We start from the raw sequence: 54,400 nt of genomic DNA, 5'->3' as shown, positions 1-54,400 counted from the left end.
GCTGCGAGCGGGACGACTGCTCGCAGGCGGGGCGTACCGCGTTGCCGGGTCGGCGGGCACCGTTGACGCAGATCACGATGGATGTGGCGACGCTGCTGGGGTTGCTGTCGCGGCCGGCGTACCTGCATGGGCACGGGTTGATTGATCCGGAGTTGGCGCGGAGGTTGGCCGCGGACGGGACGTGGCAGGCATTGCTCACCGAGGCGCTGGATCTGGCTGAGGAGCTCGGCCTGATCAACCACGACGACGATGACAGCGACACCGATACCGGTCGTGCGGCCGACAGCGAAGCCGACGGCAATGCCGCTGATAGGGGTACGGGCACCGAGAGCGATAGCCACGCCGATATCGGCAACAGTGCGGCCGGCGCTGGCGGGGCTGAAGCTGGCAGCGCGGCCCGCGCTCGCGACGACAGCCCTGCCGATACGGACCGCAGCGCCGACATCGATTGCGACGCCGATGCTGGCAGCAGTGCAGTCGACACAGGCGAAGGCACGGACACGGCCACGGGCGCTCGCAGCGCAGCGGCCGAGGGTAACAGTGCGGCTGAGGCCGGCACAGACGATGCAGGCGCCGAGGCTGACACCATCAGCACCGACGCGACCCGAAGCGACACCGGTCGGCGGCGCACCCACGACAGTGATTCCGGCGTACCCGATCTCCGCGCGGCCGAATCTGCTGTGGCTGCTGAACCGCCGGATAGCGTTGTGCCGCAGCCGGGATCGCGGTCATGGCCGCATTGGGGACTGGCGCCGGACCCGGGCCGCGACTCAGAGCGGGAGCCGGACCGCGACACAAAGCCGGAGCCGGACCGCGACACAAAGCCGGAGCCGGACCGCGACACAAAGCCGGAGCCGGACCGCGACACAAAGCCGGAGCCGGACCGCGACACAGAGCCGGAGCCGGACCGCGACACAGAGCCGGAGCCGGAACCTGCCCGGAAGCCGGAGCAAGAGCCGGACCGCATGGCGGAGCCGGCGCGGGATACCGCCCGTAAGCGTGAGCAAGTGCCAGATCCCGAGCCAGAACCGGATCTCGGGCCGGAAGCCCACGCGGAGGCGGACACGTCTGCCCGCACCGAGCCCGACACACCACCGCCTTTACCGCCGCGGTTCTGCCTGCGCTCGTTTCTCGCCCGCGGCGGCCGCCGCAAGGCTGGCTACGTCCCCGAATTCGGGACGCTACCCCCGGCGCCGCCGGGGATACCGCCACCACCGCGAGCCCAACGCCGCCACACGAATCCACCGCCCGGAACCACGGGGCAGGGGTCGCCAATTGGGCCGACGCAGGCCACCACGCACGACTTCGGACACGACACCGACACCACCGCCGGGGATACCGCCGTCGAGCCGGGCACCCCGACGACCACACCCGCGCCGACCAGCGTCGGCACCATGATCGACGCGATCACCGCCGCCATCGAGGCCGACCCGACCCTGGCCCGACCGCAGTACCCAGACGGCCACGGCGGCCTCACCACCCCGCCCGACGGCGCATTGACCTACCGCCCCGACGCAGCCACCACCGCACTCGTCCGCGCCCGCGATGGGCATTGCCGGTTCCCCGGCTGCACCCGCCCCGCAGCACAATGCCAACTCGACCACATCGTCGAATACTGGCTCTACAACCCGGCTTCCGGCGGCTGGACCATCGTCACCAACCTGCAATGCCTGTGCCAGTTTCATCACCAACTCAAGACGCTCGGGTTCTGGCGGGTGATAGCACTGCCCGGCCACGCCCTGGTCTGGACCTCGAGCACCGGCACCACTGCCGTGACCCTCCCGGCAGGCGCCCACGGCAGCAACACCCTGGCCACCCCCGCCCCGCACATCACCGGCCGCCGCGGCTACACCCCGCCGCCGACACCGCCGATGCCTGCGGAACCACCACCGTTCTGAACGGGTCGGCACCATGGAAGTCTGCGGCAGGGCACTCCGGAGCGGGAAGTCCTGAGAGGCGGGACCGCGGGGCTTCGTGGCAGTGCGGGAGGCCCTACGAGTCGGGTCCGCCGAGCAATCGCGCCAGCGCGTCGAGCACCGCGGGATCCTCGATCGTCGAGGGCACGGTGTACTCGTCGTGATCCGCGATCTGCCGCATGGTCTTGCGCAGGATCTTCCCGGACCGGGTCTTGGGCAGCGCCTGCACGACGGTGACGTCGCGGAAGGTTGCGACCGCGCCGATCTGATCGCGGACCATGGCGACCAGTTCCACCCGAAGCTGCTCCGGGTCGATGTCGGCGCCGGCCTTGAGCACGACGTACCCGCTCGGCCGCTGCCCCTTGAGTTCGTCCTTGATTCCGATCACCGCGCACTCGGCGACCGCGGCGTGCGCGGCGACGACAGCCTCCATGCTGCCGGTCGAAAGACGGTGCCCCGCAACGTTGATGACGTCGTCGCTGCGGCCGAGCACGAAGACGTACCCGTCGGAGTCGATGTAGCCGGAGTCGCCGGTGAGGTAGTAACCGGGGAAGGTCGCCAGGTACGACTTGACGTACCGGTCCTGGTCCCGCCACAGCCCTGCCAGCGTGCCGGGCGGCATCGGCAGCGTGATGACGATGTTGCCCTCGGTGCCCGCCTGCACAGGCGCGCCCTCCCCGTCCAGGATCTCGACGTGATAGCCCGGCACCGGCACGGTCGGGGAGCCGGCCTTGATCGGCATCGGCTCGAGCCCGCGCAGGTTCGCGCAGATGGCCCAGCCGGTCTCGGTCTGCCACCAGTGGTCGATGACCGGGACGCCGAGCTTCTCGGTGGCCCATTCGTAGGTGTCGGGATCCAGTCGCTCGCCCGCCGCGAACAGGGTCTCGAGCGAGGAGATGTCGTACTTGGCAAGCTCTTTCGCCTCGGGATCGACCTTGCGGATCGCGCGGATCGCGGTCGGTGCGGTAAAGAGGGCGCGCACCTTGTGGTCGCCGATCACGCGCCAGAACGCGCCCGCGTCGGGGGTCCCGACCGGCTTGCCCTCGTACAGCACGGTCGTCGCGCCGACCAGCAGCGGCCCGTACACGATGTACGAGTGCCCGACGACCCAGCCCACGTCGGAGGCCGTCCACATCACCTGGCCCGCGCCGATGTCGTAGAGGTTGCGCATCGACCAGGCCAGGGCCACCGCGTGGCCGCCGTTGTCGCGGACCACGCCCTTCGGCTTCCCGGTGGTGCCGGAGGTGTACAGGATGTAGAGCGGATCGGTCGCGGCCACGGACACGCAGCCTGCGGGTTCGGCGGCGGCGACCGCGGTGTCCCAGTCCAGCCAGCCGTCGTGGTCGGCGGCGCTGCCGGGGATCTGCTCGCGGTCCTTGACGATGATCGTGGTGGGCGCCTTGTCGGTGAGGCCGAGGGCCCGCGCCACCATCGGGAGGTATTCGATGGTCCGGCCGGGTTCGAGGCCGCCGGACGCGGTGATCAGGGCCTTGGGCTCGGCGTCGTCGATGCGCGCGGCGAGTTCGGCGGCGGCGAACCCACCGAACACCACCGAGTGGATCGCGCCGATCCGGGCGCACGCGAGCATCGCGATCGCGGCCTCCGGGATCATCGGCATGTACACGATCACCCGGTCACCCGCGGTGACGCCCTGTGCGACAAGTACGCCCGCGAAACGCGAGACCTCGTCGAGCAGGTCGGCGTAGCTGTAGGTGCGGGTGGTGCCCAGCATCGCCGAGTCGTAGATCAGCGCCGCCTGCTCGCCGCGGCCGGCGGCGACGTGCCGGTCGAGGGCGTTGAAGCAGGTGTTCAGTGTGGCGTCGGGAAACCAGCGGTACATCGGGGCATCGGAGTCGTCGAGGGCGCGGGTTGGGGCGACGTCCCAGTCGAGCGCGGCGGCGGCATTCAGCCAGAAGCTCTCCGGCTGCTCGACGCTCTCACGGTAGGCCTCGGCGTAACTCATCGACTCGTGTCCTCTCATCGCTCCGCGCGGGTGTGACGCGCACTACACCCTAGGTGACCGGATGGGGGCGGCAGGGCGATTGGGCCCGCCGCGGACACCCCCTGCGCCGGGCGGCGGCGAACCGTCGGTGAACGGTTGTGAAGCAGGAGCCCCCGCCCCGACGAATCGACGTACCGTGGGTGCATGACTCTTCTCGCCGAAGATCTGCTCCTGCTCCTGCTCGACGACGAGACCGGAAAGCCGCTGGTCGACAGCACCGCGCTGCCGCGGGCCCTGGCCGGTGCGGTCCTCCTCGAACTCGCCCTCGACGGCGTCGTCCGCCCGGCGGGGGAAGGGGAGGAGGTGAAGAAGGGCAGGCTCGTGCTGCGCGACGACACGCTGCCCGAGGACCCGATCCTCGCGCACGCGGTCGACCAGATCCGGGAGTCGAAGCCACTCAAGCCGGAACGCGCGATCGAGAAGATCGACCATCGGCTGCGCGAGGCCGTCCTCCAGCGGATCGTGGACAGGGGCTGGGTGCACGAGGCGAAGGGGCGCCTGCTCGGCATCTTCCCGACCAAGGTGTGGCCCGCGGTCGACGAGAGCCACGAGCGCGCGGTCCGCGACGAGCTGCGGGCTGCCCTGGTGGACGGCGCCGCCCCGAGCGAACGGACCGCCGCGCTGGTGTCGCTGCTTTCCGCCGTCGACGCGGCGCCCGCGGTCGTCCCGGACGGGGATCGCCGCGCAATCAAGAAGCGGGCCAAGGAGATCGCCGACGGAGAATGGGCGGGTGTCGCGGTCCGCAGGACGGTCGAGGCAGTGAACGCGGCAATCATGGTCGCGGTGATCATCCCCGCGGCCACGGCGGGCGGCGCCTCCTGATGCGAGGAAAGGTCGCGCTGGTCGCGGGTGCGACCAGAGGCGCGGGCCGTGGGATCGCAGTGCAGCTCGGTGCGGTCGGCGCCACGGTCTACGTCACCGGCCGCACGAGCGGGCCGCGGCGATCGGAGATGAACCGCTCGGAGACGATCGAGGAGACCGCGGCCCTCGTGGACGCGGCGGGCGGCCGCGGGATCCCGGTCCGGGTCGACCATCTGGTGCCCGACGAGGTACGCGCGCTGGTGGCGCGGATCCGGGACGAGCAGGGCGCGCTGCACGTTCTGGTCAACGACATCTGGGGTGCCACCGAGATGGAGTGGGACAAGACGGTGTGGGAGTCGTCCCTGGACGTCGGGCTGCGGTACCTGCGCCTCGGCGTCGACACCCATGCCATCACCAGTCATTTCGCGATCCCGCTGCTCCTCGAGACCCCGGGCGGCCTCGTCGTAGAGGTGACCGACGGGACCGACGAGTACAACGCCGCCAACTACCGGGTCTCGTTCTTCTACGACCTGGCCAAGGCGGCGGTCAGCCGGATGGCGTTCGCGCTGGCCCACGAACTGGGTCCGCGCGGGGCGACCGCGGTCCTGCTCACGCCGGGCTGGCTGCGGTCGGAGATGATGCTCGACAATTTCGGCGTCGCCGAGTCGAACTGGCGCGATGCCATCGAGCGGATCCCGCACTTCGCCATCTCGGAGAGCCCCTCCTACGTCGGCCGGGCCGTCGCGGCACTCGCCCGGGACCCCGACGTCGCGCGCTGGAACGGGCAGTCGCTCTCCAGCGGGCAGTTGGCAAGGGTCTACGGCTTCACCGACCTCGACGGCAGCAGGCCCGACGCGTGGCGCTACCTGGTCGAGGTCCAGGACCCCGGCAGACCGGCCGACACCACCGGATATCGCTGACGATCAGCGAGGCAGTCCCAGGTTCCGGTAGCGGGCGATCCGGGCCGCGTACCGATCCGCGGCGGGCTGATCGACCAGTGACGCGAGCTCCCTGGCGATGGCCTCTCCGACCCGCTTGGAGAATCCGATCGGCTCGTCCGCCGCGTCGGGTGACTCCGGGATGATCGCGTCGATGACGCCGTCGCGCAGCAGGTCCAGCGAGCGAATGCCCTGGGCCGCGGCCATCTGCGGCGCATGCGTGGTGTCCCGGTGCACGATGGCGCTGGCGCCCTCCGGGGGCAGCGGCGCGAGCCAGCCGTTCTGAGCGGACAGCACCCGGTCCGCGGGCAGCAGGGCGAGGGCGCCGCCGCCGGTGCCCTGCCCGAGCAGCACCGAGACGGTCGCGGTGTCGAGAGTGACCAGGTCGGCGAGGCAGCGCGCGATCTCCGGGGCCAGCCCCTTCTCTTCGGCCTCCTTCGACAACGAGGCGCCGAGCGTGTCGATGACCAGTACCAGTGGGATCCGCAGTTCCTCGGCGAGCTTCATCGCCCGCCGCGCTTCACGCAGTGCCGCCGGTCCCATCGTGTGTTCCGGCGACTGGCCGCTGCGGTCCTGACCGAACAGCACACACGGCGCGCCCCGGAACCGGGCGAGTGACACCAGCACCGTCTTGTCGGCCTCGCCCTGCCCGGTGCCGCTGAGCGGGACCTGCTCGGTGGCGGCGTACCGCAGCAGTTGCCGGATGCCGGGACGGTCCGCACGGCGCGAGAGCATCACCGACTGCCAGGCGGGTACGTCCGGGATGTCGGCAGGCTCGGGGTTCTGATCCACCCACTGACCGGCCTCGCCGGTCATCACCCGCAGCGCGCGATGAACCAGGTGCCGCAACCACTTCGGCGACACGACGCCGTCGATCACCCCACTGTTGTAGAGGTTCTCGGCGGTCTGCACGCCCTCGGGGAACTTCTCGCCGTACAGCGCCTGGTACACCCGCGGGCCGAGGAAACCGATCAGCGCGCCCGGCTCGGCGACCGTGACGTGCCCCAGCGAACCCCAGGACGCGAACACCCCGCCGGTCGTCGGGTTGCGCAGGTACACCAGGTACGGCAGGTGCGCGGCCTTGTGCACGGTGACGGCGGCGGCGATCTTCACCATCTGCACGAAGGCCAGGGTGCCCTCCTGCATCCGGGTGCCGCCCGACGTCGGTGACGCCAGCAGCGGCAGCCCCTCCGCGGTCGCGCGTTCGATCGCGGTGACGATCCGTTCGGCCGCGGCGACGCCGATGGACCCGGCGAGGAAGCCGAACTCGCAGGCGATCACCGCGACCCGGCGTCCACGCACCGTGCCGACGCCGGTGATCACCGACTCGTCCAGGCCGGTCTTCGCCTGCGCGGCATCGAGATCGGCACGGTAGGAGGTATTCGCCTCGACCCGGATCGGCGGCAGGTCCCAGGACTCGTAGCTGCCGGCGTCGAGCACCAGGTCGAGGATCTCGCGGGCGGACAGTCGCGCGGTCATACCGCGACCCTAGGGCACTAGCGTCCGAACGCCTCCCGCCAGGACACGGTCTTGCCCACCCGAAGGATCGAACGCTCGTAGATCTTCGCGGCGACGAGGGAGAGCGCCACGGTCGTCGCCGTCATGATGGCGATGGTGCCGACGATCTGCGCCGGCCCGGTCACCCCGGCCGCGATCCGCAGCGGCATCAGGATCGCGGAGAACGGCGGGATCCAGCTCAGCACATTGCTCAGCGTGCCGTCCGGGTTGCTGACCGCGGAGAAGGCGGTGAAGAACATCGCCATGATCAGCAGCATCAGGGGCATCGTCGTGGAGTTCACGTCCTCCTGGCGTGAGACCATCGAGCCGGCCGCGGCGTAGAGCACCGCGAAGAAGGTGAAGCCGAGTACGAACCAGCCGAGGGTGCCCGCGAGCACGCCGATCGCGGTGCCCGTGACGGTCAGGACGCCGGTGGCGATACCGGCACCGACCCCGGCGATGCCGTACGCCGTGAGCTGCACCAGCCCGACCGCGCCGATGCCGATGACCTTGCCCCACAACAGCTGCAGCGGGCGCAGCGTGGACAGCAGCAGCTCGACCACCCGGCTGGACTTCTCTTCCACCACGCCCATGGCGACGTACATGCCGAAGCCGAGGATCTGCATGTACAGCAGGATCACGGCGGCGATCGACAGTGCGGTGCGCTGGCCCTGTTCGGGGTCGGGCGGATCGATCGCCTCGACGGTGACCACGGCCGCGCCGGTCACCGCACTCAACTGTGCGACGTCGACGCCCTGGGCAGCCAGTGCCCGCTGCTGCGCCTGGCCCGCAACCGCGACGTCGACAACGGTGCGGAGCCCGGCATCGATCTCGGATTCGGTGACGGCGGTGGCGGATCCGTCCGGGTTCGGGATGACGGCGACGTCGAGGTCGCCGCTGCCGACGCGGTCGCGGGCGGTCCGTTCGTCGGGGACCTCGGACACCTCGACGGGTGTCCCCACCTGTTCGCCGGTGGACACCAGCGACGCGGACAGCGACTGGTCGCCGACCAGTCCGATGGCGGCGCGGTCGGCCTCGTCGCCGCCGGAGAAGATCGAGTAGCCGACAATGCTGCCGATGATCGCGAGCAGGATGACCGCGTTGCTGATCAGGAAGCTCTTCTTGCGGACCTGGGTGAGGAACTCGCGCCGGGCGACAAGGGCGATGGCGTGGGCCGGGTTCATGCGGCGACCACCTCTCGGAACAGATCGGTGAGGGACGGCCGGTGCAACGAGAACTCATGCACCGGTCCGGATTTCAGGGCCGCCGCGAGAATCGCCTGGTCGTCGGCGCCGGGTTCGAGCGTCAGCACGGTCCGCCCGTCGGTGTGGCTGACCGTGCTCACCCCGGCCAGGTGCCGCGCCCAGCCGTCGGGGGCGCCGGGGGCGTGCACGGTCAGCTGGGCGTTCTCGCCGCTGCGTAGCTCGTCGACTGCGCCGATCGCGCGCATCTTCCCCTGCGCGATGATGCCGACGCGATCGCACAGCCGCTGGACCAGATCGAGCTGATGGCTGGAGAAGATCACCGGCACACCGGTCTTCGCCTTCTCGATCAGGACGGCGCTCATCACGTCCACCGCGACCGGGTCGAGGCCGGAGAACGGCTCGTCCAGCACCAGTACCGCCGGGTCGTGGACCAGTGCAGCGGCCAACTGGACGCGCTGCTGGTTGCCGAGGCTCAGGGAGTCGACGGTGTCGCCGACGCGTTCGGCGATGCCGAGTCGATCGGTCCAGCGGGTCACCGAAGCCCTGGCCTCGACGCGCGAGAGTCCGTGCAGCTCGGCCAGATACGAGAGCTGGGTGCCGACCTTCATCTTCGGGTAGAGGCCACGCTCCTCCGGCATGTAGCCGATGGTGCGGCGCACCTCCAGGTCGACGGGTCTGCCGCCGAGCCGCACCTCGCCGGAGTCCGCGGAGAGCACGCCGAGCGCGATCCGCATGGTGGTGGTCTTGCCTGCGCCGTTGCTGCCGACGAAGCCGAAGATCTCGCCGGGCTTCACCTCGAAGCTGAGGTCGTCGAGCGCGACGACTTCGCCGTACCGCTTGCTGACGTGGTCGATGGTGAGGGTGGGGTTCTCGGTCACGCTGCCTCCATGGGGAATTCGTCGGACTCGGGATCGGGGTCGGGTCGGCTCCAGGCCAGGATCATGGCGGGCGAGCAGCCGCCGATCATGAGGGCCGTGAGGGTGAGCAGTCCGCCGGCGTAGGCCATCGTGGGGTGCTCGCCGCCGGTGATGGCGCTGCCGTAGGTGAGGTAGACCACCGGGATCAGCACCAGCCACTGGGTGATTGTCAGTCCGGTCGAGCGGGCCGCGCTCTGCTGCTGTACCTCCCACTCGTCGAGTGTTGCGACGGGTGCGTCGCCTTGGCGGCCGGACGCGATCTGCAACGAGATCCAGATCGGGAAGAACAGCAGGGACGCGGGCAGCCACAGCAGCGGGGCGCGTTCGAAGAAGTGGCACAGCACCCCGACCACGAACATGAACGTGAAGGTCGCCGACAGTGCGATCACGAGGATCCGACGGCGGCGCTGGGTGCGCCAGCCGGGCAGCATGTGTCGCCACTTCTCGGAGTTCGCGAGGAACCTCCTGGTGCGGTGCGCCTGATAGCGCTCGACGAGGTTCATCTCAGGCATCTCGGGTCACTCCTGACTCGCGTGATCGGTAGAGCTCCGTGGACAGCGGGGTGAACTCGGTCCGCGAGAACACCGCCTCGATCGGCAGGCCGAACACCTCGCAGATCCGCATCGCCAGGTCGAGGCTCGGGTAGTGGTCGCCGCGTTCGAGCGCACCCACGGTCTGCGGGTTCACCTCGATCAGTTCCGCCAGCCGGACCCGGCTGAGCGAGCGCTCCGCCCGCAATACCGCGATGCGGTTGAAGATGGGGCGCGATTCGCCGCGTCGTACCGGGCTCATGCATCAGATTGTTTGGAAAACGCAACAGTCTGTCAAGTAGTCCCTATGGCCAGGCGAATGAGTCCTACACGATGTAGTACGGTTCGCGCATGCGCGTCGGCCCTGGTGAGAAGCTCTCTCGCCGTGTGCGCTGTGCGGCGGTCGGGTCGACCACCGCGGCGGTGGCTGTCGCAGCGCACGGCGTGGGCGGCGGCGGGCTGCCCGCCGGGTCCACCCTGATGTTGCTCGCCGGATTCGCCGCCGTGCTGGTCGCCGTGATGGGCGCGGTGCCCGTACTTCGCCGCGGGGGACCGGCGCTGGTCCCGATCCTGGCGGTCGGGCAGCTCGGCGCCCACACCACGCTGGCGTTCGGCGGCAGCGGTCACCACGCGGACATGGCTTCGGGGCCGATCGGCGGCCTGAGCCCGCAGATGCTCGCCGCGCACGCCGTCGCGATCGGCGTCTGCGCGGCCCTGATCGCGGCGGCCGAACGGATCGGCCCGCGCACGGAGGCCGCGTTGCGTGCGGTCGTCGCCGCGCTCGTCGTCGCCATCCCCGTCCTCGAACGACCCCGCAGCTGGCGACCCGTCGCCGAGGTGCACCCGCTCGTGGCCGCGCTCTGCCGCGTGTCGGTCTCGCGCCGCGGGCCACCGCTTTTCGTCTGATCACACCTTCACCCACCGCGTAACCACGGCCGCCTCGGCCGGGGCGCGGTTTCTCGCGGTTCCCATGTTCTCCGGTTCCTTTGGGATTCGCGCACCCTTGTCTGATCGACGAAAGCGATGTCATGACCATCACCACCGAATCCGGTGTGCCCAAATCCACGCCGCCGGGCACCGAATCCCAGGCGCTGCGAAAGCTCCTGCTGCGCCTGCACTTCTACGCAGGCGTGCTCGTCGGACCTTTCCTTTTGGTCGCGGCCCTGACGGGGTTCGTCTACGCGTTCGCGCCGACGCTCGAGAATCTCATCTACGGCGACTACCTCGAGGCGTCCGCCTCGGATCGGGCCCTTCCTGCGTCCGAACAGCTGCGGGCCGCGCTCGACGGCCGTGACCCCGCTACCGTCCTGTCGCTGCAGACACCCGGCGACGCGGGCGGCTCCACCCGCGTGGTGTTCGCTGATCCGGGCGTCGGCTCGGGGGAGAGCACCGTCTTCGTCGACCCGGGCAGCGGCGACGTGCTCGGTTCGTTGGCCTCGGACTCCGGCGACCTGCCGCTGCGGGCCTGGCTGTCGGCGCTGCACAAGAACCTGCACCTCGGCGAGCTCGGCAACCTCTACAGCGAGATGGCCGCATCGTGGCTCGGCGTGATCGCGCTGGCCGGGCTGTACCTGTGGTGGAAGAAGTCCCGGGGTCGGGTCCTGACCCAGGGCAGGGCGGCGACCGGCCGCGGGCGCACCATGAACCGGCACGGCGTCATCGGTGCCTGCGCGGCCCTCGGGCTGATCTTCCTCTCGGCCACCGGACTGACCTGGTCGGACCACGCGGGCAAGAATGTGAAGACCCTGCGGACCGAGATGAGCTGGACCACACCGAAACTGGATACCGAGCTCGGCGGCGGTGCGGGATCGCCCGCCGGTGAGCACGACGGTCACGACGCCGCGGCCGTTCCGGTGGCGCCTTCGGTGGACCTCGCGAACGTGGACGGCGTGCTCGCGGTGGCCCGCGACCGCGGCCTGACCGGATCGCTGTCCGCGATCGTCCCGGAGAGTGCTGATAACGCGTGGACGGTCAAGGAGGTGGCGACGGAGAGTGACTCCGTCGCGGTCGACGGTGCGACGATGCGGGTCACCGACGAGCTCCGGTTCGCGGACTACCCGCTCGCCGCCAAGCTCACCTCGTGGGGGATCGCCGGCCATATGGGCACCCTGTTCGGGATCGCCAACCAGCTGCTGCTCGCGGCGCTCGCGCTCGCGCTGATCGTGCTGATCGCGGGCGGCTATCGGATGTGGTGGCAGCGGCGACCGGGCCGCTCGGACCGATTCGCGCTCGGTGCCCTGCCGCGTCGTGGGGCGCTGCGGCGACTGCCATGGCCTGCCATCGGCGCCGTCGCAGTGGTCGCGGTGGCCTGCGGCGTCTTCGTGCCGCTGCTCGGCCTCTCGCTGCTTGGCTTCCTGATCGTGGACGTATTGCTGGGGCTGGTGAGACCCCGTCAGGATTCCGTGAGCTGACCGCCGTCCATCCGCCACCGGCGGGTGCTGCGCATCGTGTCCAGCATCCGCCGGTCGTGGGTGACCAGCAGCAGCGTGCCCTCGTACTCGTCCATGGCGCGCTCGAGCTGTTCGATGGCGGGCAGGTCCAGGTGGTTGGTCGGCTCGTCGAGCACCAGCAGGTTGACCCCGCGGGCTTGCAGCAATGCCAGTGCGGCCCTGGTGCGTTCGCCGGGGGACAGGGAGCTCGCCGGTCGCAGCACGTGCGCGCCGCGCAGGCCGAACTTGGCGAGCAGGGTGCGCACCTCGGCGTCAGGCCAGTCGGGCACCTGGGCGCCGAACGCCGCCGACAGCGCCTCGTCGCCCTCGAAGAGTCCGCGCGCCTGATCGACCTCGCCGACCGCGACGCCGGAGCCGAGCGCCGCGGTGCCCTCGTCGGGGAGCAGCTTGCCGAGCAGCAGCCGGAGCAGCGTCGTCTTTCCGGAACCGTTCGGCCCGGTGATGAGAACCCTGTCGCCCCACTCGATCTGGGCGCTGATCGGCCCGAGACGAAATGTTTCACGCTGAACAACGGCGCCGCTCACGGTGGCGACCACGGTGCCGCTGCGCGGGGCATCCGCGATCTGCATGCGGAGCTCCCACTCCTTGCGGGGCTCCTCGACCACCTCGAGCCGCTCGATCCGGCGCTGCGTCTGCCGGGCCTTCGCGGCCTGCTTCTCGGTTGACTCGGCGCGGGCCTTGCGTCCCATCTTGTCGGAGTCGCCGCCCTTGGCCTTGCGACGTGCGTTGCGGACGCCGTGCTCGAGCCAGTTGCGTTGCATCTGAGCGCGATCCTCGAGTCCCGACTTGGTGTCCGCGTACTCCTCGTAGCGTTCCCGCGCATGCTGGCGGGCGATGGCCCGCTCCGCGAGATAGGCCTCGTACCCGCCGTCGTACACCGCGATCTGCTGCTGGGCGAGGTCGAGTTCGACGATCCCGGTCACGGTGCGCGCCAGGAACTCTCGGTCGTGGCTGACCACCACGATGCCGGTGCGGGCCTCCGCCACGAACCGTTCCAGCCGCTCGAGGCCGTCGAGGTCCAGGTCGTTGGTCGGCTCGTCGAGCAGCAGCACGTCGTAGCGGGAGAGCAGCAGCGAGGCCAGTCCCGCCCTGGCGGCCTGTCCGCCGGACAGCGCGGTCATCTCCGCGTCGAGCCCGACGTCCAGGCCGAGGTCGGCCAGGACCTTCTCGGCGCGCTCGGACAGGTCGGCGCCGCCGAGGCTGAGCCAACGTTCGAGCGCGTGCGAGTACCTGTCGTCGCCGCCCTCGTCCGCGAGCGCCTCCGCGGCTGCGTTCATCTCCTCCTCGGCCTCGGTGACGCCCGTGCGCCTGCCGAGGAAGCCCTCGACGCTTTCGCCGGGCAGCCGCTCGGGCTCCTGGGTGAGGTATCCGACGGTGGCGTGCGGGGGACTGAGGGTCACCGATCCCTCGATGTCCGCGGTGGTGTGTCCGGACAGGATGGAGAGCAGGGTGGACTTGCCCGCGCCGTTGGCGCCCACCAGTCCGATCACGTCGCCGGGGGCCACGACGAGGTCGAGCTCGGAGAAGAGGGTGCGCTCGCCGCGGGATGCGGACAGCCCATCGGCGTGCAGTGTTGCGGTCATGGCGTCGATTGTCTCAGCAGGCAGGGGAACAAGGCGCCGACGGCGGCGGTTGTTCCGATGCATGACCTCTGTGAGCCCAGTCCCGAACGTGACGCTGAACGACGGCAATACCATTCCGCAGCTCGGGTTCGGGGTGTGGCAGGTGCCCGACGATGAGAGCTACACGGCCGTGACCAGTGCATTGAGCATCGGCTACCGGAGCATCGACACCGCGGCCATCTACGGCAACGAGGTCGGTACCGGCCGGGCTATCGCGGACTCGGGGGTGACTCGTGACGAGTTGTTCGTCACCACCAAGCTGTGGAACGACTCGGCGGAGACCTGGACGGCCGACTCGGTTCGCCGCGAGTTCGACGCCTCCCTCGAGCGGCTCGGCCTCGACTATCTCGATCTGTACCTGATCCACTGGCCGCGCGCGATGCGCGAGGACTATGTCGCAATCTGGCGGGCCTTCGCCGAGCTGAAGGCCGAGGGGCGGGTGCGCTCCATCGGTGTTTCCAACTTTCAGCCCGCGCAGCTGGGCCGCATGATCGACGAGACGTCAGTGGTGCCTGCGATCAACCAGGTCGAGGTGCACCCGGACTTCGCGCAGCCGGAGCTGCGGGCCTTCCATGCCGCGCACGGCATCGTCACCGAGGCGTGGTCGCCGCTCGGTCAGGGCGGCGCGCTGCTCGAGGACTCGGTGCTGGCGCGGATCGCCGAGAAGCATCAGCGCTCCACCGCGCAGGTGGTGCTGCGGTGGCACCTGCAGGTCGGCACCGTCGCGATTCCGAAGTCCGTGACGCCGTACCGGATTCGGCAGAACATCGACGTCTTCGACTTCGAACTCGATTCCGATGACCTGGCAGCGATCGCCGGTCTGGATGTCGGCAACCGGATCGGGCCCGATCCGGACGAGTTCGATATGGGGTAGTCCTGTCAGTAGTTCAAGGTCAGGTTGTGGCGACCGGATTTCATCCAGCCGGTGACGACGGACCGCTCCGCCTGCTTGGCTGTTCCCCCGCACCCGACGACGAGTCGGAATCGCTCCGCGTCATAGGCCGTGTACGAATATTCGCGTACCGATCCGGGGCCGACCGGGTCGTCGAGATCCGCCCACCCGGATTCGCCCTCCTCGGCGACCACCCACACCGCCACCGGTGGTGCACTCCGCTGGCCGTGTTTGCAGGTCACCGTCCCGAAGACGGTCCGAGGGGTCAGGGCCTGTGCGGCTGGTGCCGCGAGGACAGCGGGCACCGCGACGAGTGCGGCGGCGGTGGCGGCAAGCTTGAGGAAACGCATCTGGGTCCTCTCGGTCGCACGGGACTCTGGGCGAACACCAAGCACTGATCCTAGCTAGCGGAGCCAGGCGTAGTTGGCGGTTCTGGAGCCATACTTCGCCGTCAAGGGCGTTGTCGGGACCCGAGCCACTAGGGTCGGTGCCACCATGCGCGCCGAAACGCTCGTCCCTGCGTACCCGGCCGCCGACGACCGGCCGCGCCGGGCGCCCCGCTGGTGGCAACCCTCCGGCGGTCGCGTTCTGCAGGTCGCCTGCGCACTGATCGCCCTGCAGTTGGCCGTGCGCGGCGTGGTCCTGAGTCGGGGCTACTTCTACTGGGACGACCTGATCCTGGCCGGGCGGTCGGGCTCCATGCCGCTGCTGTCGTCGGAGTTCCTGTTCTACGACCACGACGGGCACTTCATGCCCGCGGCCTTCCTGGCCGCCGGGATCGCGACACGGTTGGCGCCGTATCACTGGCTGGTGCCAGCGCTGATGCTCCTCGCGCTCCAGGCGCTGGCCTCGCTGGCCGTGCTGCGACTGCTCCTGCTGATCCTCGGGCGCCGCCCGGTCATCCTGATCCCGCTGGTGTTCTACCTGTTCTCGCCGCTGACCCTGCCCGCGTTCGCCTGGTGGGCCGCCGGCCTCAACGCGCTGCCGCTGCAGATCGGCCTCGCCTGGGTGACCGGGGACGCGATCCGGTTGTGCCGCACCGGCAGAGCGCGCTACGCGATTTCCGGGGTGCTGGTGTTCGCCGCGTCGCTGCAGTTCTTCGAGAAGGCCGTGCTGGTCCCGTTGGTCGCCCTCGTCGCGGTCGCCCTGATCTACCGGGTCGACGGCCGGGCGCGACCGATTCGCACCGCCGTGACCCGTGGGGCCCTGCTCTGGGCGCCCGCGCTGCTGTTGGTGGTCGTGTGGTCGCTGATCTATCGCCTCACGGTGACAACGGACTTGGCGCCGCACGACGGTGTATCGGCGATCGAGATGATCCGGCACGCGACGTCGAAGGGATTGCTGCCGACACTCTTCGGCGGGCCCTGGACCTGGGACCGCTGGCCGCCGAGCCCGCCGTGGGCGGACCCGCCCGCGTTGCTCATCGCCGCGAGTGGTGTCCTCGCGGCGACCGCCGTCGCCGCGACCGTGGTCTGGAAGCGGCGCGTCGGCTGGGTGTGGATCGCGGTTGCGGCCTATGTGTTCGCCTCGGTGGCGGCGATGGTCGTGACCCGGTCGGGTGTGGGGACGACCTTCGAGCTCGGGCAGACGCTTCGCTATCTGACCGACAGCGCGGTGGTCATCGCGGTCGCGCTCGCTCTCATCCTGCGCGCTCCCGCCCGCACGGTCCTGGCGGGCGCGTGGCGAGGCCCGACGGTCGCACTGGCACTGATGTCCGCGTTCGTCGCAGGCAGCCTCGTCTCGACTGCGACCTTCGCCACGAGCTGGCAGGACGACACGACGCGCGACTACCTGGCCAATGCCCGATCGGCGCTCGCGGCACACCCCGATGCGCCACTGCTCGAGCAGCCGGTGTCGCTCGGGGTGTTGCTGCCCGTCGCGCACCCGCACAACCTGATCAGTCACGTTCTCGGGCCGCTGCCCGATCGACCCGAGTTCGCCGCGGCCACGCCCGAGCTGCGCATGCTCGACGATGAGGGAGGTCTGGTCGACGCGGCGGTGACCTGGGTCCGGTCGGTCGATCCGGGTCCGAATCCGGGTTGTGGACACCGGGTCGGGTCTGACCTGGCGAGGCTGCCGCTCGACGGGCCGCTGGCCGGCTGGGAGTGGACCGTTCGGCTGAACTACCTGGCCTCGGCGGACGGCGAGGTCGCGGTGTCGCTCGAGCAGGGGGAAGGTGTCACGGTGCCCGTTCGGAGCGGACCGAACAGCGTGTTCGTCCGGTTGACGGGCGGCGGTGATCACCTCGAGGTCCGCGCGCTTGGACCGGACCTGACGGTGTGTGTGGGATCCGGACCGGTAGGTGTGGTGGTGCCCAGTTCGTGATCGGACTGGGTGATCTGCGCATGGGGTGTCGACAATTCGCGCACCAGGAGCCGACTCGGACAATTCGTTCACCCTGAACGCATGTCCGGATGTCATCATGCCGCTATGACCTGGGTTATCGAACACGCGGATTGCGTTCCGCCGCTTCAGTCTCCCGACCTCACCCGGCTGCGTTGGGTCGGGTCGTCCACCGCAGGGCCGGAGTTCGTGCACCCGCCCGAGAGGAGCGTCACGGAGTGGCTGTTCGGGTCCGGGTCCTCGCTCGAGCTCACCTTCACCCCGCCGCGGTCGGTTCTGCGCGCGGCCTTCGGCGGACGACTGCCCGATCGCCTGGACGCGGTGCTGACGGCCCACGAGCACGCGGTCGAGGAGACGTTGGCCACCTGGGAGCGGCACGCGACGGCCGTGCGGTTCGACACCTGCGCCGGAGTCGAGTGGTGTCCCGCGGTGGGTCTGGCCGGGCTCTCGGAGATCGAGATCTCGCCGGAGCGTCAGATGATCTGCACCCGGGTGCACGTGTCCACCCTGGCGCTGACCCTGGACGACGACCAGTGGCGGGCGCTCGTGGTCGAGCGGTTCCTGGACTGGCAGACGCACGCGTGGTCCCAGTACCAGCGTCTGCTCGCGATGGGGGTGCGGCGATCGCTCGGTTGGGGGTTCGAGTTCCCGTCGCTGACGCAGCAAAACAGGGTGGTTGCCGACGCGGGCTGATTCGGTTGCGGGCCACGGCCCGAGGCGTTGCGTTAGGGTGCGTACTGAAACTCATGTCGGGGGGCAAGGGCGACACGGGGGGTCGAATTGAACGCAGGCACGGCGCTGCTGCAGACCGCGGGTCTGACGCAGCGGTTCCGGGGCGGCCTTCAGATGCGCGGGGCCGACGGGATCGACATGTTCTCCGGGATCTGCCGATTCGAGGCCGAGCAGCCGTCGCGGTTCAGCGCGTCGATGGGATCCACGGATTTCGGCGCGGTCCGCGTGAACCGGATGAAGTCGACAGCCGTCACGGGTGTCCGCCCGCCTGCCATGCTCGACGACGAGATGGGTGACTATGTCGCGGTGGCGTCCGTCCGGTCGGGCACCGTCGGGCTCGAACAGCAAGGCATCTCCGCTCAGTGCAGCGCGGGCGACATCAGTTTCGTCGACTTCGGGCGCGAGTTCCGACTCGACGTCGCGGCAGGCAGCGAGTGCGTCTTCGTCTACCTGCCTCGCCAACTGCTCGCGGAGAGGTCGATCGATGCCCGAAAGCTCACCGGTGCAGTCATTTCCGGATCACCGGTCGGTGCCGCGCTCGTCGGGATGCTCGAGCCGCTGACCGGTCACCATCCGAACACCCTCGCCGAGCAGTCGCTGGTCGAGCGTGCCATCGCGGACCTGGCGCTGGCCGTGATCGCGCAACCGGCAGACGAGGCGCCCGCTCCGGAGGAGATGGCCGTCGGCAATCGCGCGCGGGTGTACGACTTCATCGAGCGACACTTCACGGATCCGACGCTGAACGTCGATCGCGTCGCCGCGGGGATCAACGTCAGCTCGCGCTACCTCCACAAGCTCATGGAGGGCGACGGCATCTCCGTCTACGGCATGATCCGCAGGCGGCGGGTCAGGCACGGTATCGACCTGCTCGCGGATCCCCGCGTCGCGCACCTGTCGGTCGGCCAGATCGCACGCCGCAGCGGGTTCACCGGGTTGAGCCAGTTCGGCCGCGCGGTCAGGGACATGGCAGGTGAGTCGCCGAGGCAGATCCGGCAACGGGCCATGGCCCTGGTGTAGCACTTCAAGTGCTACCATAGGTCATGGAGCGAATCGGCATCAGGGAGCTCCGGCAGCACGCGAGCCGGTACGTGGCCCGCGTCAGGGCGGGGGAATCGGTCGAGGTCAGTGATCGCGGCAAGCCGGTCGCTCGTCTCGTTCCGCTCGCTGCGGGCCAAGATGAGCGTGCTGCGTTGATTGCGCGCGGCGAGATCGCCCCGGCGCCCACTTCCCGGCGGGCGATCGACGCGAGCTTGCTGGCCGAGGGTGATCTGACCGGTGTGCTCGACGAGATGCGAGACGACCGGTGATCTATCTCGACACCTCTGCAATGGTGAAACTTGTTGTCAGGGAGGCGGAATCGGATGCCCTCGCGCGATGGCTGAACGACCGGCTCGACGAGAATCTGGTCACGAGCACGATCGGGCGCATCGAGCTGCTGCGGGCCGCGGGCAGGGTATCGAGCTCGGTCGTCACCCGCGCCCGATCCTTTCTCTCCACGGTCGATGCCATGTCGCTGACGCCGGCGATCGCGGGGTTGGCAGAAACGATCGGTGCCCCGGCGCTCCGGACGCTCGATGCACTCCACCTGGCGGCCGTGTACACGCTGGGCCCGGCCGTCACGACGTTTGTCGTTTACGATCAGCGTCTAGCGGAGTCTGCGATCGATCTGTCCATTCCTGTTGCAGCGCCAGGTATTTGACTCGACTCAGCCCAGGTGCTCGATCAGCTCCGCTGCAGCTGCCCGCCCGCCGCGGTTCGCCCCGATGGTGCTCGCGGACGGCCCGTAGCCGAGCAGGTGAATCCGCGGGTCGGACGCGACCTGCGTGGCCAGCCTCCCCGTCATGGTGATCCCGCCGCCGGGCCCGCGCAGCCGGAGCGGGGCCAGGTGGTCGAGCGAGCTGCGGAACCCGGTGCACCACAGGATCACGTCGGCGCGCCGCTGCGTTCCGTCCGGCCACCGCACTCCGTCGGGGGTGATCTCGCTGAACATCGGCAGCCGCGCGAGTGCGCCGCGGGCGCGGGCGGCCCGGATCGCTGGGGTGACCGCCAGCCCGGTCACCGACACCACCGAGCCGGGCGGCAGCCCGCGACGGACCCGGTCCTCGACCACGGCAACCGCGGCCCTGCCCTCCTCAGCCGTGAACGGCTCGTCCCGGAACTGCGGCTCGCTGCGCGTCACCCAGGTGGTGGACGTGACCAGGGAGATCTCGTCCAGAAGTTGCACGGCGGAGATGCCGCCGCCCACGACAACCACGTGAGCGCCCTCGAACTCGGCGGCGCTCTGGTAGTCCCTGGTGTGCAGTTGACGCCCCAGGAACCGTTCGGCTCCCGGGTAGCGCGGGATGAACGGGCGCTCCCAGGTGCCGGTGGCGTTGATGATCCCGCGGGCGGTGACGGCGCCGGAATCGGTCTCCAGGGTGAGCAGGCCGTCACCGGCCCGGTCGCAGACCACCCTGGTGTGCACCGGCCGATCGACCGGCAGCCCGAATCGGCGCTCGTACTCGGCGAAGTACCGGGGTACCGCCTCCGCGGCGTGTACCTCCGCGGGTGCCGTGCCGTCCAGGACATCGGTGAACGGCATGCCAGGAAGGTCGTGCACCCGATTGACGGTGCTCAATGTCAGCGATGGCCATCGGAACTGCCACGCACCGCCAGGCCCGGGGGAGTGATCGAGGATCACGAATCCCGTACCGGGGTCGAGCCCGAAGCGGCGCAGGTAGTAGCCGGCGGACAGCCCTGCCTGCCCGGCGCCGATGACCACGACGTCCGCCCGTGTCTGCATGGTGGCAACCTCCCGGGTGTGAACGGTACGGTCAACCACATGATCGGGACCAGCCGTGACGGTGATGTGGTGACCATCGAGCTCCAGCGAGAGGAGCGGCGGAACGCTCTGAACACGGAGCAATGCGTGCTCCTGCGCGACGCCGTCGACGAGGCGGTCGCGCTTGGGGCGCGGGCGATCGTGCTGACCGGGCAGGGCTCCGCCTTCTGCGCGGGCGCCGACCTGTCCGGCGACGTCTACGCCGACGGATTCACCGACACCCTGCTCGAGATGCTGCACACCGTCGATTCGACGCCGATCCCGGTGATCGCCGCGGTGAACGGGCCTGCGATCGGTGCGGGCACCCAGCTCGCCCTGGCCTCGGACCTGCGAGTGGTCGCTCCCGATGCCCACTTCGCCATCCCCGCCGCCAAGCTCGGCATCTCCGTCGACACCTGGACCGTCAAGCGGCTGGTGTCCCTCGCGGGCGGCGGACCGGCCCGCACGATGCTGCTCGGCGCGGAGTCGTTGTCCGCCGATGAAGCACTGACCGCTGGCCTGGCGAACAAGATCGGCGACCTCGCTTCCGCGCAGGACTGGGCCAAGCGAATCGCTGCCCTGGCGCCGCTGTCGTTGCGACACCTCAAGATGGTCTTCAACGACGATGGCACCCAGGACGAGCCGACGCCCGAACAGCTCACCGCGCTGCAGGCGGCGTGGCGCAGCGAGGACATGGACGAGGCCCGCGCGGCGCGACGCGAAAAGCGGCAGCCGGAGTTCAAGGGCCGATGAGAATGGGGATCAAGGGCGCACTCGCCGCCGCGGCCGGCCTGGCGGGGATCGCGGCCCTCGCCCGCGTCGGCGTGGAGCTGTCCTCGGCCATGGGTGCCTCCACCACGGCGATCGCGCCGCACGCCACCGGTTCCGCCCGGTATCGCGGCAAGCGGTTCCACAACACCGAACCCAGCAGCCAGTTCGTGACCACGCGGTCGAGCATCGTGACCTCGATCCTCACCCGAGGCCGACTTGGTCGACCGAGTCGGCCGATCCCGCTGGCCACTCCGCTCGCACCCGCGCTACCCGCCGAGCTGGCTGTCACCTGGTACGGACATTCCAGTGCGCTGATCGAGATCGACGGGCACCGGGTGCTCACCGATCCCGTGTGGAGCCACCGGGTCTCGCCCTCCCGGCTGGTCGGGCCCGCGCGGCTGCATCCGACCCCGGTCGGCATCGACGCCCTGCCGCAGGTCGATGCGATCGTCGTCTCGCACGACCACTACGACCACCTCGACAAGACCACCGTCCTGGCGCTGGTGCGCACCCAGCGCGCGCCGTTCGTGGTGCCAAGGGGCATCGGGGCGCACCTGCGGCACTGGCGGGTTCCGGAGGACCGGATCGTCGAGCTCGACTGGGACGAGCAGGCCACCGTCGGAGGCCTGACCCTCACCTGCACCGAGGCCAGGCACTTCTCCGGTCGGGGGCTGGTGCGCAATCCGACGCTCTGGTCGTCCTGGGTGATCGCCGGACCACAGCGGTCGGTGTTCTTCGGCGGCGACACCGGGTACACCCCGAGATTCGCGGAGATCGGCAGCCGGCACGGGCCGTTCGACCTGACGCTGCTCCCCGTCGGCGCCTACGACGAACACTGGCCGGACATCCACATGAATCCGGAGGAGGCGGTCCGAATGCACGCCGACCTGAACCTGGGCAAGCCCGCTTCCGGCGTCCTCGTGCCCGTGCACTGGGCCACCTTCAATCTGGCCTTCCACCCGTGGGCGGAGCCGGTGACACGGCTGCTGACGGCTGCGGGCGTCGTCGGCACGAGGGTGAGCGTGCCGATGCCGGGACAGCGGATCGACGTGCTGCGCCCGGCCTCGCAGCGTCAATGGTGGCTGCGGCTCGCCTGAAGCGGAAGTCGGCGCGCGCTCGGCGGTCTGGCATAGCCTGGCTGGCATGGCCTCCGACGAGAATTTCGGCGACGGTGTGACGGTCGCGATCCTTCCAGGTGAGATCGACCTCTCGACCGGGTTGACCGCGGCGCAGGTGGCGCGACGGGTGGCGGACGGGCAGACCAACGACGTGCCCGGCCGCGCGAGCCGGTCGGTCAAGGAGATCGTCCGGGCAAACGTGTTCACCCGGATCAACGCGATTCTCGGTGTCCTGCTGATCATCGTGCTGGCCACCGGATCGGTGATCGACGGCATGTTCGGACTGTTGATCATCGCGAACAGCGCGATCGGGATGATCCAGGAGATCAGGGCCAAACAGACCCTCGACAAGCTGGCGATCGTGAGCCAGGCCAAGCCCCAGGTCCGGCGGGACGGCGCATCGGTGTCGGTGGCACCGAACGAGGTGGTCATCGACGAGATCATCGAACTCGGTGCAGGCGACCAGGTCGTGGTCGACGGCACCGTGGTCGAGGGTGAAGCCCTCGAGGTCGACGAATCGCTGCTCACCGGTGAGGCCGATCCCGTCCACAAACAGCCTGGCGGACAGGTTCTCTCGGGCAGTTTCGTGGTTTCCGGCAGCGGCGCCTACCGGGCCACGAAGGTCGGCAGGGACGCCTACGCGGCGAAGCTGGCTGCGGAGGCGAGCAAGTTCACGCTGGTGCACTCCGAACTGCGCAGCGGCGTCGACAAGATCCTCAAGTTCATCACCTACCTGATGATTCCGGCCGGACTGCTGATCGTCTACAACCAGTTGTTCGTCAGCGAGCAGGATCTGCCCGCGGCCCTGAACGGCATGGTCGCGGCGCTCGTCCCGATGGTGCCGGAGGGTCTGGTGCTGATGACCTCGCTGGCCTTCGCGGTCGGTGTGGTCCGGCTCGGCCGCAGGCAGTGTCTGGTGCAGGAACTCCCCGCGATCGAGGGGCTGGCCCGCGTCGACGTCGTGTGCGCGGACAAGACCGGCACCCTCACCGAGAACGGCATGCGACTGTCGGAGCTGCGGGCCCTCGAGGGGGACGAGGCGTCGGCGCGCGACGCGCTGGCGGCGATGGCGGGCGCCGATCCTCGGCCGAACGCGAGCATGCTGGCGATCGCGGAATCCTGTGACGGCGATCCCGGCTGGTCCAGTACGGCCGTCGCGCCGTTCACCTCCGCCAAGAAGTGGAGCGGTATCTCGTACGGCGACAACGGGAACTGGGTGCTCGGCGCCCCCGACGTGTTGCTGGACCCGGAGACCGACGCCGCGCGCGAGGCCGAGGAGATCGGCTCGAAGGGTCTGCGCGTGCTGATGCTCGGCAGCAGCGACCTGCCGGTCGACGACACCGCGGCGCCGGGCCGGGTGACGCCGCGGGCGCTGGTGGTGCTCGAACAGCGGGTGCGGCCCGACGCCCGCGAGACCCTGGAGTACTTCGCGGATCAGCACGTCGCGGTCAAGGTGATCTCCGGTGACAACGCGGTTTCCGTTGGCGCGGTAGCCGGTTCGCTGGGGTTGCCGGGCGGCGATCGTCCGGTTGACGCCAGGGAGCTCCCGACCGAGCGGGAGGCGTTGGCCGACACCCTGGACACCGCCACCACTTTCGGCCGGGTGCGGCCGGATCAGAAGCGCGAGATGGTGGGTGCGCTGCAGTCGCGTGGCCACACGGTCGCGATGACCGGTGACGGTGTCAACGACGTGCTCGCTCTCAAAGACGCGGACATCGGGGTGTCGATGGGTTCGGGCAGCCCCGCGACGAGGGCGGTCGCCCAGATCGTGCTGCTGGACAACAAATTCGCCACCCTGCCGTACGTGGTCGGTGAGGGGCGCCGGGTGATCGGCAACATCGAGCGCGTCTCGAACCTGTTCCTCACCAAGACCGTGTATTCGGTGTTGCTGGCACTGCTCGTCGGGCTGTCGGGGGTGCTGTCCCAGCTCTTCCACTTCGAGCCGATGCCGTACCCGTTCCTGCCGCGGCACGTCACGATCGCGGCCTGGTTCACCATCGGCATCCCGGCGTTCATCCTGTCGCTCGCGCCGAACAACGAGCGGGCACGCAGCGGATTCGTCCCGCGGGTGATGCGGTTCGCGGTGCCGTCCGGCCTCGTCATCGGCGTCGCCACATTCGTCGCCTATGTGCTGGTGTACGCGGGGCCGGATTCCACCGAGACACAGCGGGTGCAGGCGGGTACCACCGCCCTGATCACCCTGATCATGATCGCGCTCTGGGTGCTGGCCATCGTGGCGCGGCCGTACACGTGGTGGAAGGTACTGCTCATCGCGGGTTCGGTGGCCGGCTACCTGGTTCTGTTCGGATTCTCCTGGACCCGTGAGTTCTTCGAACTCGATCCCTCGAATGTCGGTGCCACCACTACCGCGCTCGTCTGCGGCGCCGTGGGAATCGTGCTCGTGGAGGCCTCCTGGTGGATCTCGGGTGCCATCCACGGGGAGAAACGGCGGTTGTTCGCACAACCCGATGTCGGTGGCGCGACTGGTGCAAACCTGTGAGACTGGGGCGGTAGCGGGGGTAATGCCCCGACGACCCAAGGTGCCTGGTCGGCACCGGAAGAGGAGACGCTATGAGCTTCATGGAGACCCTCAAGGGACTGTTCGGCAAGGGTAAGCAGGCCGCCATTGACAACGCCGACAAGATCGAGGGCGCCGTCGACAAGGCAGGCGACTTCATCGACGAGAAGACCGGCGGCAAGTACGCCCAGCATGTCGACAAGGCCCAGGATGCGGCCAAGAAGGTCATCCCGAACGAGTAAGCAGCGCACAACCAGGAGCCGCAATGCCTGATCAGTCGCCGTACACGGTGGAACTTCTCTTCGATCGGGATTGCGGCTTCTGCGTGCGCAGCGCCGAGTTTCTCGGCCGCATCGACCGTCGCGGGCGGGTGAAAGCGGTTGCGCTGCAACAACGCGGCGCGCCGGAGCGATTCGGGGTGGACACCGAGTCCGCGCTCGAGCAGGCCTGGGCGGTGGACTCGCGCGGCGACCGATACGCGGGTGCGGGCGCCATCAACGCGGCGCTCTCGGGGGTGCTCGGCACCCGAATCCCGTTGTTCGTCTACAGGATCTGGGGGATCCGCCAGCTGCAGGACCTCGCCTACCGCTGGGTGGCGGCCAACCGGCATCGGCTGCCGGGTAAGGGCGGAAGCTGCGCGGTTGAGTAGGCGATGACCTCCACCTGGCTCCTGTTCGTCGTCATCGCGGCCATCGGGGTGGCCGGGTTCGCCAAGCGTCTCGACCTGCAGGTCCCGTTGGTGCTCGTCACCATCGCCGGTGCTGCGTCGTTCATCCCGGGCATCCCGCGGCTCGAGCTGGCACCGGACCTGATCCTGGGTGTCGTGCTTCCGCCGCTGCTGTATTCGGCGGCGCTCGATTTTCCGTTCGCCAGCTTCCGGCGGAACATCGCGCCGATCCTGCGGCTCGGAATCGGCATGGTGGTGGTGACGACCTTCGCCGTCGGCTGGTTCGCCAACTGGCTGGTCCCGGAGCTCACCCTCGCGTCGGCGCTGGTGCTCGGCGCCGTGGTCGCGCCGCCGGATGCGGTCGCCGCGGTCTCGGTCGGGCGCAAGCTGGGGCTGCCCACCCGGATGATGGCGATCCTCAAGGGGGAGAGCCTGGTCAACGACGCGGCGGCGCTCACACTGTTCGCGCTCACCACCGCCGCGGTGACCGGCAAGAAGATCGCGATCGACTCCCCGGTGCTGTTCTTTCTGTACGAGGTCGTCGGCGGCGTCGTGATCGGCCTGGCGCTCGCGTTCGCGGTGCGGTTCTTCCGGTCCAGGATCGAGGATTCACCGATGGAGACGGTGCTGGGGCTCGTGCTGCCCTTCGCCGCCTACGCCGCGGCCGAAGAGGTCCACGCCTCCGGGGTGCTCGCGGTGGTGACGGCCGGGTTCGTGCTCGGCCGCGATTCCGGTGACGAGTCCATCTCGACCCGGATCCAGGAACGGTCGGTGTGGCCGACGGTCGACCTGGTGCTCGAGACCTTCGTCTTCGCGTACATGGGCCTGCAGCTGCGGTTCGTGATCGACGACGTGCAGGACGAGGGGCTGCCCCTCCATCATGTCTTCGCCTATGGGCTGGCGGTTCTCGTCCTGGTGATCGCGGTGCGCCCGGTGTGGATCTTCCTCACCAGGGGCAGGCGCCCGCACTGGCGGCAGAACCTGGTGATCTCCTGGGCGGGCATGCGCGGGGTGGTCACCCTGGCCGCCGCCTCCGGCGTCCCGCTGACCACGCTGGCGGGAGACCCGTTCCCGGGCAGGGGCGTCATCCAGGCGATCGCCTTCACGGTCGCCGTCGGCACGCTGCTGATCCAGGGTTCGACCCTGCCGATGCTCATCCGCAGGCTCGACGTGGCCGATCCGGACGAGGACCTGCGCCTCGAAGGGCAGGTGGCGCTCGCCCGGACCATCTCCCGGGACGCCGCCGAGAAGTCCCTGGGCGAGGCGCTGCGCAGCCCTCCACGCGGGGTCGATCCGCAGGAGCTGTCGGAGATCGTCGGTCGGGTCCGCCGGGCCGCGCAGGCGAGGGCGGACGCGGAGCGCGAGGAGGAGGCGAGCGAGCAGAAGGCGAAGGCGGCGAAGGCGAGTGCGCTCTTCAACCGCCTGCGCAGGCAGGTGCTCAGGGACCAGCGCGCCGCCCTGATCGGCGCCCGCGACTCCGGTGCGCTGGACGACGAGGTGTTGCGCCAGGTGCTGGAGGGGCTCGACGTGGAGGAGGCCGCTGCCGACGCGCGGGTGCGTCGGCAACGGTGGTGAACCGTCGGCTCGGGCAGAATCAGGTCGTGTCCCGGACCCGAGCGTTTCTCGCCGCGATCGCCTGCGCCGCGCTTGCCGCGGGCTGCTCCGATTCCCCCGCCGAGTCCGCAGGGCAGGCCCAGCCCACGACGACCGAGGCCACCACGACCGCACCCGCGCCCAAGGGCGACGAACGAGGGTCGCTGATCGACGACCGGCCGCTCGCCGCGACCGCGGCCACCAGCCCGCTCGGGCCGGTCACGGCCCGTACGCTCGTCTACCGATCCACGTCGGGTCTGGACGGCAGCGGAACGGAGGTGTCCGGCACGGTCTTCGTCCCGCCGGGGGCGGCACCAGACGGCGGGTGGCCGATTGTCACCGTCGGGCACGGCACCACCGGCGTCACCGACGAGTGCGCGCCCTCGCGGCATCAGGACCTACTCGGGGCGGTCGGCATGGTCAACGCGCTGCTCGAGCGGGGCTACGTCGTCGTCGCCTCCGACTACCAGGGCCTCGGCACGCCGGGACCGCACCCGTACCTGGAGCCGAAGTCCGCCGCCTACAACCTGATCGACGGGGTCCGGGCGGCACGGGCGGCGGTGCCGAACACGTCGAACCGGTGGGCGGCTTTCGGCCTCTCGCAGGGCGGCCAGGCATCCTGGTCGGCCGCCGAGCATGCGACCGAGTACGGCGACGGCCTCGAATTCGTCGGCGCGGCAAGCCTTTCCCCAGCGGCAGACCTGTCGCACATCGCCGACGACCTCGGCGGGATCGATCTGACCCTGCCGCAGCAGATCTGGCTCCCGATGCTGCTCGCCGGGATCGAGGTGCAGCATGCCGACCTCGATCCCGCGAACTACATGAGGGGATCTCTCGCCGACAACAGCGAGGTCCTGATGTCGTGCACCGGGCCGTTGGCCGCGCGGAAATGGGATGTGGCGCTGCAGGTCAGCCGGGCGGACAGCCTGCCGCTGACCGGTGCGGACACCGATCGGATGCGCGGGTGGCTGGAGCGGATGGCGTTGCCGCAGGGACGCGCCGACGCGCCGCTGCTGGTGGTGGTCGGAGAAACCGACAGCCTGATCCCCGCGGACTGGACCAGGGCGGCCGTGACGAAGGCCTGCGGGCTCGGCGACGTGATCGCGCTGGAGTCGCGGCCGGGCGAGGGACACGCCGACGCGAGGGCGAACGCTGGCGCGGTGGCCTGGATCGCGGACCGATTCGCGGGGGTGCCCGCACCGAACACCTGCGCGGGCACCCCGTGAGCGGCGCTTCAGGAGTCGAACAGCGAGCCGAGGGATCCGAGGTCGAGGGAACCGAAGTCGACTGAGCCCGCGGGCGGGTTGCAGCCGGTGATCGTGGTGGTGTGCCACTGCCGGTCACCGATCCACTCCGGGCCGCCCTGCCCGAGGTCGCCGGGAGGGCCGAGGATCATCCGGTAGTCGAGCTTGTGGGTGTCGGCGTCCGGGTTCGGCAGCGGCGGGTCTGTCGGCTTGAGGCCCGTCTTCAGATTGACGGTGTAGGTGGCCGTGACGGTCTCGCGGTCGTTGACCATCGGGGTTTCCGGCGTGTTCGGGAACTCCGGCCAGGTCGGGAAGTTCGCAGTGGAGTGCAGGCCGGCGGTGCGGCCGGTGATCCCGCTGCCCCAGTCGGGTCCGGTGAGCGGTTCGTCGTCGATGCGGAAATCGATGGTGTACGTGGTGATGTTGGTCTGGTTGTCGATGGTGAAGAAGGCGTTGCAGTCGCCCTTGTCCACCGCGGAGAAGCGGACGGGGCCGGTTTGCTGCCCGGGATCGGGATCGGCGGCGAGCGCAACGCCTCCGGTCAGAGCGATGGTCGCCCCGACAGCGAAGACGAGCGTGGGTAGCCGGTGGGTGAGGCGGGTCATGTGGTTCGCCTTTCGATTTGACGGCTGGAAGGGTCTGACGGTAGGGGAGGGTTCTCGACGGTGTGTCGATTCGCGGAAATCTCCTGAACTGGGCCTTTCGCTTTGTGATGCGCACCAACTGGGACGTCTTGTCGTAGCGTTTACCCATGACCGCGACCAGCCCGCTCGACCGACTCCGTCGGCTGTGCCTGCGGATGCCCGAGGCGACGGAGCGGGTCAGCCACGGCGAGCCGGCCTGGTTCGTCCGCAAGGCGCCGCAGTTCGCGACCCTGGCCGACCACCATCACGACGACCGGTTGGCGTTCTGGGCGGCCGCGCCTGCGGGCGCACAGTCGGATTGGGTGGCCCGCGACCCGGAGCGGTTCTTCGTGCCGCCGTACGTCGGCGGGCGCGGGTGGATCGGGGTGTATCTCGACCGTCCGCAGGAGTGGGACGACATCGCGGACATCGTCGAGGACGCGTACCGCACCGTGGCCCCGCGGATACTGGTCGCCCTGCTCGACGAGACGGAGGGCCGGTGACCGGCACGGCCGCCGCGGTTCTGCTGGTCATCGTGGTGGCCGCGCTCGCGCTCGGCGTCCTGTGGCTGCGCACCCGCAGGGCGCTCACCACGCCGGCGGAGCGCGCCGTGCACGCCACCCTGCACACGGCGGCGCTCGCCGCGCGACCGCTGCGGCGCGGTCTCGATGCCACCTCCGCGGCCGAGGCGGCCCCACACCTACAGGCGCTGACCGGCGCGGCTGCTGTCTCGCTCGCCGCCGCGGACGGGACATTGCTCGCCTGGAGCGGGCCGCACGAGGACCTGGCCGAGCGGTTCCGTGAGGCCGGGCTCCGCGCCGTCGCGGGCGAGCGCCGGGTCCTGGTCGAATCCTCCGAGCTCGGCAAGCCGGAGGTCGGAGCGTTGATCGCGCAGCCATTGCTCATCGAGGATTCGGGCGTGGTCGTCGGCGTGATGGGCGTGCTGACCGCGGGGGAGCCGGGCCCCGGCATGCTCGGCGCCATCACCGAGGTCGCCCGATATGCGTGCAGCCAGATCGAGCTGGCCGAGCTCGACGCCTCTCGGGCGCGTCTGGACCGGGCGGAGGTCCGCGCCTTACGCGCCCAGATCAGCCCGCACTTCATCTACAACGCGCTCAACACGGTCGCCTCCTTCGTCCGTACCGATCCGGACCGGGCGAGGGAGCTGATCCTCGAGTTCGCCGACTTCACCCGATACTCCTTTCGGTCCGCGGGCGAGTACACCCTGCTGGCCGACGAGCTGCGCAACATCGACCGCTACCTGACGCTCGAGCGGGCCCGGTTCGGCATGGCGCTGGAGGTCCGATTGCAGGTGGCCCCCGAGGTGCTCAACGTGGTGCTGCCGTTCCTGGCGCTGCAACCACTGGTGGAAAACGCGGTACGGCACGGGATCTCGAGCAAACCGGAAGGTGGGACCGTGAGCATCGTCGCGGCGGACGAGGGCACCGACTGTGTCATCAGCGTGGAGGACGACGGCGTCGGGATGGACCCGGAGCTGTTGCGCTCGGGTTCGCTGGACGCGGTCGAATCCGGCGGCGATCGGCCGAGCGCCAGGGAGTCTGCCCATGTCGGCCTGGCGAACGTGGACGACCGTCTGCGTGCGGCGTTCGGCAACGACTACGGGTTGGTGGTGGAGACGGCTCCGGGCGCGGGCACCAAGGTGAGCATGCGGGTGCCCAAGTTCAGGCCGGGGATCCGCGCCTGAGCGTCGAAGCGTGGCACGATAGGTCCGTTGTGACACAGGACGCCCCGCTGACCGTGCTGGCCGTCGACGATGAGCGACCCGCCCTCGACGAGCTGGCGTATTTGTTGCGCGCTCAGGACGCGGTCGGCGACATCCTCACCGCGAACGACGCCACCACCGCACTGAGGGTGATCAAGGACCGGCTGGGCCGGTCAGCCGCGATCGACGCGGTGTTCCTCGACATCAACATGCCTGGCCTCGACGGCCTGGAGCTGGCCGGGGTGCTCGCCGCGTTCGCGGATCCGCCCGCGGTGGTCTTCGTGACCGCGCACGACGACCGGGCGGTCGCGGCCTTCGACCTCGGCGCCGTCGACTATCTGCTCAAGCCGCTGCGCGAGGAGCGGTTGGCGGAATCGATCCGGCGGATCGTCGCGCTCAAGCAGCAGCGTGCGAGTCGCGCGACGCAGGGCAGGCCCGAACCCGATGCCGACGAGGTGATCCCGGTCGAACTGGGCGGCGTCACCACCCTGGTGCCGCGGTCCGCGGTGGCGTGGGTGGAGGCGGACGGCGACTACGCCAGGCTGCACACGGCCAGCGGGTCTCACCTGGTGCGGATCCCGATCTCGGCCCTGGAGACGCGCTGGGAACAGGCCGGCTTCCTGCGGGTGCACCGCTCGTACCTGGTATCGCTGCCGCTGGTCACCGGAATCCGCAGCGTCGGCAACGGCACGGTGGTGTGCCTGCGGGCGATCGGCGACGGCCCGGCCGTGGAGCTGCCGGTGAGCAGGCGTCACACCAGGGAGCTCAAGGACCGGCTGGTGCGCGTGCCGCGACAGAACTGGACCGGACGGTGACCGCGCCTGGCGGCGCGCCGAGGGCCAGGGAACGGGTGGTGCTGGCCAAGCGGCACGGCGCCAGGATCGTGCGCACCCGGGTGGAGGTCCAGGAGCAGACCGAGGTCGGCGACGCGATGATCCGCGGGCTGGTCCGCGCCCAGCTGGGGTTGGCCCTGCGGCTGGCCCTGCTCGCCGCCGGGCTGCTGTGTGCGGTGCCGTTGCTGATGATCGCGTTCCCCGGCCTCTCCGAGGCGGCGGTGCTGGGGATCCGGCTGCCCTGGCTGGTCCTCGGGGTGCTGGTGTACCCGGTGCTGCTGGTCGTCGGCAGGCTCTACATCGGGCGCGCCGAACGCAACGAGCAAGAGTTCGTCGACCTGGCCGACGACTGAACCGGGTTGGGAGCGACGGTGTCCGGTCAGCCCATCCCGGTGGCCACGGTGCTCGGCCTGCTGGCCGCGGCGGTGGTGACGGTTGCCATCGGCATCTATGGGGTCCGGCTGGCGCGAACCACCTCCGACTTCCTGGTCGCCTCCCGCAGCGTCGGTCCGCGCTGGAACGCCGCCGCGATCTCCGGTGAGTACCTCTCGGCGGCATCGTTTCTCGGCGTCGCGGGCCTGATCGCCAAGTACGGTGCCGACGCACTCTGGTATCCGGTCGGGTTCACGGCAGGCTATCTGGGTTTGCTGCTGTTCGTCGCCGCCCCCTTGCGCAGATCCGGCGCCTACACGGTGCCGGACTTTGCCGAATTCCGTTTGGGTTCAACACGACTGCGCAAGCTCGCCATGGTGGTCGTGGCGGTGATCTGCATCCTGTACATGGTCCCGCAGTTTCAGGGAGCGGGCCTGACGCTCGGCATCCTGCTGGGCACCCCCGCCTGGGTCGGCGCGGTCGCGGTGGCGGCGATCGTCATCGCGAACGTGGTCGGCGGTGGCATGCGCTCGATCACCTTCGTGCAGGCCTTTCAGTACTGGCTCAAGCTGACAGCGGTCGCGGTGCCTGCACTGGTGCTCGCGGTGCACTTCCTCGGCGAGGAGCACGACCTCGGCTCGCCCGCCCCGCCGACGGTGGGGGAGCGCACCACGGTGGACATCACCACCGACGTCGTCGTCCAGGTGTCGGATCCGGTCGGCGCGAGCGTCCGCGGGACCCTCGACGGGGCCGAGGTGGACGGCGCGGTCACGCTGGGACCGGGCGAACACGTGCTCGGCTCGGGCACGGCTCTGGTCCTCGAGGCGGGTTCGCCGGTGCCGGTGGTCGCGGGCGCACCCGCCACCGGCGACGAATGGCTGGAGCCCGGCTCGGGGTTCGGCGGCGAGCACCCGCTCTTCCAGGTGTACTCGCTGATGATCGGGATCTTCCTGGGCACGATGGGACTGCCGCACGTGCTGGTCCGCTTCTACACCAACCCCGACGGCAGGACCGCCCGGATGACATCGCTGGCGGTGATCGGGCTGCTCGGGGTGTTCTACCTGTTCCCGACCCTGCTCGGCGTCTTCGCCCGGTTGTGGGTGCCGCAGCTGCTCATCACGGGCACCTCGGATGCGGCGGTGCTGCTGCTGCCCGGTTCGGTGCTGTCCGGCCTCGGTGGTCAGTTGCTGGCCGCGCTCGTCGCGGCCGGGGCGATCGCCGCGTTCCTGTCGACGTCCTCGGGGCTGCTGGTCAGCGTCGCGGGCGTGTTGAGCACCGACGTGCTGCGCGGCCGGGTCCGTGACTTCCGGCTGGCCGCGGTGCTGGCGGGCGTGGTGCCGCTGGCGCTCGCGCTCGGCGTGGCATCCGTCGACCTGTCCCGGACCGTCGGGCTGGTGTTCGCGGTCGCCGCGTCCACCCTGTGCCCGCTGCTGGTGCTGGGCATCTGGTGGCGCGGGCTGACCGCGGTCGGGGCCGCGGCCGGGATGGTCACCGGTGGCGTGGTGTCCGGGGCTGCGGCCCTGCTGACCGCGGTCGGCGGCTGGGGTGCGGGGCCGTTCACCGGCTGGGCCGGTGCCGTGATCGGCTATCCGGCCGCGGTGAGCGTGCCGCTGGCGTTCCTGGTCATGGTGCTGGTCAGCCGCGCCACCCGCGGCCGGGTGCCCACGGACATCGGGCGGATCTTCACTCGCATGCACGCGCCGGAGCGGCTCGGCGTCGGCAAGGACCGCGAGAGGGACCTCCGGTCCCCGTGAGTCCTTCCGGTCCGGAGAGGGGCCAGAAGGACTCACGGGCGGCGCAGCCGCGTCCGCCGTTCGTCGCGTCGCAATGACCGTCCGGCGCGCGATTCGACAGCTCGGCGTGTGACCGTCGCCACAGCCTGTTGCTGTGACCTGTGTCTCATTAGCGTCTGTGGCCTGCCAGTCTTCACGGAACTGGCCCCACCTTGACCGAGGAGACCGCAGTGACCACAGCCGACCTGATCCCGGAGAGGTCGCCCGAGCGACCGACCCCGGACGCGCAGGCCTTCATCGACATGCAGGCCAGTCCGGAGTTCCAGGAGCTGCGTAGCCGCTTGCGGCGCTTCGTCTTCCCGATGACGGCGTTCTTCCTGGCCTGGTACGCCGCCTACGTCCTGCTGGCGACCTACGCCACCGACTTCATGGCGACCAAGGTGTTCGGCAACGTCAACCTCGGCGTCATCCTCGGGCTCGGCCAGTTCGTCTCGACCTTCGTCATCACCGCGCTGTACGTGAAGTTCGCGAACCGCGAGCTCGATCCCCGCGCCACCGCGATCCGTGAAGAGCTGGAAGGACCGGCAAAGTGAACATCCTGGCAGCGGGCCCGGCCTCCGTCGGCAACCCGGCACTGAACATCGCCATCTTCGTGGCGTTCGTCGTGATCACCATGACGATCGTGATCCGGGCGAGCCGCACCACCAAGAAGGCGTCCGACTTCTACACCGGCGGCGCGCAGTTCTCCGGCCCGCAGAACGGCTTCGCCATCGCGGGTGACTACCTGTCGGCCGCGTCCTTCCTCGGCATCGCGGGCGCCATCGCGGTCTACGGCTACGACGGCTTCCTCTACTCGGTCGGCTTCCTGGTCGCCTGGCTGGTCGCCCTGCTGCTGGTCGCCGAACTGCTGCGCAACACCGGCAGGTTCACGATGGCCGACGTGCTCAGCTTCCGGCTGCGGGAGCGCCCGGTCCGGATGGCCGCCGCACTGTCCACGCTTGTGGTCTCGCTGTTCTACCTGCTCGCCCAGATGGCGGGCGCGGGCGGACTCGTCGCCCTGCTGCTGAACATCAACGGCAAGGTCGGCCAGGGCATCGTCGTCGCCGTGGTCGGTGTCCTGATGATCGTCTACGTGCTCATCGGCGGCATGAAGGGCACCACCTACGTGCAGATGGTCAAGGCCGTGCTGCTCATCCTCGGTGCCGGCGTCATGTTCGTGCTGGTGCTCTTCGCCGTGAAGGGCAACTTCTCGCAGCTGCTGGCCGACGCGCAGGCGACGGTGAACGGCTCCGCCAACGAGGCCATCGCGGGTCGTGACATCCTCGCGCCCGGCGCCAAGTACGGCATCAGCTCCATGTCGCGGCTCGACTTCATCTCGCTCGGCATCGCCCTGGTGCTCGGCACCGCAGGCCTGCCGCACGTGCTGATGCGCTTCTACACCGTGCCCACCTCCAGGGAGGCCCGCCGCTCGGTGACCTGGGCGATCGGCCTGATCGGCGCGTTCTACCTGTTCACCCTTGTGCTCGGCTACGGCGCCGCGCGCATGGTCGGACCCGACAAGATCCTCGCCGCACCGGGCAAGGAGAACTCCGCGGCACCGCTGCTCGCGTTCGAGCTCGGCGGCACGATCTTCCTCGCGGTCATCTCCGCTGTGGCATTCGCGACCATCCTCGCCGTCGTGGCGGGCCTGGCGATCACCGCCTCGGCCTCCTTCGCCCACGACATCTACGCCAGTGTCATCAAGCGCGGCAAGGCATCCGAGGAGCAGCAGGTCCGGGTCTCGCGGATCACGGTGGTGGTCATCGGACTGGTCTCGATCGTCCTCGGCATCCTCGCCATGGGCCAGAACATCGCCTTCCTGGTCGCGCTCGCCTTCGCCGTCGCGGCGTCCGCGAACCTGCCCACGCTGCTGTACTCGCTGTTCTGGAAGAAGTTCAACACCACCGGCGCGCTGTGGAGCATCTACGGCGGTCTGATCAGCTGCCTGGTGCTGATCGTGTTCTCGCCCGCGGTGTCCGGCAAGGTGTCCTCGATGTTCCCGAACGCCGACTTCGACTTCTTCCCGCTGGCGAACCCCGGCATCGTCTCCATCCCGCTCGCGTTCCTGCTCGGCATCCTCGGCACCTACGTCGGCCGAGCCAAGGAGGAGAACGCCGCCAAGCAGGCCGAGATGGAGGTTCGCTCCCTGACCGGTGTCGGCGTCGAGAAGGCCGTCGCGCACTAGGGGTATCCACCTCGCACCGAACCGGATGCCCGCTCTGCGGGCTCCACCGAAGAACGTGTCCCGCACCTGGTTCACCCCCCGACCCAGGTGCGGGACGCTCTGCGTTGACTCTTCGCTACCATTTGTCAATGGCGAAGCTGAAGGTGTCGATCGATGTGCCGCTGTCCCCGCAGGACGCGTGGGAGAAGGCAAGCGCTCTGGACGAATTCGAGAAGTGGCTCTCGATTCACGACGGTTGGCGCTCCGAGATCCCCGAGCAGTTGACGGCCGGGACCACCGCCGAGTCGGTCGTCTCCGTCAAGGGGATGCGGAATCGGGTCAAGTGGGTCATCAAGGAGTACAACCCGCCCAAGACCCTGCTCCTCAAGGGAGACGGCAAGGGCGGGGTCAAGGTGAACCTCACCCTCTCGGTGTCACCCAAGGGTGACGGCTCCGAGGTCGGCTTGAACATCGACCTGGGCGGGGCGCCGCTGTTCGGCCCGATCGGGTCCGGCGTGGCCCGCGCGCTCAAGGGCGACATCGAGGGCTCGCTGCGCACCTTCGTCGCGCTCTATACATAGGATCTGCCCTATACGGAGAGGCCTGAAACATGCCCGGTCGCCACAGTGCACCCAGCTCGGTCCCCGGAGCTCCTGCCCTCAAGTGGGGTGCCGCCGCGGTCGCGGCACTGGTCGTGGTTGCGGGTGGCATCTTCGCGTTCAATGCCCTCGGCGGACCGGACTGTGACGACGTGACGGAGTATGCCGTCGCTGCCGACCCGAGCATCGCGCCTGTGCTGCAGAAGGTGACTGACGGGACCTCCGAAGCCGACCTCGGCTGCGTGCGGTTCGCCGTCAGCGCGGCCGACCCGTCGCAGACGTCGGCGAATCTGGCGAAGGGTCAGGATGTCCCGGCGTTGTGGGTACCCGACTCGGCGATGTGGCTCGGCAAGGTGAGCCGATCCACGGGCGCGGCGGTCGACGTCGCCGCGCAGTCGATCGCGGCAACCCCCGCCGTCCTGGTCGGTCGGGCGGCCGAGCCCATGCAGTTCGAGACGTGGCTCGCGACGCTGGAGCGCAGCGGCCTGCGGATCGGCGACCCGCTGATCGACAGCGTCGCGGGCGCACCCATTCTCGGTGCGCAGGCCGAGACCGAGGCAGGCAAGGTCGCGCCCGACGCCGTCGCGGCCGCCCTGGTGCCGATCGCTCAGGCGCAGGCGCGGAACACCGCCGAGACCAGCGCCGACGAGCGCCTCGGCGAGGTCGCGGCGGACGGCGGCGTCGCGGTGGCGACCGAACAACAGGTGGTGGCCTATCAGGCCGCACATCCCGAGGTCGCGCTCGCCGCGGTCGTGCCCTCGACCGGCAGCGTGGTGTTGAACTTCCCGGTCGCCGTCACCGAGCCTGCCGGTGCGACGCACGACGGAGCCAGGGCGGCCGGGGTCGAACTGGCAGAGGCGATGGCGTCGGAGGCGGGTCGGGCGGCGTTGTCCGAGGCCGGTTTTCGGGCCACGGACGGGGCCCCGCTGGGCGGCGACCGTGGGGTCGGCGCCGTCGTCCCGCTGGTTCCCGGCGACCAGGCGGCGGTGGAGGCGACGCTGAGGAAGTATGCGGTGCTGGCTCTGCCGTCCCGCGCGCTCGGGGTGGTGGACGTCTCCGGGTCGATGTCGTATTCGGCGGGTCCGCAGACCCGAATGGCGTTGACCACCAAGGCGGGTGAGACCGGGGTCAGCCTGTTCCCGGACAACGCGCAGATGGGGCTGTGGGCGTTCTCCATCGGACTCGGCGGCGGCGGCCAGGACTACCGCGAGCTGGTCCCCATCCGGGGGATGGCCGAGCAGGTCGACGGCGTGAGTCAGCGCGAGAAACTGAACGAGGGGGTCCGGTCGCTGACGACGATGGTCGGCGGTGGCACGGGCCTGTACGACACCACCCTCGCCGCGTTCCGGAAGGTCAAGGAGGACTACGACCCGTCGGCCATCAACAGCGTGATCCTGCTGACCGACGGCGCGAACGAGGACCCGGGCAGCATCTCGCTGGACGAGCTGCTCGACACCCTCCGCCGCGAGCAGGATCCGTCCCGGCCGGTCATCATCGTGACGATCGGTGTCACCGAGGACGCGGATGCGGCCGTGCTGCAACAGATCTCGGCGGCGACCGGCGGCACCAGTCACATCGCCCGCAATCCGGCGGAGATACCGAACGTGTTCGTCGATGCCATGCGGAGCCGCGCCGCCGGATAGCGGCACGGCCACGAGGTCGGAGTCAGTTCAGGATCGGGACGCCTGCCGTGTCGGCGAGCCAGGTCTGGGCGAGCTGGTCGAGCGTGCCGTCGGCGTAGAGCGCGTCGACTGCGGCCGAGGTGCAGGCCGTCATCGGGCTGTTCTTCTCGAGGACCAGGCCGAAGAACTCGGTGACGGTGTTCGGGCGGGGGAACTGGCCGATGAGTTTGCTGTTCGGCAGATCGGTGGCGGTGATCTGGAATCCGGTCGGGATGTCCACGACGAGCGCGTCGATCGTGCCCGCGACGAGCGCGGCCTTTGCCTCGTCATTGGTGGCGAACTCGACGGGCTCCCGGGACGGCCGGATCGTGCCGGTGATCGAGGCGAGGCTGGTGGAGCCGCTCTGCGCGCCGAGCCGGAAGGGCGCGAGCGCGTCGAGCGAGTCGATCGCGGCGGCGGGGGTGCCCTCCATCGCGACGACGGACTGGGCCACCGCGTAGTAGGGCGACGAGAAATCCACGGCCTCACGACGGTCACCCACGATGGTCACCTGGTTGATGTCGAAGTCGTAGTTCTTCTCGCCGGGCTTGATCGCGTCGTTGAACGGAACCCGGACGAACACGACCTGATCGGCGCGGTACCCCAGCGTCTCTGCGACCGAGCGGGCCACCGCACCCTCGAAGCCCTTGCCGTTCGACGGGTCGTTGTCGACGATCCACGGCGCGTAGGCGGGCGAATCGGTTGCGATGGTGAGGACGCCCTCCGCCACGGTGGCGCCGCTGTCCGGCCCGCAGTCTCCGACGGCCGCAGTGGTCGGGAGCTTGGTGTACGCATTCGGGATCGACGTCGGGTTCGCGCCGGAATCGGCTCTGGAGGAGCACCCGCCGAGGATCAGCGCGGATGCTGTGGCGAGGGAGGCGAAGACGACGGGGCGATGTCCGATTCTGGGCACCCGGACATAGTGCCCAGAATCGTCACCCACGGCAACAGGAACGGTCGGTTTGTCCGAGGTCGGTGGAGAGTCCCCTCAGCAGCGGGTCGGCGCAGGCTCGCCGCGGAAGCGGGCCTCGATGTAGTTCCAGGCGTCGCCGAAACCGGCCGCGGCCGTGGTCATGTGCTCGGCGATGTCGTACGGCACGAAGGTCAGGTTCGCTCCGGCCGCGCAGTACCGGTGCGCGACGTCGGCGACCGCGTCGTACGGGGTCAGTCCGTCGTACACGCCGTGCCAGATGTAGATGGGCACGGTCGGGATCGTCGGGTAGTACCGGAGGCTGTTCTCGCGTAGGACGCCGAGTGCCTCCGGGCTTGCCAGCAGGCTGGTCGAGGCCGCGAGCTGCTCGGCGCTGCGGAACATGCCGTGGAAGAGCAGGAATCGGCGGCACTCGTTGTTCATCCAGTCGCGGAGCCACAGGCCTGTCGGGTTCAGTTGGGACGAGATCGGCAGCCGCTTGGGATACTCCCGCTCGAGTCCGATTGCCGCGGCGAAGGCGAGCCCGAAGCCCGGGTGCGGGTTGAGGCCGAGGCCCTGCACCATCTCCCAGAGATCGGCCGGGATACCGCCCGCGGCCACTCCCGCGATCTTCACCTCGGGGGCATAGGTCGGTTGCAGCGCGGCCGCCCAGGCGCTGGCCATCCCGCCGCCCGAGTAGCCGGCGAGGGCGACCGGGCTGTCGGCGAGACCGAGCTCGGCGACCTTTTGCACGGCGCGGACGCTGTCGAGGGTGATGAGGCCGCCGAGCTTCGCCGCGCCGTAGGCCCCGGTCGGCCCGAGGTGGTCGGGCACCGAGACCGCCCAGCCTCGGTTGATCGGCAGGTACATGCCGGGGGCGTCCTGCAGCTCGCCGTTGAACAGCGACCGCGACGGATTGCACCTGGTGCCCAGCGAATTGATGATCGCCTGGTAGGACACCAGCGGTGGGTTCTTGACGCCGCGGGGCAGGAACACCGTGGTCATGCCGAGGATGGGATTGCCGGTGGAGTTCGTCGAGCGGAACGCGACCTGCCAGCCGTCACTGTTCGCGTACAGCGAGGCGTCGATCGGGCGGACCCGGACGACGTCGCCTGGGCGCCGGTTCGCCAGGTCCAGCGGGGCCAGATAGAACGGGTCCGGGTCCGGCTGGGGGTAGAGCGGGCCAGCAGGGGCGGCACCGGCCGACGCGGGGAGCGCGAGCCCGGCCAGCAGGAGTAGGACTCCGAGCGTGGTTGTCAGTAGGCGGCGGCGTCGACGCATGCTTCGAGCTCCCTTGCATTGGTCAAACGCAGTGACGGGCTGCAGTGACGTTCGTTGGGCAATCGCGTAATACGCTAACCCAATGAGGCCGCGAGATCAGCACGTCGAGCCGAGAAACCCGCCCTGATCACCTGGTCTGCCGTCCAGGTGATTACCTGTCGGGTGGTCGGTTTCGGGGTCGATTCGGGCGGATCGGCGATATATTCATAGACGGGGGTCGCCCGGAAGGAGACCCGTGACGCAATTCGACAGGACCGTCGAGGTTGCGCTCGAGCCCGACGCCGCGTTCGAGCTGATCAGCCGACCGGAACGGCTGCGCCGCTGGCTGACCGTGGCCGCGAGGGTGGATCTGCGCCCAGGCGGGCGGTATCGGTGGACAGTGGTGCCAGGCCATTCCGCGTCGGGCACGTTTGTCGAGGTCGTGCCCGGTCAGCGACTCAAGCTCACCTGGTGGTGGGAGGACAGCGACGACCTTCCCCCCGGCAGCTCGACGGTCGAGTGGACCCTGACTGCAGGGGACGGTTCGACCGCGGTCCGGCTGGTCCACGACGGATTGACCGACACCCAGGAACCGAGCCACGCCGAGGTGTGGAATCACTATCTCGACCGGCTGGCCGTCGCAGGCCGCAGCGGCGACGCGGGACCCGACGACTGGGCGATCGCCCTCGAACCGAAGGACGAACTCACCGGTGCCGAGGCCACCCTTGTCGTGCTGCAGGAGGTGCTGCGAGGTGTCACCGAGGACGATCTGCGGCGCGGGACCCCGTGCCGCGACTTCACGGTCGCCGCACTGGCCGAGCACCTGCTCGGGTCGATCAGGAGCCTCGGGTCGGCGGGGGGAGCGGCCATGCCCACCGCCGACGCGGACGGCACGGTGGAGGCCCGGGTCGCGGACGCCGCCCAGGTGGCAACCGAGGGATGGCACCACCGCGGTCTGCAGGGCACCGTGTCCCCGGGCTCGACGTCGATGCCGGCGACCACCGCCGTGAGCATCCTGTCGATCGAATTCCTCGTGCATGCATGGGATTTCGCGGCCGCCACGGGCCAACGACTTCAGGTTCCCGAGCCGCTCGCGAACTACGTGCTTGGGCTGGCGCAGAAGGTCATCGGCCCGACGCAGCGGGAGGGCGGAGACTTCGGGGACCCGGTGCCCGCCCCGGAGGGCGCCGGGGCGCTCGAACGGCTCATCGCGTTCACGGGTCGGCGGCCGGCGCTCTGAATCGAGCGTCGCGCCGGAGGCCGGCAGTGTCTCTGTGCCCTCGGCAGGATTCGAACCTGCGACCTACCCTTTAGGAGAGGGTTGCTCTATCCCCTGAGCTACGAGGGCGCCGGCCCGCAGGGTTCCTGCGGGCCGTGTTGCACGGTTGGAGTGTAGCGGGTACGGGTTGATTCCTAGCCGTTCGCCCGGCCGACGACCCGGCGGTGGAGCAGTTCGAGGCCCGCGACGATCGCCGCCGCCATCAGCACATGCATCAGGATCAGGGCGGTCTTGGTGATGCCGTCGGTGTCCGCCGTCGCGGCGAGCGCGATGGTGAGCAGGGGCAGCGCCGCTCCGACAACCTGGCCGACCCGGATCATGGCGGGCCACCGCAGGGACAGCAGCACGACCAGTCCGACGCCGATCGCGGTCGGCAACGCCGAGATCCCCACGATTCCGCTCGCGGAGATCGGTTTCGCGGCGCCCTTGTCGATGACCTCGAGCGAGCCGCCCGCGATCAGCGCGACCAGGTAGATCGCGAGATTGCCCACAACGGACGCCGCGGTCGTGGCGATGACCGCCTGCCACCTGCCCAGGCTGAGCGTCGTCGAGTCGGCAGTGGTGGTCGGGTGCAGGATGGTGGACATGGCGCGCTCCTGAATTGAGGGATTTCTGCGGCGCGGGTTCGCGCTGCATGGAGAGAGCGTGCAACCTCAACCATTCTTGAGGTCAAGCTGGGCCTGACGAGGAATTACTCGCTGCGTTCCACGGTTGTCCAAAGAGTGACCACTACCGAATCCATTGTTGCGAATGCGTTCGGAGGGCCGGAGGTCCTCACGGTGATAGCGGAGGAGCTGCCCGCTCCAGCTCCGGGCCAGGTCCTCGTGGAGTTGCGCGCGATCGGCGTCAATCCCATCGACTACAAGCTCTACAGCGGCGCGCTCGGCGCCAATGAGTCCAGGCTGCCGTTGCACCTGGGTTCCGAGGCGTCGGGCGTGGTTCTCGCGGTCGGCGCGGGCGCGGCCGGGCCCGCCGGTCCGATCTCGGTCGGCGATGAGGTGATCGCCTACCCGGGCGAGGGGGCCTACACCCGGAGGCTGGTGCTCCCGGCGGACTACGTGTTCCCGCGGCCCAAGGCCCTGTCCTGGGAGCAGGCCGCCGGGCTGATGGTTGCGGGGACCACCGCGTCCGAGGCGATCGTTGTCACCCGCATCGCCGACGGCGAGACCCTGCTGATCCACGGCGCCGCGGGCGGCGTCGGCTCGCTCGCCGTGCAGCTGGCGGTCGCCAAGGGTGCCACGGTGATCGGAACCGCGGCGAAGGCCAACCACGAGTACCTGCGGGGACTCGGGGCGATCCCCGTGGTCTACGGGGACGGGCTCGAGTCCCGCGTGCGGGAGCTGGCCCCGAAGGGCGTCGACGCGGCGTTCGACACCGCGGGAACGGATGAGGCGGTTGATGTTTCGCTCGCGCTGGTCGCCGACCGCAAGCGCATCGTCACCATCGTCGCGTTCGGCCGGGCACAGAAGGACGGCTTTGTCGTCATCGGGGCGGGCAACCCGGACACGCCCAGGATCAGGAAGGCTTCCCGACTCGGCCTGATCGAGGCGGCCGCGCGCGGCGAGCTCGATATCGTGGTGGCCAAGACCTTTCCGCTCGCGGAGGCGGCCCGGGCGCACGCTGAGCTCCAGCAGCCGCACCCCAGCGGCAAGTTCATCCTGATCCCTTAGCCCTCCTGATCTTGCGGGCCAGGATCGGGCGCAGCATCGGCTCCACGATGCCGCCCGCGCGCACCAGCACCCGGGTGAGCGGATCGACCGAAATATGGTGACGGCCCTTGTCGATTCCCGCGATCACGGCCGCGGCCACCACGTCCGCCGAGACCGGCGTGATGGCACCCGACACGGCCACGGTCTCCGGCGGCTTGCGGGTGTTCTCCACCGCGAATCCCGGGGTGTCGGTGTCCGGTGGATACAGCACGGCGACCGTGACTCCCGCGGGCTCGACCTCGTAGCGCAGGCAGTGCGCGAGCTCGTGCACCGCGGCCTTCGTCGGCCCGTAGCCGGAATATCCGACGACGCCGATCACACCCACCGTCGAACTGGTCAGCACGAGGTGGCCGCGCCCGCGGGTCACCATCGCGGGAAGCACCGCGCGCGCCGCGTGCACCGCGCCGAGGTAGTTCAGCCGCATCTGTGACTCGAACTCGTCGATCGGTACCTCGAGGAACCGCCCCGGTAATGCGGTTCCGGCGCAGGCGACGAGCACGTCACACGGGCCGGACTGTTCCTCGAGCCGCCCGACCGCCCGCCGCAGGGCCTCCGGATCGGTGACGTCGGCACAGGCCCACATCGCGCCGATCGGCTCGGCGGTGGCCCGAAGCAACTGCTCGCCGCGAGCGATGATCGACACGGCTGCGCCCCTGGCCCGTGCGGCCCGGGCGACCGCGGCACCGATGCCCTGCGACCCGCCGGTGACGATGACGTGCGAGCGTGGCCAGTCGATCGGAGGTCTCTTCGTCACCGCGCGATCGTAGGCGCCGGTCACAAATTGTGGACGGTTCTGTCATTCGGTTTCGGCGCGCCACTGCGTAGGGTGCGAGGAGAAATTCACATCGAGTCGATTAGAGGTGTCCGGGTGCGAGTCGGAATGCAGATCACCTACAGCGGCGGGTTCGCCGAGACCGTCGCGGAGGTCGCGGACCTCGAGCGGGCCGGCCTCGACATCGCCTTCATCGCGGAGGCCTACTCCTTCGACGCGGTCAGTCAGCTCGGTTTCCTCGCGGCGAAGACCTCGACGATCGAGTTGGCGTCGGGCATCTTCCAGATCTACACCCGCACCCCGTCGCTGATGGCGATGACCGCGGCAGGCCTCGACTTCGTCTCGGACGGCCGGTTCGTGCTCGGCCTCGGCGCGTCCGGACCGCAGGTGATCGAGGGCTTCCACGGCGTGCCCTACACCGCACCGCTCGGCCGGACCCGGGAGATCGTCGACATCTGCCGACAGGTGTGGCGGCGCGAGAAGGTCCAGTACGACGGCAAGTATTACCAGGTGCCGCTGCCCGCCGAGAAGGGCACCGGACTCGGCAAGCCGCTCAAGCTGATCAACCACCCCGTGCGCGAGCGCATCCCGATCGTCATCGCCGCGCTCGGCCCGAAGAACGTCGCGCTGACCGCCGAGATCGCCGAGGGCTGGCAGCCGATCTTCTTCGATCCCGAGCGCGCCGAGAGCGTGTGGGGCGAGTCCCTCGCGGCAGGCAAGGCCAAGCGTGACCCGGGCCTGGGCGAGCTGCAGATCTATGCAGGCCCCGCGCTGGCGATCGGCGAGGACGTCGACCACCTGCTCGAGTGGATCAAGCCGAGCCTGGCGCTGTACATCGGTGGCATGGGCGCCAAGGGCAAGAACTTCTACAACGACCTCGCCTGCCGGTACGGCTACGAGAAGGAAGCCGCGACCATCCAGGAGCTGTACCTGTCCGGCAAGAAGCAGGAGGCCGCGGCCGCGGTGCCCGACGAGCTGGTCCGCGCGATCTCCCTGATCGGTCCCGCCGGGTACGTCAAGGAGAGGGTCGCGGCGTTCGCCGAGGCGGGCGTGACCACGCTGACCGTCTCCCCGCTGGCAGGCGACTCGGCCGGTCGGGTCAAGCTGATCGAGGACTTCCGCAACCTGATCGACTGAGTTCGGGCGCCGAGAGTGCACCTACCGGTGCATCGCCCGAGCAGGGGCGACGGGAGGTGCACTTTCGGCGCAACGAGGATCACAGAACCGCGCGGGTATCTAGGGTCGAGGGATGCGCGGAACCCTGGCCGCCACCGTTCGCTCGGAGTGGGTGCGGGCGTGGCGGTGGCCCGCGCAGGTCCCGCTGACGGTTCTGGGGAACGCCGCGCTCGTCTCGGTCGCATGGTTCTTGATCCCGCGCAGCTGGCTGTTCGACTTCACCGGTACGTGGGGTTTCCCGATCGCGCTGGCCGGCTGGATGTACGCGGACGTGTCGGCGACCAATGTGCTCGGCCAGGATCCGGGCGATGCGCTCGCCGTGCTGACCGACGGCGCCGCGCTCGAACGGCTGCTGCGGGCCAAGACGGTCGTGCTGTGGCTGATGGTGGCCCCGGTCTGCGCAACGGTCGCGCTCGCGGTGGGGATCGTCGAACACGATCTGACCCTGGCCGCGCTGATGGCGGCCGGATTGTGGGTGATCCCGCTCGGCCCGCTGGCATTGTCGGGTTGGGTGGGCGTCGTCTTCCCCTATCACCAGCGATCGCTGCGTTGGCGGTGGGCGAACCGGCGCCGGTTCTGGTCGGTCGTGGCGCGCTGGCTGGTGCTGGTGGTGCTGCCATACGGGGTGTTCCCGGCCGGGATTCTCGTGGTCCTCGCAGTGCCCCTGCTGATGTTCCACCTGCTGCCGCCGTTCGACGTCGGGGCGGTGCTCAGCGCGGACGGACGGGTCGGCTTCGTGCTGTCGGCGAGCGTGTTGTCGGTGCTGGTCTGGTTCGCGGCCATCCGCGGCGCGGCGATCGTGGCGGGGCGCCGCGCGGGGTCGCTGACCGACTATCTCGGCGACGCCGAGCGGGGCTGACCCGGGCTCGACGCCGGGCTTTCGCGGCCGAGCGTGCAGTTGCGGGTGCATCGGGCGAGAGCCGGCGACCGGATGTGCACTCTCGGCGAAATCCGCGCGGGGTGCTCGCAACAGCGATCGGTCCGTAACAGTGACCTTTGACTCTGACGGGGCGCGAGGAAATTCAGGACAATGGTCCGAGGCAGATCAATCGTGATCGTGAAGGGAGAACCATGAGCGCAGGAAAGCCCATCGTGGTGGGTGTGGACGGATCCGAATCCTCGTCGGCGGCGGTGGCGTGGGCGGCCCGCACCGCGGCGATGAGGGGTGCGCCGTTGGTCCTCGTGTCGGTGGTGCACGTTCCTGCGTACTACTACACCGAGCCCTATCTGGCCCGGGGCTACGGCGATGACCTCAAGGACGCAGGCCGAGCCCACCTCGACGGTGCGGCGGTGCTCGCCGCGCAGGCCGTGGACGGACTGGGCACGCTCGACGTCAGCACCAAGCTGCACGACGGGCAGATCGCCGAGACGCTGCTGCAGTACTCCGACAGCGCGGCGATGATCGTGCTCGGGTCGCGTGGGCTCGGGGAGTTCACCGGGGCGCTGATGGGCTCGGTCACCGTCGCGGTGTCGTCGCATTCGACGGCCCCCGTCGCGGTGGTCCGCGGCCGCACGCTCGACGGCAGGCCGCCGACGGAGGGACCCGTCGTCGTCGGCGTCGACGGCTCGGAGATCAGCGAGGCCGCGGTCGCGGTCGCGTTCGAGGAGGCCTCAGTCCGGCACGCGTCGCTGATCGCGGTCCACGTGTGGAGCGACGTGTCGGTGCAGCCCTCGCTTGGCGCCACCTCCGACGACCCGCACTGGAGCGGGATCCAGTCGTTTGAGGAGGAAGTGCTGTCCGAGCGGCTCGCCGGCTGGTCCGAGCGGTATCCCGACGTCGATGTCCAGCGGGTGGTGGCCAGGGATCGCCCGGTCCGCGTCCTCAGCGAATACGCCGAGCGGGCGCAGGTACTGGTGGTCGGCAGCCATGGCCGCGGCGGGTTCAGGGGCATGCTCCTCGGCTCGACCAGCAACGCGCTGATGCGCACCGCGGACTGCCCGGTGCTCATCGTGCGCGCGCCGAAAAAGCATTAGCGGCTGCGCCGCACGTGCGCGTGTTGCACCCCGATTGGGGTACAACACGCGCACGGTCGTCTGTAACGCAAACCGACCGGCTCCGATGCTTTTGGTAGCTAACTCTTCGGAATGGAGCCCAAATGAAGCAGCGATTCACCGTCGGCCGCCGACTCGCCGCGGCCCTCACGTCCGCAGCAGCCGCCATCGCGATCTTCACCGGGACGGCCGCCGCCGCACCCGTGACCGCACCCGCCGCCGACCTCGGCGCCGCCACGACCGGGCTGCGTGCCGCGGCAGCAGGCAATCCCGAGGCCGAGGCGGCGATCGAGCGGCTGATCAGCTCGCCGCAGGACGTGTCGAAGGGCGTCGGGAAGCCGGTGCTGTCGCTGCCAGGGCAGATCTTCCCGATCCCCGCCTACTCCGACACCGGGCAGGGCGGCGACGTCCTCGGCCAGCTCTACGGCGCAGGCGTGGCCACCAACATGAACAACGAGTTCCGGTTCGGCTTCTTCGGCGGACCCGGCACCATCGCCGACAATCAGGCGGGTGCCGAGCTGAACGTGGTCTGGTACAGCCTGGCCAACGGGACCAGCGGCATCACCCGGCTCGACCAGAACAACAAGGTCGTCCCCACCGTCATCTCCACCGCGCCTCTTGGCGTCGGCAAGGGCATGGTCGTCGGCGCCGTCTACGGCTCGCTCTGGCACAAGGTCGGCCCGAAGGCAGAGGACGTCGTCAAGAGCACCATCTGGATGCCGAGCATGGGCATGGTGATGGGCTAACAGCAGGTCCCGGGGCTCTCGCGGGTGTCCCACCAGTGGGTCCACCGGTCCGTGAGGGCCGCGAACTCCTCGGCGCCCCGGCCGTAGGTGCTCAGAATCATCTGGGCGCCGCCGCCGGGGCGCTGCTCGTTCTCGGGCTGGATCGCGAGGATCAGCAGGCCAGGGCCGAGGGCGTCGACCGTCAGTCCCAGTTGCTTGGGGGAGCGGAACCAGACCGTGCCGCTGAGGGCGTCGCCGGTCGCGACGAGCGCGGTGTACGCGGACCCGGGCGGCGTGGTTATCCCGGCCACGCCGAGCATCTCCATCGCGGTGGCACCGTGGGTCGGTCCGTCGAGATAGAGGGTGCGACGCTCGGCGAGGTCGTGCCGCTCCAGGCCGAACTTCAGCTGCTGCAGGAACGTCGTCCAGCCCTCGGTGATGTCCTCGTACCAGTCGTCCCATTCCGGGTGGAATCCCTTGGCGGACCGGGTGATCCGTACGACGGTTCCGCCTTCGCCTGGCGTCAGGGTGAACCGATCGCCGCCCGAGGCCGTCAGCGCCAGGGCGCGGGCGTCCTCCACGGCGCCCTCGAGGAAGATCTCGCGGATCTCGTCGTCGAGGCCGCCGGGACCGTCGTACTCCCAGCCGTGCCAGCGGCGGATGAGCGCGGGATCGCGCAGCGCCCGCCACACGCGCTGCGGTTCGGCCGCGATGGTGGTCTCGATGACGATCTCGGGTCCGGTCACCAGCCCAATCCTGCTGCATCACGCTGCGAATGGCACGCCCTCGCCCCTATCTGGCGAGGAAGGACGGCCGGGGCGCGGAACCGGAGAACGGCGGGCCCAGTCGGTTCTCGACGCTGTTGAACACCACGAATACGTTCGCCCGAGGTACCGGGGTGATGTTCCCTCCCGAGGCATGCAGGACGTTGCAGTCGAATACCGTCATCGAACCCGCGGGACCGGTCAGCACGTCGATGCCGTGCGTCGAGTACATCCCGGTGATCTCCGCCTCGCTTGGCACCCCGATCCGCGGCGTCGTCGTCACCAGGGATTCCTGGTAGAAGTCCGCTGGGGTCTCGCCTGCGCACTGCACGAACTGGTGCTGTGTGCCCGGCATGATCATCAACGGACCGTTGAAGGTCTCGTTGCGGGTCAACGCGATCGAGGCGCTCACGGCCCGCGGCGCGGGCATCCCGTCCTCGGCGTGCCAGGTCTCGAAGTCCGAATGCCAGTAGAAAGCGCCGCCCGCGAACCCGGGCTTGTAGTTCAACCGGCTTTGATACACGTAGACGTCCGAGGCGAGGATCTCGCGGGCGAACTCGGCCGCGCCGGACTCGTCGATCGCGTCGCGGATGACCTCGCTGATCTCGGCGATGTCGAAGATGGACCTGACCGCGTCGCCGCCCTCCTCCCGGACGATCCGCTGGTCCCCGCGCAGGGCCGGGTCGCGGGCGATCCGGCCGATCTCCGACAGGCACGCCTCCACCGTGTTCGGGGAGACCACCCGATCGCGCTGCAGGTAGCCGCGGCGGGCGAACGCGTCGAACTCGGGGGTGCGCGCGGTGCCGCCCCACAGGACGGGGTGCAGCCGCTCGGTCGTCTCGGGTCGTGCGTTGACCCGGGTTTGGTAGTAGTCGGTCGTGTCAGCCGGCTGGGCCGTTACCGCCATGATCACCCATCAGATAGTCGTGGTTCGTAATGTCGGTTCGTGGAGTCGAATTCGGGGCTACTCGACCAGAATGAGTGGGTAGACGCCGTTCTCGTCGTGCACCTCGCGCCCGGTGACGGGCGGGTTGAACACGCACATCATCCGCATCGGTGTCCTGGGTTCGACCCGGTGCCGTTCGTGTCCGTCCAGTAGGTACATCGAACCGGGACCGAGTTCGTAGCGGACGCCGGTCTCCAGGTCGGTCAGTGTGCCCTCGCCCTCGAGGAGCCAGACCGCCTCGACGTGGTGCGCGTAGTGGAACTCGTTGACGCTGCCCGCGCGAATCGTGGTCTCGTGGAACGAGAAACCCACCCGGTCGTCGCCGAGCACGATGCGCTTGCTGCGCCAGTTGCCGTCGGAGCTGGTGACGTCGCGGACGGTGTCGGTGATGTCGGCGGTGGACCTGACGATCATGCTCGGTACTCCCGTTCGGTGCAGATGAGGTCGACGGAATCGGTGAGGATGCCCATGCCCAGGTCGAGTTCTTCGTCGGTGACGGTCAGCGGCGGCAGGAGCTTGACCACCTCGTCGCATGGCCCCGATGTCTCGGCGAGCAACCCGTTGTCGAAGGCCAGCTGACACACCTTTCCCGCCTGCGAGGCGTCCTCGAAGACCAACCCCTGCACGAGGCCGCGTCCACGTGTCGAGACTCCGCGGTACGTCTCGGACAGGGCGGTCAGCGCCCGCTGGACGCGTTCGCCCTTGGCGCGAACCGACTGTTCGAGCCAGTCGTCGGACCAGTACTGCTCGAGGGCCGCCTGCGCGGTGACGAATGCCGGGTTGTTGCCGCGGAAGGTGCCGTTGTGTTCGCCGGGGGCCCACACGTCGAGTTCCGGCTTGAACAGCGTGAGCGCCAGTGGCATTCCGTAGCCGCCGATCGACTTGGACAGCGTGACGATATCGGGCGTGATACCCGCGACCTCGAACGAGAAGAACGGTCCCGTGCGGCCACACCCCATCTGCACGTCGTCGACGATCAGCAGGATCCCGCGCTGCGCGCAGAGGTCCGCCAGGGCCCGCAGCCATTCGGGACGCGCGACGTTGACCCCGCCCTCGCCCTGCACCGTCTCCACGATGACCGCGGCGGGCCGGTTCAGCCCGGATCCAGAATCGTCGAGAGTCCGTGCGAACCAGTCGAAGTCGTCGGCGACACCGCCCAAGTACCTGTCGAACGGCATCGGAGTGGCATGTACCAGCGGAACACCCGCACCCGCGCGCTTCATCGCGTTGCCCGTCACGGAGAGGGATCCGAGGGTCATCCCATGAAAAGCATTGGTAAAACTGACGATTGACGTACGACCGGTCACCTTCCTGGCGAGCTTGAGTGCCGCCTCGACCGCGTTCGTCCCTGTCGGTCCGGGGAACTGCACCTTGTAGTCGAGACCTCGTGGGAGCAGAATTCTCTGCTCGAAGGTCTCGAGGAGGCGGCGTTTGGCCACCGTCGACATGTCGAGGCCATGGGTGATGCCGTCGCCGGCGATGTAGTCGAGCAGGGCCTGCTTGAGGACGGGGTTGTTGTGGCCGTAGTTCAGCGCCCCCGCGCCCGAGAAGAAGTCGAGGTAGTCGCGGCCCGTCTCGTCGCGAATCCAGGTGCCCTTGGCCGTGTCGAACACGGTCGGCCAATTCCTGCTGTAGCTACGGACTTCCGATTCGAGCGATTCGAAGATCGTGGTCTCGGTGGTGGTCACTGATTGGTCCTGTCCGGATCGGTGGTCGGTCCTACCGTGTAGAGCGCCTCGGCGAGGTGGTGGTCGGGAAAGTGCATGGCGTCGAACAGCGGCCGGCTCGAGATCGCGGTGCCGCGGAGGCGGGCGAGCGCACTGAACATCGCGACGGAGCCGGTGTTGTTGCGGGTGATGGTGGTTTCCAGGAGCAGGACCGACCGCGACGCGAGCCCGTCGAGCAACCAGTCGAGCATCGCGACACCGATGCCGCGACCGCGGTGGGCGACATCGACGGCAACCTGCCAGACGAACAGCGTGGCCGGAGCGCTGGGACGGAGATAGCCGGTGACGAAACCGACGACCACACCGTCGATCTCGGCGACCACGGAGGTGTCGCCGAAATCCCGACACCACAGCAGGTAGGCGTAGCTCGAATTGAGGTCGAGCACCGCCGAGTCCCGTGCGATCTGCCAGATCCGGATGCCGTCGTCGAGTCGAGGCCGCCGCAGCACCACCTCGGACCGCATGCGCGCACGCTTGACGAAAGGTTGGTCGGTCGATGGCGGGATCTGCATGGGGCTCCGTCTGCCGGGGATGAGCTGTTCTCAAACCAGGCTGGACGACCCATATTGAGCTGGACGGGCGACCACTTTGCAGTCGTGTTACGAATCGATGCCTGTCGGGTCCGTCGGGATGCCCGGCAGGGTGACGACGAACCGCGCACCGCCGCCCGGCCGCGCCACGCACTCCACCCGGCCTCCGTGCGCGGCCACGGTCTCGGCGACCAGGGCCAGCCCCAGGCCGGTGCCACTGCCGGTGGTGGAACGACGGCCGGGATGCGCGGTCGCGAAGCGCTCGAAGATTCGGGTCCGTTCCGATTCGGCCACGCCCGGACCTGCGTCGTCGACCAGGACAACCGCGTCCGTGCCGACCCGCCGCACGGTGACCCCGATCAGTCCGCGGCCGTGCCGGTCGGCGTTGTCCATCAGGTTGAGGAAGGCGCGTTCGAGGGCGAGCTTGCGGCCACTGATCCGGACGTCGGACTCGGCACGGAGCAGGTGTGCCGGGCGGCGGGAATCGGCGAGGGTGTACTTGAGCAGATCGCCCGCCGCCATCGGCTCGAAATCGTCCTGGTGCAGGCCGGCCTCGGACCGGGCCAGCGCGAGCAGGTCGTCGAGCAGACGGCGCAGGTGGTCGAGTTCCGCGGTGATCAGGTGCAGGGCGCGACGGGACCGGTCGGGCAGGTCGTCCTGGTTCCTGCCGAGCACACCCACGCTGGTGACGAGGGTGGTCAGCGGGGTACGCAGCTCGTGGCTGACGTCGCCGAAGAACCGGCGCTCGCGTTCGATGCGTTGCTGGAGAGAGTCGATCATGGCGTTGAACGAGTCGATGATGGTGGCCAGGTCGCGGTCCCGCGTGTCGGGCAGCCGGGTGTCCAGTTCACCGCCCGCGATCCGGGCGGCGGTACCCGCGAGCTGGTGCAGCGGTGCCAGCACCCGTCGGCTGGCCCAGAATCCGAACGCGGCCCCGCAGGCCGTGGCGGCCAGGGCGCACAGGATCAACACCACCCGCAGCACGCGCAGGGTGGAATGCAGTTCGATCGTCGGGGCGAGTTCGTAGAGGATGTCGCCGCGCGAGTCGAGGGGAACGGCGACCGCGAGGTACGGCTGTCCGTGAACGGTCGTGTGCGCTACGGCGCCTGCCTCGAGCGCGGCCTCCGGCAGGATCTCCGGCCCGGCTTTGGGGTCGGAGCTGAACCACTGAGAGTCGGAGTGCAGCAACACCATTGCATCGACCGGCAGGTCCAGCGCGCCCAGGACGGCCGCGGCGGACGCATTCGGGTTGTCGAGCAGGTTCCGGACGAAGTCGGCGTGGGTGGTGGCCTGCCGTTCGGCCGATCGCTCCCGTTGCCCCTCCATGTAGCCGCGGCTGATGGTGAAGACGGACAGCGAGAGCATCAGTGACACCAGTCCCGCGCCGACGGCGAACGACAGGATGACGCGGCCGCGCAGGCCGAGGCCGCCTGGCCCGCGCCTAGCGGGGCGCATCGAGCCGGTAGCCGAGCCCACGGACGGTCACCACGATCCGGGGATCGGATGGATCCCTCTCGATCTTCGTCCGGAGCCGGCGCACATGCACGTCGACGATCCGCTCGTCGCCGAAGAAGCCGCGATCCCACACCCGGTCGAGCAGGATGCTTCGGCTGAGCACCCGCCCCGGCGCCTCTGCCAGCTCGCACAGCAGCCGGAACTCGGTCAGGGTCAGGTGAAGCTCCTCCTCGCCGCGGCGGATCGTGCCGCCTCCTGGCGACAGGACGAGTGGCGCGGCCGGATCGGTGTCCAGGTGAACCTCCGTCGGGGCCGAGCGCTCCGCGGTGGCACCGGCCCGGCGGCGCAGGGCGCGGATCCGGGCGGTGATCTCCTTGATCTCGAACGGCTTGGTGACGTAGTCGTCGGCGCCGGCCTCCAGCGCGGCAACCACGTCGTGCGTATCGTCGCGGGCGCTGACCACGATGATCGGCACGTCGTGCTCGTGCCGGACCTGCCGGATGCAGGTGAAACCGTCCATGTCGCCGAGCATCAGGTCGACGAGCATCACGTCCGGCGCGCCGGAGCGTCCGAGTTTGGTCAGTGCGGATTCCGCGTCCGCCGCCTCGTCCACCTCGTAGCCCTCGTCCTCGAGCGCGAGCCGTAGCGAAGCGCGAACGCGGTCGTCATCCTCGACTATCAGGATATTGGCGCACATGGGTGCCATCCTCGCAAACGGTCCGCGTGATCCCGCAGCTGGCGTGTCAGAGGTCGAACAACTCGACGGCAGCCAGCGCCGCCAGCGTCGCGGCTTCGCTCTTGTCCGGTGCGAGGTCGTGCCCGGTGCCTTCGACCAGGACCAGCCGGCTCGGC

General features: G+C 69.5%; 54 protein-coding genes, 1 tRNA gene and 1 pseudogene (1 of these 56 cut by a window edge). 33 read left to right on the top strand and 23 right to left on the bottom strand.

Annotated features, from left to right (window positions below):
- Positions 1–1,898: pseudogene (locus ACFXMV_RS20900) on the top strand (hypothetical protein); the annotation flags it as partial.
- Between the two features lie 94 nt (positions 1,899–1,992).
- On the opposite strand, the gene ACFXMV_RS20895 reads toward ACFXMV_RS20900, so the two are convergent.
- A complete protein-coding gene (locus ACFXMV_RS20895; protein ID WP_378503515.1) occupies positions 1,993–3,879 on the bottom strand; it encodes a propionyl-CoA synthetase in 1,887 nt (628 codons plus the stop codon).
- Positions 3,880–4,062: 183 nt separating this feature from the next.
- On the opposite strand from ACFXMV_RS20895, the gene ACFXMV_RS20890 reads away from it, so the two are divergent.
- Positions 4,063–4,740, top strand: coding sequence for a GPP34 family phosphoprotein (locus tag ACFXMV_RS20890; protein WP_378501584.1), 678 nt, complete (start codon positions 4,063–4,065; stop codon positions 4,738–4,740).
- On the top strand, positions 4,740–5,639 hold the full coding sequence (locus ACFXMV_RS20885) for an SDR family oxidoreductase (protein WP_378501583.1): 900 nt from the start codon (positions 4,740–4,742) through the stop codon (positions 5,637–5,639). The genes ACFXMV_RS20890 and ACFXMV_RS20885 overlap by 1 nt, the downstream gene beginning before the upstream one ends.
- A 3-nt stretch (positions 5,640–5,642) precedes the next feature.
- Here the strand turns inward: ACFXMV_RS20885 and ACFXMV_RS20880 are convergent, their stop codons facing one another.
- Genes ACFXMV_RS20880 through ACFXMV_RS20860 form a run of 5 tightly spaced genes read right to left on the bottom strand, consistent with a single transcriptional unit; the run spans position 5,643 to position 10,068 of the window.
- The gene (locus ACFXMV_RS20880) at positions 5,643–7,136 is read right to left on the bottom strand and encodes a carboxyl transferase domain-containing protein (RefSeq protein WP_378503514.1); all 1,494 of its coding nucleotides are present in this window, start codon (positions 7,134–7,136) and stop codon (positions 5,643–5,645) included.
- A gap of 17 nt (positions 7,137–7,153) precedes the next feature.
- Entirely contained in the window at positions 7,154–8,338 is a 1,185-nt protein-coding gene (locus ACFXMV_RS20875) for an ABC transporter permease (protein ID WP_378500287.1), read from the bottom strand.
- The gene (locus ACFXMV_RS20870; RefSeq protein ID WP_378500288.1) at positions 8,335–9,237 is read right to left on the bottom strand and encodes an ABC transporter ATP-binding protein; all 903 of its coding nucleotides are present in this window, start codon (positions 9,235–9,237) and stop codon (positions 8,335–8,337) included. The genes ACFXMV_RS20875 and ACFXMV_RS20870 overlap by 4 nt, the downstream gene beginning before the upstream one ends.
- Positions 9,234–9,788, bottom strand: coding sequence for a hypothetical protein (locus ACFXMV_RS20865; RefSeq protein ID WP_378500289.1), 555 nt, complete (start codon positions 9,786–9,788; stop codon positions 9,234–9,236). The genes ACFXMV_RS20870 and ACFXMV_RS20865 overlap by 4 nt, the downstream gene beginning before the upstream one ends.
- Positions 9,781–10,068, bottom strand: coding sequence for a helix-turn-helix transcriptional regulator (locus tag ACFXMV_RS20860; RefSeq protein ID WP_378500290.1), 288 nt, complete (start codon positions 10,066–10,068; stop codon positions 9,781–9,783). The genes ACFXMV_RS20865 and ACFXMV_RS20860 overlap by 8 nt, the downstream gene beginning before the upstream one ends.
- A gap of 89 nt (positions 10,069–10,157) precedes the next feature.
- Here ACFXMV_RS20860 and ACFXMV_RS20855 point away from each other — a divergent pair, with 89 nt between their 5' ends.
- A complete protein-coding gene (locus ACFXMV_RS20855) occupies positions 10,158–10,712 on the top strand; it encodes a hypothetical protein (protein ID WP_378500291.1) in 555 nt (184 codons plus the stop codon).
- Between the two features lie 122 nt (positions 10,713–10,834).
- Positions 10,835–12,217, top strand: a complete 1,383-nt coding sequence (locus ACFXMV_RS20850; RefSeq protein ID WP_378500292.1) for a PepSY-associated TM helix domain-containing protein — start codon at positions 10,835–10,837, stop codon at positions 12,215–12,217.
- Here ACFXMV_RS20850 and ACFXMV_RS20845 read toward each other — a convergent pair.
- Complete coding sequence (locus ACFXMV_RS20845) at positions 12,199–13,839, bottom strand: ABC-F family ATP-binding cassette domain-containing protein (RefSeq protein ID WP_378500293.1); 1,641 nt, start codon at positions 13,837–13,839, stop codon at positions 12,199–12,201. The genes ACFXMV_RS20850 and ACFXMV_RS20845 overlap by 19 nt on opposite strands.
- Before the next feature lie 61 nt (positions 13,840–13,900).
- Between ACFXMV_RS20845 and ACFXMV_RS20840 the strand changes: the two genes are divergently transcribed.
- Positions 13,901–14,752, top strand: coding sequence for an aldo/keto reductase (locus ACFXMV_RS20840; RefSeq protein ID WP_378503513.1), 852 nt, complete (start codon positions 13,901–13,903; stop codon positions 14,750–14,752).
- A gap of 5 nt (positions 14,753–14,757) precedes the next feature.
- Here ACFXMV_RS20840 and ACFXMV_RS20835 read toward each other — a convergent pair whose 3' ends face one another.
- Positions 14,758–15,120 (bottom strand): hypothetical protein, encoded by a 363-nt coding sequence (locus ACFXMV_RS20835; RefSeq protein ID WP_378503512.1) that lies wholly within the window; start codon positions 15,118–15,120, stop codon positions 14,758–14,760.
- A gap of 145 nt (positions 15,121–15,265) precedes the next feature.
- On the opposite strand from ACFXMV_RS20835, the gene ACFXMV_RS20830 reads away from it, so the two are divergent.
- The 5 genes from ACFXMV_RS20830 (at position 15,266) to ACFXMV_RS20810 (ending at position 19,544) form a co-directional block, all read left to right on the top strand.
- The gene (locus ACFXMV_RS20830; RefSeq protein WP_378503511.1) at positions 15,266–17,095 is read left to right on the top strand and encodes a hypothetical protein; all 1,830 of its coding nucleotides are present in this window, start codon (positions 15,266–15,268) and stop codon (positions 17,093–17,095) included.
- 105 nt (positions 17,096–17,200) lie between these two features.
- Positions 17,201–17,806: a relaxase domain-containing protein gene (locus ACFXMV_RS20825; RefSeq protein WP_378502276.1), complete on the top strand. Its 606-nt coding sequence runs from the start codon at positions 17,201–17,203 to the stop codon at positions 17,804–17,806.
- 87 nt (positions 17,807–17,893) lie between these two features.
- Positions 17,894–18,862, top strand: a complete 969-nt coding sequence (locus ACFXMV_RS20820; protein WP_378502277.1) for a helix-turn-helix domain-containing protein — start codon at positions 17,894–17,896, stop codon at positions 18,860–18,862.
- 23 nt (positions 18,863–18,885) lie between these two features.
- Complete coding sequence (locus ACFXMV_RS20815) at positions 18,886–19,152, top strand: type II toxin-antitoxin system Phd/YefM family antitoxin (protein WP_378503510.1); 267 nt, start codon at positions 18,886–18,888, stop codon at positions 19,150–19,152.
- Complete coding sequence (locus ACFXMV_RS20810; RefSeq protein WP_378500220.1) at positions 19,149–19,544, top strand: type II toxin-antitoxin system VapC family toxin; 396 nt, start codon at positions 19,149–19,151, stop codon at positions 19,542–19,544. The genes ACFXMV_RS20815 and ACFXMV_RS20810 overlap by 4 nt, the downstream gene beginning before the upstream one ends.
- Positions 19,545–19,550: 6 nt before the next feature.
- Here the strand turns inward: ACFXMV_RS20810 and ACFXMV_RS20805 are convergent, their stop codons facing one another.
- A complete protein-coding gene (locus ACFXMV_RS20805) occupies positions 19,551–20,627 on the bottom strand; it encodes an NAD(P)-binding domain-containing protein (protein ID WP_378500221.1) in 1,077 nt (358 codons plus the stop codon).
- Positions 20,628–20,666: 39 nt separating this feature from the next.
- On the opposite strand from ACFXMV_RS20805, the gene ACFXMV_RS20800 reads away from it, so the two are divergent.
- From ACFXMV_RS20800 to ACFXMV_RS20770, 7 genes are all read left to right on the top strand, one after another.
- On the top strand, positions 20,667–21,398 hold the full coding sequence (locus tag ACFXMV_RS20800) for an enoyl-CoA hydratase (RefSeq protein ID WP_378500222.1): 732 nt from the start codon (positions 20,667–20,669) through the stop codon (positions 21,396–21,398).
- 2 nt (positions 21,399–21,400) lie between these two features.
- Complete coding sequence (locus ACFXMV_RS20795) at positions 21,401–22,513, top strand: MBL fold metallo-hydrolase (RefSeq protein WP_378500227.1); 1,113 nt, start codon at positions 21,401–21,403, stop codon at positions 22,511–22,513.
- Positions 22,514–22,559: 46 nt separating this feature from the next.
- Positions 22,560–25,034, top strand: a complete 2,475-nt coding sequence (locus ACFXMV_RS20790) for an HAD-IC family P-type ATPase (RefSeq protein WP_378500223.1) — start codon at positions 22,560–22,562, stop codon at positions 25,032–25,034.
- Between the two features lie 71 nt (positions 25,035–25,105).
- Complete coding sequence (locus ACFXMV_RS20785; protein WP_378500224.1) at positions 25,106–25,294, top strand: antitoxin; 189 nt, start codon at positions 25,106–25,108, stop codon at positions 25,292–25,294.
- A 23-nt stretch (positions 25,295–25,317) separates the two neighbouring features.
- The gene (locus ACFXMV_RS20780) at positions 25,318–25,701 is read left to right on the top strand and encodes a thiol-disulfide oxidoreductase DCC family protein (protein ID WP_378500225.1); all 384 of its coding nucleotides are present in this window, start codon (positions 25,318–25,320) and stop codon (positions 25,699–25,701) included.
- A gap of 3 nt (positions 25,702–25,704) precedes the next feature.
- Positions 25,705–27,294: a Na+/H+ antiporter gene (locus ACFXMV_RS20775; RefSeq protein ID WP_378500226.1), complete on the top strand. Its 1,590-nt coding sequence runs from the start codon at positions 25,705–25,707 to the stop codon at positions 27,292–27,294.
- Positions 27,295–27,320: 26 nt separating this feature from the next.
- Positions 27,321–28,538 (top strand): lipase family protein, encoded by a 1,218-nt coding sequence (locus ACFXMV_RS20770; RefSeq protein WP_378503509.1) that lies wholly within the window; start codon positions 27,321–27,323, stop codon positions 28,536–28,538.
- Positions 28,539–28,546: 8 nt separating this feature from the next.
- On the opposite strand, the gene ACFXMV_RS20765 is transcribed toward ACFXMV_RS20770, so the two are convergent.
- Positions 28,547–29,161 carry a hypothetical protein gene (locus ACFXMV_RS20765; protein ID WP_378499175.1) on the bottom strand — a complete coding sequence of 205 codons (615 nt, stop codon included), beginning with the start codon at positions 29,159–29,161 and terminating at the stop codon, positions 28,547–28,549.
- A 146-nt stretch (positions 29,162–29,307) separates the two neighbouring features.
- Here ACFXMV_RS20765 and ACFXMV_RS20760 point away from each other — a divergent pair, with 146 nt between their 5' ends.
- The 9 genes from ACFXMV_RS20760 (at position 29,308) to ACFXMV_RS20720 (ending at position 38,285) form a co-directional block, all read left to right on the top strand.
- Positions 29,308–29,682, top strand: a complete 375-nt coding sequence (locus tag ACFXMV_RS20760; RefSeq protein ID WP_378499174.1) for an MmcQ/YjbR family DNA-binding protein — start codon at positions 29,308–29,310, stop codon at positions 29,680–29,682.
- Complete coding sequence (locus ACFXMV_RS20755; RefSeq protein WP_378499173.1) at positions 29,679–30,884, top strand: sensor histidine kinase; 1,206 nt, start codon at positions 29,679–29,681, stop codon at positions 30,882–30,884. Before ACFXMV_RS20760 ends, ACFXMV_RS20755 begins: the two co-directional genes overlap by 4 nt.
- Before the next feature lie 29 nt (positions 30,885–30,913).
- Entirely contained in the window at positions 30,914–31,717 is an 804-nt protein-coding gene (locus tag ACFXMV_RS20750) for a LytR/AlgR family response regulator transcription factor (RefSeq protein ID WP_378499172.1), read from the top strand.
- Positions 31,714–32,088, top strand: a complete 375-nt coding sequence (locus ACFXMV_RS20745) for a hypothetical protein (protein WP_378499171.1) — start codon at positions 31,714–31,716, stop codon at positions 32,086–32,088. Before ACFXMV_RS20750 ends, ACFXMV_RS20745 begins: the two co-directional genes overlap by 4 nt.
- A gap of 18 nt (positions 32,089–32,106) precedes the next feature.
- Complete coding sequence (locus ACFXMV_RS20740; protein ID WP_378503508.1) at positions 32,107–33,861, top strand: cation acetate symporter; 1,755 nt, start codon at positions 32,107–32,109, stop codon at positions 33,859–33,861.
- Between the two features lie 209 nt (positions 33,862–34,070).
- Entirely contained in the window at positions 34,071–34,433 is a 363-nt protein-coding gene (locus ACFXMV_RS20735) for a DUF485 domain-containing protein (RefSeq protein ID WP_378499169.1), read from the top strand.
- Positions 34,430–36,064 carry a cation acetate symporter gene (locus ACFXMV_RS20730; RefSeq protein WP_378499168.1) on the top strand — a complete coding sequence of 545 codons (1,635 nt, stop codon included), beginning with the start codon at positions 34,430–34,432 and terminating at the stop codon, positions 36,062–36,064. Before ACFXMV_RS20735 ends, ACFXMV_RS20730 begins: the two co-directional genes overlap by 4 nt.
- 128 nt (positions 36,065–36,192) lie before the next feature.
- Complete coding sequence (locus ACFXMV_RS20725; protein WP_378499167.1) at positions 36,193–36,624, top strand: SRPBCC family protein; 432 nt, start codon at positions 36,193–36,195, stop codon at positions 36,622–36,624.
- Between the two features lie 29 nt (positions 36,625–36,653).
- Positions 36,654–38,285 (top strand): VWA domain-containing protein, encoded by a 1,632-nt coding sequence (locus tag ACFXMV_RS20720; protein WP_378499166.1) that lies wholly within the window; start codon positions 36,654–36,656, stop codon positions 38,283–38,285.
- 22 nt (positions 38,286–38,307) lie between these two features.
- Here the strand turns inward: ACFXMV_RS20720 and ACFXMV_RS20715 are convergent, their stop codons facing one another.
- Positions 38,308–39,207, bottom strand: a complete 900-nt coding sequence (locus tag ACFXMV_RS20715) for a transporter substrate-binding domain-containing protein (RefSeq protein WP_378499176.1) — start codon at positions 39,205–39,207, stop codon at positions 38,308–38,310.
- Between the two features lie 84 nt (positions 39,208–39,291).
- A complete protein-coding gene (locus ACFXMV_RS20710; RefSeq protein WP_378499165.1) occupies positions 39,292–40,494 on the bottom strand; it encodes a lipase family protein in 1,203 nt (400 codons plus the stop codon).
- A 235-nt stretch (positions 40,495–40,729) separates the two neighbouring features.
- On the opposite strand from ACFXMV_RS20710, the gene ACFXMV_RS20705 reads away from it, so the two are divergent.
- Complete coding sequence (locus tag ACFXMV_RS20705) at positions 40,730–41,713, top strand: TIGR03086 family metal-binding protein (RefSeq protein ID WP_378499164.1); 984 nt, start codon at positions 40,730–40,732, stop codon at positions 41,711–41,713.
- A 35-nt stretch (positions 41,714–41,748) separates the two neighbouring features.
- Here the strand turns inward: ACFXMV_RS20705 and ACFXMV_RS20700 are convergent.
- Positions 41,749–41,821: transfer RNA gene (locus ACFXMV_RS20700), tRNA-Arg, on the bottom strand.
- A gap of 65 nt (positions 41,822–41,886) precedes the next feature.
- Entirely contained in the window at positions 41,887–42,339 is a 453-nt protein-coding gene (locus ACFXMV_RS20695; RefSeq protein WP_378502488.1) for a DUF6069 family protein, read from the bottom strand.
- 135 nt (positions 42,340–42,474) lie between these two features.
- On the opposite strand from ACFXMV_RS20695, the gene ACFXMV_RS20690 reads away from it, so the two are divergent.
- Positions 42,475–43,422 carry an NADP-dependent oxidoreductase gene (locus tag ACFXMV_RS20690; RefSeq protein ID WP_378503507.1) on the top strand — a complete coding sequence of 316 codons (948 nt, stop codon included), beginning with the start codon at positions 42,475–42,477 and terminating at the stop codon, positions 43,420–43,422.
- On the opposite strand, the gene ACFXMV_RS20685 is transcribed toward ACFXMV_RS20690, so the two are convergent.
- Complete coding sequence (locus tag ACFXMV_RS20685) at positions 43,406–44,215, bottom strand: SDR family NAD(P)-dependent oxidoreductase (RefSeq protein ID WP_378499255.1); 810 nt, start codon at positions 44,213–44,215, stop codon at positions 43,406–43,408. The two genes, ACFXMV_RS20690 and ACFXMV_RS20685, sit on opposite strands and share 17 nt — an antisense overlap.
- Before the next feature lie 114 nt (positions 44,216–44,329).
- Here ACFXMV_RS20685 and ACFXMV_RS20680 point away from each other — a divergent pair, with 114 nt between their 5' ends.
- The 4 genes from ACFXMV_RS20680 to ACFXMV_RS20665 all read left to right on the top strand — a co-directional run bounded on the left by ACFXMV_RS20680 (position 44,330) and on the right by ACFXMV_RS20665 (position 48,147).
- Entirely contained in the window at positions 44,330–45,370 is a 1,041-nt protein-coding gene (locus tag ACFXMV_RS20680) for an LLM class F420-dependent oxidoreductase (protein WP_378499256.1), read from the top strand.
- A gap of 112 nt (positions 45,371–45,482) precedes the next feature.
- Positions 45,483–46,268: a hypothetical protein gene (locus ACFXMV_RS20675; protein WP_378503506.1), complete on the top strand. Its 786-nt coding sequence runs from the start codon at positions 45,483–45,485 to the stop codon at positions 46,266–46,268.
- 212 nt (positions 46,269–46,480) lie between these two features.
- Positions 46,481–47,383 carry a universal stress protein gene (locus tag ACFXMV_RS20670; protein WP_378499258.1) on the top strand — a complete coding sequence of 301 codons (903 nt, stop codon included), beginning with the start codon at positions 46,481–46,483 and terminating at the stop codon, positions 47,381–47,383.
- A gap of 122 nt (positions 47,384–47,505) precedes the next feature.
- Positions 47,506–48,147 carry a Tat pathway signal protein gene (locus ACFXMV_RS20665; protein ID WP_378499259.1) on the top strand — a complete coding sequence of 214 codons (642 nt, stop codon included), beginning with the start codon at positions 47,506–47,508 and terminating at the stop codon, positions 48,145–48,147.
- On the opposite strand, the gene ACFXMV_RS20660 is transcribed toward ACFXMV_RS20665, so the two are convergent.
- The 8 genes from ACFXMV_RS20660 to ACFXMV_RS20625 form a co-directional block, all read right to left on the bottom strand.
- Positions 48,144–48,872, bottom strand: a complete 729-nt coding sequence (locus tag ACFXMV_RS20660) for an SRPBCC domain-containing protein (RefSeq protein ID WP_378499260.1) — start codon at positions 48,870–48,872, stop codon at positions 48,144–48,146. The genes ACFXMV_RS20665 and ACFXMV_RS20660 overlap by 4 nt on opposite strands.
- A 46-nt stretch (positions 48,873–48,918) precedes the next feature.
- Complete coding sequence (locus ACFXMV_RS20655) at positions 48,919–49,797, bottom strand: phytanoyl-CoA dioxygenase family protein (RefSeq protein WP_378499268.1); 879 nt, start codon at positions 49,795–49,797, stop codon at positions 48,919–48,921.
- Between the two features lie 57 nt (positions 49,798–49,854).
- Positions 49,855–50,250: an ectoine synthase gene (locus tag ACFXMV_RS20650; RefSeq protein WP_378499261.1), complete on the bottom strand. Its 396-nt coding sequence runs from the start codon at positions 50,248–50,250 to the stop codon at positions 49,855–49,857.
- A complete protein-coding gene (gene ectB / locus ACFXMV_RS20645; RefSeq protein WP_378499262.1) occupies positions 50,247–51,524 on the bottom strand; it encodes a diaminobutyrate--2-oxoglutarate transaminase in 1,278 nt (425 codons plus the stop codon). The genes ACFXMV_RS20650 and ectB overlap by 4 nt, the downstream gene beginning before the upstream one ends.
- Positions 51,521–52,027 carry a diaminobutyrate acetyltransferase gene (ectA, locus tag ACFXMV_RS20640; RefSeq protein ID WP_378503505.1) on the bottom strand — a complete coding sequence of 169 codons (507 nt, stop codon included), beginning with the start codon at positions 52,025–52,027 and terminating at the stop codon, positions 51,521–51,523. Before ectA ends, ectB begins: the two co-directional genes overlap by 4 nt.
- 135 nt (positions 52,028–52,162) lie before the next feature.
- Positions 52,163–53,569, bottom strand: a complete 1,407-nt coding sequence (locus tag ACFXMV_RS20635; RefSeq protein WP_378503504.1) for a sensor histidine kinase — start codon at positions 53,567–53,569, stop codon at positions 52,163–52,165.
- A complete protein-coding gene (locus ACFXMV_RS20630) occupies positions 53,535–54,245 on the bottom strand; it encodes a response regulator (protein ID WP_378499265.1) in 711 nt (236 codons plus the stop codon). Before ACFXMV_RS20630 ends, ACFXMV_RS20635 begins: the two co-directional genes overlap by 35 nt.
- Before the next feature lie 46 nt (positions 54,246–54,291).
- Positions 54,292–54,400: the final stretch of an alpha/beta fold hydrolase gene (locus tag ACFXMV_RS20625; RefSeq protein WP_378499266.1), read on the bottom strand. It continues 527 nt past the right edge of the window; only the last 109 of its 636 coding nucleotides appear in the window; its start codon lies off the right edge, out of view; its stop codon occupies positions 54,292–54,294.

The sequence above is a fragment of the Rhodococcus sp. NPDC059179 genome, from assembly GCF_042754885.1.
Taxonomy (GTDB): Bacteria; Actinomycetota; Actinomycetes; order Mycobacteriales; family Mycobacteriaceae; genus Rhodococcus_G.
This window is presented reverse-complemented; position numbering and strand designations above follow the sequence as displayed.

What these genes read in the sequence shown, in the direction of transcription:
- ACFXMV_RS20885 (WP_378501583.1), top strand. Translation starts at nt 4,740, where the DNA reads ATGCGAGGAAAGGTCGCGCTGGTCGCGGGTGCGACCAGAGGCGCGGGC.
- ACFXMV_RS20835 (WP_378503512.1), bottom strand. Translation starts at nt 15,120, where the DNA reads ATGCGTTTCCTCAAGCTTGCCGCCACCGCCGCCGCACTCGTCGCGGTG.
- ACFXMV_RS20865 (WP_378500289.1), bottom strand. Translation starts at nt 9,788, where the DNA reads ATGCCTGAGATGAACCTCGTCGAGCGCTATCAGGCGCACCGCACCAGG.
- ACFXMV_RS20665 (WP_378499259.1), top strand. Translation starts at nt 47,506, where the DNA reads ATGAAGCAGCGATTCACCGTCGGCCGCCGACTCGCCGCGGCCCTCACG.
- ACFXMV_RS20875 (WP_378500287.1), bottom strand. Translation starts at nt 8,338, where the DNA reads ATGAACCCGGCCCACGCCATCGCCCTTGTCGCCCGGCGCGAGTTCCTC.
- ACFXMV_RS20630 (WP_378499265.1), bottom strand. Translation starts at nt 54,245, where the DNA reads ATGTGCGCCAATATCCTGATAGTCGAGGATGACGACCGCGTTCGCGCT.
- ACFXMV_RS20840 (WP_378503513.1), top strand. Translation starts at nt 13,901, where the DNA reads ATGACCTCTGTGAGCCCAGTCCCGAACGTGACGCTGAACGACGGCAAT.
- ACFXMV_RS20860 (WP_378500290.1), bottom strand. Translation starts at nt 10,068, where the DNA reads ATGAGCCCGGTACGACGCGGCGAATCGCGCCCCATCTTCAACCGCATC.
- ACFXMV_RS20675 (WP_378503506.1), top strand. Translation starts at nt 45,483, where the DNA reads ATGCGCGGAACCCTGGCCGCCACCGTTCGCTCGGAGTGGGTGCGGGCG.
- ACFXMV_RS20790 (WP_378500223.1), top strand. Translation starts at nt 22,560, where the DNA reads ATGGCCTCCGACGAGAATTTCGGCGACGGTGTGACGGTCGCGATCCTT.
- ACFXMV_RS20815 (WP_378503510.1), top strand. Translation starts at nt 18,886, where the DNA reads ATGGAGCGAATCGGCATCAGGGAGCTCCGGCAGCACGCGAGCCGGTAC.
- ACFXMV_RS20895 (WP_378503515.1), bottom strand. Translation starts at nt 3,879, where the DNA reads ATGAGTTACGCCGAGGCCTACCGTGAGAGCGTCGAGCAGCCGGAGAGC.
- ACFXMV_RS20765 (WP_378499175.1), bottom strand. Translation starts at nt 29,161, where the DNA reads ATGACCCGCCTCACCCACCGGCTACCCACGCTCGTCTTCGCTGTCGGG.
- ACFXMV_RS20650 (WP_378499261.1), bottom strand. Translation starts at nt 50,250, where the DNA reads ATGATCGTCAGGTCCACCGCCGACATCACCGACACCGTCCGCGACGTC.
- ACFXMV_RS20805 (WP_378500221.1), bottom strand. Translation starts at nt 20,627, where the DNA reads ATGCAGACACGGGCGGACGTCGTGGTCATCGGCGCCGGGCAGGCAGGG.
- ACFXMV_RS20775 (WP_378500226.1), top strand. Translation starts at nt 25,705, where the DNA reads ATGACCTCCACCTGGCTCCTGTTCGTCGTCATCGCGGCCATCGGGGTG.
- ACFXMV_RS20830 (WP_378503511.1), top strand. Translation starts at nt 15,266, where the DNA reads ATGCGCGCCGAAACGCTCGTCCCTGCGTACCCGGCCGCCGACGACCGG.
- ACFXMV_RS20785 (WP_378500224.1), top strand. Translation starts at nt 25,106, where the DNA reads ATGAGCTTCATGGAGACCCTCAAGGGACTGTTCGGCAAGGGTAAGCAG.
- ACFXMV_RS20825 (WP_378502276.1), top strand. Translation starts at nt 17,201, where the DNA reads ATGACCTGGGTTATCGAACACGCGGATTGCGTTCCGCCGCTTCAGTCT.
- ACFXMV_RS20890 (WP_378501584.1), top strand. Translation starts at nt 4,063, where the DNA reads ATGACTCTTCTCGCCGAAGATCTGCTCCTGCTCCTGCTCGACGACGAG.
- ACFXMV_RS20670 (WP_378499258.1), top strand. Translation starts at nt 46,481, where the DNA reads ATGAGCGCAGGAAAGCCCATCGTGGTGGGTGTGGACGGATCCGAATCC.
- ACFXMV_RS20880 (WP_378503514.1), bottom strand. Translation starts at nt 7,136, where the DNA reads ATGACCGCGCGACTGTCCGCCCGCGAGATCCTCGACCTGGTGCTCGAC.
- ACFXMV_RS20725 (WP_378499167.1), top strand. Translation starts at nt 36,193, where the DNA reads ATGGCGAAGCTGAAGGTGTCGATCGATGTGCCGCTGTCCCCGCAGGAC.
- ectA (WP_378503505.1), bottom strand. Translation starts at nt 52,027, where the DNA reads ATGCGGTCCGAGGTGGTGCTGCGGCGGCCTCGACTCGACGACGGCATC.
- ACFXMV_RS20720 (WP_378499166.1), top strand. Translation starts at nt 36,654, where the DNA reads ATGCCCGGTCGCCACAGTGCACCCAGCTCGGTCCCCGGAGCTCCTGCC.
- ACFXMV_RS20795 (WP_378500227.1), top strand. Translation starts at nt 21,401, where the DNA reads ATGGGGATCAAGGGCGCACTCGCCGCCGCGGCCGGCCTGGCGGGGATC.
- ACFXMV_RS20845 (WP_378500293.1), bottom strand. Translation starts at nt 13,839, where the DNA reads ATGACCGCAACACTGCACGCCGATGGGCTGTCCGCATCCCGCGGCGAG.
- ACFXMV_RS20850 (WP_378500292.1), top strand. Translation starts at nt 10,835, where the DNA reads ATGACCATCACCACCGAATCCGGTGTGCCCAAATCCACGCCGCCGGGC.
- ACFXMV_RS20710 (WP_378499165.1), bottom strand. Translation starts at nt 40,494, where the DNA reads ATGCGTCGACGCCGCCGCCTACTGACAACCACGCTCGGAGTCCTACTC.
- ACFXMV_RS20780 (WP_378500225.1), top strand. Translation starts at nt 25,318, where the DNA reads ATGCCTGATCAGTCGCCGTACACGGTGGAACTTCTCTTCGATCGGGAT.
- ACFXMV_RS20800 (WP_378500222.1), top strand. Translation starts at nt 20,667, where the DNA reads ATGATCGGGACCAGCCGTGACGGTGATGTGGTGACCATCGAGCTCCAG.
- ACFXMV_RS20655 (WP_378499268.1), bottom strand. Translation starts at nt 49,797, where the DNA reads ATGGCGGTAACGGCCCAGCCGGCTGACACGACCGACTACTACCAAACC.
- ACFXMV_RS20855 (WP_378500291.1), top strand. Translation starts at nt 10,158, where the DNA reads ATGCGCGTCGGCCCTGGTGAGAAGCTCTCTCGCCGTGTGCGCTGTGCG.
- ACFXMV_RS20695 (WP_378502488.1), bottom strand. Translation starts at nt 42,339, where the DNA reads ATGTCCACCATCCTGCACCCGACCACCACTGCCGACTCGACGACGCTC.
- ACFXMV_RS20760 (WP_378499174.1), top strand. Translation starts at nt 29,308, where the DNA reads ATGACCGCGACCAGCCCGCTCGACCGACTCCGTCGGCTGTGCCTGCGG.